Annotated in this window: 59 protein-coding genes and 1 riboswitch (1 of these 60 running past the window's edge); of the genes, 8 read left to right on the top strand and 51 right to left on the bottom strand. The window is 46.1% G+C overall.

Features of this window, described 5'->3' with window-relative positions; translation table 11 throughout:
• The 5 genes from hutG to hutP all read right to left on the bottom strand — a co-directional run.
• Positions 1-770, bottom strand: the 5' portion of a protein-coding gene (gene hutG / locus QYB97_RS07505; protein WP_301165366.1) for a formimidoylglutamase. It extends 208 nt beyond the left edge of the window; 770 of the gene's 978 nt are visible here — the first part of the coding sequence; it begins with the start codon at positions 768-770; the stop codon falls past the left edge of the window.
• The gene (gene hutI / locus QYB97_RS07500; RefSeq protein ID WP_301165365.1) at positions 763-2,019 is read right to left on the bottom strand and encodes an imidazolonepropionase; all 1,257 of its coding nucleotides are present in this window, start codon (positions 2,017-2,019) and stop codon (positions 763-765) included. The genes hutG and hutI overlap by 8 nt, the downstream gene beginning before the upstream one ends.
• Before the next feature lie 11 nt (positions 2,020-2,030).
• Positions 2,031-3,692, bottom strand: coding sequence for a urocanate hydratase (gene hutU / locus QYB97_RS07495; RefSeq protein ID WP_301165364.1), 1,662 nt, complete (start codon positions 3,690-3,692; stop codon positions 2,031-2,033).
• A 17-nt stretch (positions 3,693-3,709) separates the two neighbouring features.
• A complete protein-coding gene (gene hutH / locus QYB97_RS07490) occupies positions 3,710-5,242 on the bottom strand; it encodes a histidine ammonia-lyase (RefSeq protein WP_301165363.1) in 1,533 nt (510 codons plus the stop codon).
• A gap of 121 nt (positions 5,243-5,363) precedes the next feature.
• Entirely contained in the window at positions 5,364-5,798 is a 435-nt protein-coding gene (hutP, locus tag QYB97_RS07485) for a histidine utilization transcription antiterminator HutP (RefSeq protein WP_301165362.1), read from the bottom strand.
• A gap of 184 nt (positions 5,799-5,982) precedes the next feature.
• On the opposite strand from hutP, the gene QYB97_RS07480 reads away from it, so the two are divergent.
• Together QYB97_RS07480 and bcaP are read left to right on the top strand one after the other, a co-directional pair.
• Positions 5,983-6,441 carry a hypothetical protein gene (locus QYB97_RS07480; protein WP_301165361.1) on the top strand — a complete coding sequence of 153 codons (459 nt, stop codon included), beginning with the start codon at positions 5,983-5,985 and terminating at the stop codon, positions 6,439-6,441.
• Between the two features lie 125 nt (positions 6,442-6,566).
• Positions 6,567-7,949, top strand: coding sequence for a branched-chain amino acid transporter BcaP (gene bcaP, locus QYB97_RS07475; RefSeq protein WP_301165360.1), 1,383 nt, complete (start codon positions 6,567-6,569; stop codon positions 7,947-7,949).
• Between the two features lie 34 nt (positions 7,950-7,983).
• Here the strand turns inward: bcaP and QYB97_RS07470 are convergent, their stop codons facing one another.
• From QYB97_RS07470 to QYB97_RS07440, 7 genes are all read right to left on the bottom strand, one after another.
• A complete protein-coding gene (locus QYB97_RS07470) occupies positions 7,984-9,327 on the bottom strand; it encodes a TrkH family potassium uptake protein (protein WP_301165694.1) in 1,344 nt (447 codons plus the stop codon).
• A gap of 12 nt (positions 9,328-9,339) precedes the next feature.
• The gene (locus QYB97_RS07465; RefSeq protein WP_301165359.1) at positions 9,340-9,996 is read right to left on the bottom strand and encodes a potassium channel family protein; all 657 of its coding nucleotides are present in this window, start codon (positions 9,994-9,996) and stop codon (positions 9,340-9,342) included.
• Between the two features lie 91 nt (positions 9,997-10,087).
• Positions 10,088-10,229: riboswitch (cyclic di-AMP (ydaO/yuaA leader) on the bottom strand.
• A 67-nt stretch (positions 10,230-10,296) separates the two neighbouring features.
• Positions 10,297-11,079, bottom strand: coding sequence for an undecaprenyl-diphosphate phosphatase (locus QYB97_RS07460; RefSeq protein WP_301165358.1), 783 nt, complete (start codon positions 11,077-11,079; stop codon positions 10,297-10,299).
• Positions 11,080-11,166: 87 nt separating this feature from the next.
• A complete protein-coding gene (cls, locus tag QYB97_RS07455) occupies positions 11,167-12,669 on the bottom strand; it encodes a cardiolipin synthase (RefSeq protein ID WP_301165357.1) in 1,503 nt (500 codons plus the stop codon).
• Between the two features lie 90 nt (positions 12,670-12,759).
• On the bottom strand, positions 12,760-12,942 hold the full coding sequence (locus QYB97_RS07450) for an asparagine synthase (RefSeq protein WP_283893134.1): 183 nt from the start codon (positions 12,940-12,942) through the stop codon (positions 12,760-12,762).
• A gap of 114 nt (positions 12,943-13,056) precedes the next feature.
• A complete protein-coding gene (locus QYB97_RS07445; RefSeq protein ID WP_301165356.1) occupies positions 13,057-13,512 on the bottom strand; it encodes a MarR family winged helix-turn-helix transcriptional regulator in 456 nt (151 codons plus the stop codon).
• Between the two features lie 397 nt (positions 13,513-13,909).
• Entirely contained in the window at positions 13,910-14,539 is a 630-nt protein-coding gene (locus QYB97_RS07440; protein ID WP_301165355.1) for a hypothetical protein, read from the bottom strand.
• A gap of 134 nt (positions 14,540-14,673) precedes the next feature.
• Between QYB97_RS07440 and QYB97_RS07435 the strand changes: the two genes are divergently transcribed.
• Positions 14,674-15,216: a histidine phosphatase family protein gene (locus QYB97_RS07435; RefSeq protein WP_301165354.1), complete on the top strand. Its 543-nt coding sequence runs from the start codon at positions 14,674-14,676 to the stop codon at positions 15,214-15,216.
• 88 nt (positions 15,217-15,304) lie between these two features.
• Entirely contained in the window at positions 15,305-15,979 is a 675-nt protein-coding gene (locus QYB97_RS07430; protein WP_301165353.1) for a CAP domain-containing protein, read from the top strand.
• Positions 15,980-16,105: 126 nt separating this feature from the next.
• On the opposite strand, the gene QYB97_RS07425 is transcribed toward QYB97_RS07430, so the two are convergent.
• The 6 genes from QYB97_RS07425 to QYB97_RS07400 all read right to left on the bottom strand — a co-directional run bounded on the left by QYB97_RS07425 (position 16,106) and on the right by QYB97_RS07400 (position 22,060).
• Positions 16,106-17,578 (bottom strand): ATP-binding protein, encoded by a 1,473-nt coding sequence (locus QYB97_RS07425; protein ID WP_301165352.1) that lies wholly within the window; start codon positions 17,576-17,578, stop codon positions 16,106-16,108.
• A gap of 117 nt (positions 17,579-17,695) precedes the next feature.
• Positions 17,696-18,271: a TlpA disulfide reductase family protein gene (locus tag QYB97_RS07420; protein ID WP_301165351.1), complete on the bottom strand. Its 576-nt coding sequence runs from the start codon at positions 18,269-18,271 to the stop codon at positions 17,696-17,698.
• 31 nt (positions 18,272-18,302) lie between these two features.
• Entirely contained in the window at positions 18,303-19,040 is a 738-nt protein-coding gene (locus QYB97_RS07415) for an anti-sigma factor (protein WP_301165350.1), read from the bottom strand.
• Positions 19,021-19,596, bottom strand: a complete 576-nt coding sequence (locus tag QYB97_RS07410; protein WP_301165349.1) for an RNA polymerase sigma factor — start codon at positions 19,594-19,596, stop codon at positions 19,021-19,023. The genes QYB97_RS07415 and QYB97_RS07410 overlap by 20 nt, the downstream gene beginning before the upstream one ends.
• Positions 19,597-19,848: 252 nt before the next feature.
• Positions 19,849-21,147 (bottom strand): M48 family metallopeptidase, encoded by a 1,299-nt coding sequence (locus QYB97_RS07405; protein WP_301165348.1) that lies wholly within the window; start codon positions 21,145-21,147, stop codon positions 19,849-19,851.
• Positions 21,148-21,232: 85 nt separating this feature from the next.
• Entirely contained in the window at positions 21,233-22,060 is an 828-nt protein-coding gene (locus QYB97_RS07400; RefSeq protein WP_301165347.1) for an HAD family hydrolase, read from the bottom strand.
• A 130-nt stretch (positions 22,061-22,190) separates the two neighbouring features.
• On the opposite strand from QYB97_RS07400, the gene QYB97_RS07395 reads away from it, so the two are divergent.
• Positions 22,191-22,871, top strand: a complete 681-nt coding sequence (locus tag QYB97_RS07395; protein ID WP_301165346.1) for a DUF421 domain-containing protein — start codon at positions 22,191-22,193, stop codon at positions 22,869-22,871.
• A gap of 14 nt (positions 22,872-22,885) precedes the next feature.
• Here QYB97_RS07395 and QYB97_RS07390 read toward each other — a convergent pair whose 3' ends face one another.
• The 4 genes from QYB97_RS07390 to QYB97_RS07375 form a co-directional block, all read right to left on the bottom strand.
• Positions 22,886-23,758, bottom strand: coding sequence for a glycerophosphodiester phosphodiesterase (locus QYB97_RS07390; protein ID WP_301165345.1), 873 nt, complete (start codon positions 23,756-23,758; stop codon positions 22,886-22,888).
• Between the two features lie 132 nt (positions 23,759-23,890).
• Entirely contained in the window at positions 23,891-24,766 is an 876-nt protein-coding gene (locus QYB97_RS07385) for a Cof-type HAD-IIB family hydrolase (RefSeq protein WP_301165344.1), read from the bottom strand.
• Between the two features lie 300 nt (positions 24,767-25,066).
• The gene (locus tag QYB97_RS07380; RefSeq protein ID WP_301165343.1) at positions 25,067-25,378 is read right to left on the bottom strand and encodes an AzlD domain-containing protein; all 312 of its coding nucleotides are present in this window, start codon (positions 25,376-25,378) and stop codon (positions 25,067-25,069) included.
• Positions 25,368-26,087: an AzlC family ABC transporter permease gene (locus QYB97_RS07375; RefSeq protein ID WP_301165342.1), complete on the bottom strand. Its 720-nt coding sequence runs from the start codon at positions 26,085-26,087 to the stop codon at positions 25,368-25,370. The genes QYB97_RS07380 and QYB97_RS07375 overlap by 11 nt, the downstream gene beginning before the upstream one ends.
• A 99-nt stretch (positions 26,088-26,186) precedes the next feature.
• Between QYB97_RS07375 and QYB97_RS07370 the strand changes: the two genes are divergently transcribed.
• Positions 26,187-26,747, top strand: coding sequence for a helix-turn-helix domain-containing protein (locus tag QYB97_RS07370; RefSeq protein ID WP_301165341.1), 561 nt, complete (start codon positions 26,187-26,189; stop codon positions 26,745-26,747).
• A 79-nt stretch (positions 26,748-26,826) separates the two neighbouring features.
• On the opposite strand, the gene lpdA is transcribed toward QYB97_RS07370, so the two are convergent.
• The 11 genes from lpdA to QYB97_RS07315 form a co-directional block, all read right to left on the bottom strand.
• A complete protein-coding gene (lpdA, locus tag QYB97_RS07365) occupies positions 26,827-28,260 on the bottom strand; it encodes a dihydrolipoyl dehydrogenase (protein ID WP_301165340.1) in 1,434 nt (477 codons plus the stop codon).
• Position 28,261: 1 nt separating this feature from the next.
• Positions 28,262-29,542, bottom strand: coding sequence for a dihydrolipoamide acetyltransferase family protein (locus QYB97_RS07360; protein ID WP_301165339.1), 1,281 nt, complete (start codon positions 29,540-29,542; stop codon positions 28,262-28,264).
• A gap of 12 nt (positions 29,543-29,554) precedes the next feature.
• A complete protein-coding gene (locus QYB97_RS07355) occupies positions 29,555-30,553 on the bottom strand; it encodes an alpha-ketoacid dehydrogenase subunit beta (RefSeq protein ID WP_301165338.1) in 999 nt (332 codons plus the stop codon).
• 1 nt (position 30,554) lies between these two features.
• Positions 30,555-31,616, bottom strand: a complete 1,062-nt coding sequence (gene pdhA, locus QYB97_RS07350) for a pyruvate dehydrogenase (acetyl-transferring) E1 component subunit alpha (RefSeq protein ID WP_301165337.1) — start codon at positions 31,614-31,616, stop codon at positions 30,555-30,557.
• Positions 31,617-31,644: 28 nt separating this feature from the next.
• On the bottom strand, positions 31,645-32,745 hold the full coding sequence (locus QYB97_RS07345; protein ID WP_301165336.1) for a Glu/Leu/Phe/Val family dehydrogenase: 1,101 nt from the start codon (positions 32,743-32,745) through the stop codon (positions 31,645-31,647).
• Between the two features lie 64 nt (positions 32,746-32,809).
• Positions 32,810-33,208, bottom strand: coding sequence for a thioesterase family protein (locus QYB97_RS07340; RefSeq protein WP_301165335.1), 399 nt, complete (start codon positions 33,206-33,208; stop codon positions 32,810-32,812).
• 250 nt (positions 33,209-33,458) lie between these two features.
• Positions 33,459-34,793, bottom strand: coding sequence for a sodium-dependent transporter (locus QYB97_RS07335; protein WP_301165334.1), 1,335 nt, complete (start codon positions 34,791-34,793; stop codon positions 33,459-33,461).
• Between the two features lie 123 nt (positions 34,794-34,916).
• Complete coding sequence (locus QYB97_RS07330; protein WP_301165333.1) at positions 34,917-35,711, bottom strand: ABC transporter ATP-binding protein; 795 nt, start codon at positions 35,709-35,711, stop codon at positions 34,917-34,919.
• Complete coding sequence (locus tag QYB97_RS07325) at positions 35,686-36,705, bottom strand: ABC transporter permease (RefSeq protein WP_301165332.1); 1,020 nt, start codon at positions 36,703-36,705, stop codon at positions 35,686-35,688. Before QYB97_RS07325 ends, QYB97_RS07330 begins: the two co-directional genes overlap by 26 nt.
• A 179-nt stretch (positions 36,706-36,884) precedes the next feature.
• Complete coding sequence (locus tag QYB97_RS07320; RefSeq protein ID WP_301165331.1) at positions 36,885-37,877, bottom strand: ABC transporter substrate-binding protein; 993 nt, start codon at positions 37,875-37,877, stop codon at positions 36,885-36,887.
• A gap of 136 nt (positions 37,878-38,013) precedes the next feature.
• Complete coding sequence (locus QYB97_RS07315) at positions 38,014-39,027, bottom strand: NAD(P)H-dependent flavin oxidoreductase (protein WP_301165330.1); 1,014 nt, start codon at positions 39,025-39,027, stop codon at positions 38,014-38,016.
• Between the two features lie 16 nt (positions 39,028-39,043).
• On the opposite strand from QYB97_RS07315, the gene QYB97_RS07310 reads away from it, so the two are divergent.
• The gene (locus QYB97_RS07310; protein WP_301165329.1) at positions 39,044-39,556 is read left to right on the top strand and encodes a gamma carbonic anhydrase family protein; all 513 of its coding nucleotides are present in this window, start codon (positions 39,044-39,046) and stop codon (positions 39,554-39,556) included.
• Between the two features lie 61 nt (positions 39,557-39,617).
• Here the strand turns inward: QYB97_RS07310 and paaX are convergent, their stop codons facing one another.
• The 18 genes from paaX to QYB97_RS07220 all read right to left on the bottom strand — a co-directional run bounded on the left by paaX (position 39,618) and on the right by QYB97_RS07220 (position 56,656).
• Entirely contained in the window at positions 39,618-40,505 is an 888-nt protein-coding gene (gene paaX, locus QYB97_RS07305) for a phenylacetic acid degradation operon negative regulatory protein PaaX (RefSeq protein WP_301165693.1), read from the bottom strand.
• A gap of 92 nt (positions 40,506-40,597) precedes the next feature.
• Positions 40,598-41,377 carry an enoyl-CoA hydratase-related protein gene (locus tag QYB97_RS07300; RefSeq protein ID WP_301165328.1) on the bottom strand — a complete coding sequence of 260 codons (780 nt, stop codon included), beginning with the start codon at positions 41,375-41,377 and terminating at the stop codon, positions 40,598-40,600.
• A gap of 13 nt (positions 41,378-41,390) precedes the next feature.
• Complete coding sequence (locus tag QYB97_RS07295) at positions 41,391-42,593, bottom strand: thiolase family protein (protein WP_301165327.1); 1,203 nt, start codon at positions 42,591-42,593, stop codon at positions 41,391-41,393.
• Entirely contained in the window at positions 42,590-43,468 is an 879-nt protein-coding gene (locus tag QYB97_RS07290) for a 3-hydroxyacyl-CoA dehydrogenase (protein WP_301165692.1), read from the bottom strand. The genes QYB97_RS07295 and QYB97_RS07290 overlap by 4 nt, the downstream gene beginning before the upstream one ends.
• A 65-nt stretch (positions 43,469-43,533) precedes the next feature.
• Positions 43,534-44,304: an enoyl-CoA hydratase-related protein gene (locus QYB97_RS07285; RefSeq protein WP_301165326.1), complete on the bottom strand. Its 771-nt coding sequence runs from the start codon at positions 44,302-44,304 to the stop codon at positions 43,534-43,536.
• A 13-nt stretch (positions 44,305-44,317) separates the two neighbouring features.
• Complete coding sequence (locus QYB97_RS07280) at positions 44,318-45,094, bottom strand: enoyl-CoA hydratase/isomerase family protein (protein ID WP_301165325.1); 777 nt, start codon at positions 45,092-45,094, stop codon at positions 44,318-44,320.
• Entirely contained in the window at positions 45,087-45,392 is a 306-nt protein-coding gene (locus QYB97_RS07275; protein WP_301165324.1) for an EthD family reductase, read from the bottom strand. Before QYB97_RS07275 ends, QYB97_RS07280 begins: the two co-directional genes overlap by 8 nt.
• Positions 45,393-45,440: 48 nt before the next feature.
• On the bottom strand, positions 45,441-45,947 hold the full coding sequence (paaD, locus tag QYB97_RS07270; RefSeq protein WP_301165323.1) for a 1,2-phenylacetyl-CoA epoxidase subunit PaaD: 507 nt from the start codon (positions 45,945-45,947) through the stop codon (positions 45,441-45,443).
• 15 nt (positions 45,948-45,962) lie between these two features.
• The gene (gene paaC / locus QYB97_RS07265) at positions 45,963-46,835 is read right to left on the bottom strand and encodes a 1,2-phenylacetyl-CoA epoxidase subunit PaaC (RefSeq protein WP_425589777.1); all 873 of its coding nucleotides are present in this window, start codon (positions 46,833-46,835) and stop codon (positions 45,963-45,965) included.
• The gene (gene paaB, locus QYB97_RS07260; RefSeq protein WP_301165321.1) at positions 46,766-47,113 is read right to left on the bottom strand and encodes a 1,2-phenylacetyl-CoA epoxidase subunit PaaB; all 348 of its coding nucleotides are present in this window, start codon (positions 47,111-47,113) and stop codon (positions 46,766-46,768) included. The genes paaC and paaB overlap by 70 nt, the downstream gene beginning before the upstream one ends.
• Before the next feature lie 15 nt (positions 47,114-47,128).
• Positions 47,129-48,037, bottom strand: coding sequence for a 1,2-phenylacetyl-CoA epoxidase subunit PaaA (gene paaA / locus QYB97_RS07255; protein WP_425589784.1), 909 nt, complete (start codon positions 48,035-48,037; stop codon positions 47,129-47,131).
• 128 nt (positions 48,038-48,165) lie between these two features.
• The gene (paaK, locus tag QYB97_RS07250; protein WP_425589783.1) at positions 48,166-49,476 is read right to left on the bottom strand and encodes a phenylacetate--CoA ligase PaaK; all 1,311 of its coding nucleotides are present in this window, start codon (positions 49,474-49,476) and stop codon (positions 48,166-48,168) included.
• Positions 49,477-49,884: 408 nt separating this feature from the next.
• The gene (lplA, locus tag QYB97_RS07245; protein ID WP_301165319.1) at positions 49,885-50,874 is read right to left on the bottom strand and encodes a lipoate--protein ligase; all 990 of its coding nucleotides are present in this window, start codon (positions 50,872-50,874) and stop codon (positions 49,885-49,887) included.
• Positions 50,875-50,993: 119 nt separating this feature from the next.
• Positions 50,994-51,728: an MBL fold metallo-hydrolase gene (locus QYB97_RS07240; protein ID WP_301165318.1), complete on the bottom strand. Its 735-nt coding sequence runs from the start codon at positions 51,726-51,728 to the stop codon at positions 50,994-50,996.
• A 246-nt stretch (positions 51,729-51,974) separates the two neighbouring features.
• A complete protein-coding gene (locus QYB97_RS07235) occupies positions 51,975-52,802 on the bottom strand; it encodes a carbohydrate ABC transporter permease (protein WP_301165317.1) in 828 nt (275 codons plus the stop codon).
• Positions 52,803-52,830: 28 nt separating this feature from the next.
• Entirely contained in the window at positions 52,831-54,084 is a 1,254-nt protein-coding gene (locus QYB97_RS07230) for a carbohydrate ABC transporter permease (RefSeq protein ID WP_301165690.1), read from the bottom strand.
• 239 nt (positions 54,085-54,323) lie between these two features.
• Positions 54,324-55,619, bottom strand: coding sequence for an ABC transporter substrate-binding protein (locus QYB97_RS07225; RefSeq protein WP_301165316.1), 1,296 nt, complete (start codon positions 55,617-55,619; stop codon positions 54,324-54,326).
• A 50-nt stretch (positions 55,620-55,669) separates the two neighbouring features.
• Positions 55,670-56,656, bottom strand: a complete 987-nt coding sequence (locus QYB97_RS07220; protein ID WP_301165315.1) for a LacI family DNA-binding transcriptional regulator — start codon at positions 56,654-56,656, stop codon at positions 55,670-55,672.
• Between the two features lie 209 nt (positions 56,657-56,865).
• Between QYB97_RS07220 and QYB97_RS07215 the strand changes: the two genes are divergently transcribed.
• Positions 56,866-57,588: an amino acid ABC transporter ATP-binding protein gene (locus QYB97_RS07215; protein WP_301165314.1), complete on the top strand. Its 723-nt coding sequence runs from the start codon at positions 56,866-56,868 to the stop codon at positions 57,586-57,588.
• Positions 57,589-57,671: the final 83 nt, after the last annotated feature.

Below are 57,671 nucleotides of genomic sequence, written 5' to 3'. Positions count from 1 at the left end.
GCCGGGCAGCCGGGAGCATATGCCTGGTCCAGTACGTCCATATCCACCGAAACATAAATGGAAGAAACCTTTGATTTTAATGTGCGAATGCTCTCTTCCAAAATCTTTTTTGTCCCCAAACGGCTGACTTCGTTCATTGAATAGACCGTAATTCCATTTTCTTTTGCATAATTCGTATACATCCTGCCATTGGAAAAATCCCGGATTCCGATTTGTATAAGATGCTCCCCTTTAATATCGGTTCCTTCTATTAATTGGCGAAATGGCGTTCCATTGGAAGGTCCCCCATCTCCAAGATTGCGGAGATCGTGATGGGCATCAAATTGAATAACTCCAACTGGGCCTTTATTTTTTCTAAAGGCTTTGATGCTTGACGCACTGATGGAATGGTCGCCGCCAAGGATTACGGGAACGATATCCGGATTGCGTTCAAGCACTTCTTGAATCACCTGAACAAACCTGCTTCGGGTTTCATGAATATCTGTTACATGAGGAGTGATATCCCCAAAATCGGTAATGATGGAGGATTCCAAATCGAGATCCCTTTCCACACTGTAGGTGGTAAAGGAAGACAGCATTTTGCGAATCACTTCAGGCGCCATGGCAGCTCCTGAGTGGGATATGGATGTTTTGGATAAGGGAGCCCCGATCAGCCCAATTCCACTTGCCGGGCTGCCGTTCCAGGCTTTTAGCAATTCACCTGCTTTCGTTATCCCACTATCCTTGAATTTAGCTTCACTGGAGGGCAACAGATGCCGGATATCATGCATAAGAAGGTTTCCTCTCCTGAGCTTTCCTGCCTTTTTTCCATACGGTGTTCACATGGTTCACACCATAGTGATAAGGGAGATAATGATAGTTGGGAATGTCCCATAACACAATGTCTGCCCATCTTCCAGTCTCGATCCCCCCAGCTTCTTCCCCTCTTCCGATCGCATACGCAGCATTTACTGTGACCGCATTCCAGATTTCCTCCGGTTTCATCTTCAGGCGCAATGCAGCCAAATTCATGATAAACTGCAGGTTTTCCGTAGGAGAGCTTCCTGGGTTGAAATCGGTTGACAAGGCGACGGCTCCGCCTGCTTCAATTATGCTTCTGGCAGGAGCATAGCTGTCTTTGCCAAGATAAAATGTAGTTCCGGGAAGCAGGACGGCAATGGTCGGCGATGCTCCAAGCATGGTGATTCCTTTTTCAGAAACACCAACCAGATGATCTGCCGTCACCGCTCCAATTTCACATGCCATTTCCGTTCCGCCAAGAGGGTCAATTTCATCTGCATGAATTTTAACTCCAAATCCCATTTCCTTGGCTGATGCCAGAAATTTGCGGGATTGGTCAACGGTAAAGACACCTGTCTCGCAAAAAATATCAACATATTCCGCAAGTCCCTCTGCTTTGATTTCAGGTAATAAATTTAGCATGCTGTTTAAAAATGCTTCAGGTGCACCTTTATATTCAGAAGGCAGGGCATGTGCTCCCAAAAATGTGGAGACGATGTCCATTACGTGCTCTTCATTTAATTGTTTAACGACCCTTAGCTGTTTGAGCTCAGTTTCCCTGTCCAGTCCATAGCCGCTTTTTGCTTCCATGGTTGTGACGCCAAGGCTCAGGCTCCGGTCAAGATGGAACATCCCCTTTTTGAAAAGGGCTTCCTCACTTTCTGCTTTCGTCGCTTTTACAGTAGATAAAATTCCTCCGCCACGGCTGAGAATTTCCAAGTAGGACATCCCCTGCTGCTTTAATGCCATTTCATGTTCCCGTGAACCTCCAAAAACAAGGTGGGTATGAGGATCGACCAGTCCGGGAGAAACGACCTTTCCTCTGCAGTCTATTCTTTCTTTTGCCTCTAACCCTTTTGCCTCCTCGGCACTTCCGATAAATGAGATTTTTCCATCTTTTATCCCCAGCGCAGCATTTTCAATGACAGGAAGAACGGCCATGTCATTTCCCCGTTTTGGTCCCTCTGAACCCGCAATCATCAGCAGCTGGCCAATGGGTGTCAGTAGTGTATCCAGCATTTTTTTGCCTCCTATTCGTGCAGCATTGGCATATGAATTCCCTTTTCTTTAGCAGTGCTTTTAGCCAGATCGTATCCTGCATCCGCGTGCCGGACGACTCCCATGCCCGGGTCTGAGGTGAGCACCCTTTCGAGTCGTGCTGATGCTTCCAGGGTCCCATCTGCCACAATCACCATTCCGCTGTGCAGGGAATATCCCATTCCCACTCCTCCCCCATGATGGAGGGAAACCCAGCTTGCTCCATTGACCGAATTAATCAGCGCATTCAGAATTGGCCAGTCGGCCACCGCATCGCTGCCATCAAGCATGCTTTCAGTTTCCCTGTTTGGCGAGGCCACCGAGCCGCAATCCAGGTGGTCCCTTCCGATCACGATCGGAGCCGACAGTTCTCCCTTTGCCACCATTTCATTGATGATTCGGCCAAATTTTGCACGCTCACCATAACCGAGCCAGCAGATTCTTGAAGGCAGCCCTTGAAATTGAACTTTTTCCCGGGCCATTTTAATCCAATTGCATAAGTGCTCATCGTCAGCAAATTCCCTGAGAATGACTTCATCCGTTTTGTAGATATCTTCCGGATCACCTGACAATGCCACCCATCTAAATGGACCTTTCCCTTCACAGAACAAAGGCCTGATGAAAGCTGGGACAAAGCCTGGAAAAGCAAATGCATCTTTTACGCCTTCATCAAATGCAACCTGTCTGATGTTGTTGCCGTAATCGAATGCAACGGCTCCTTTTGCCTGCAGATCCAGCATAGCCTGGACGTGAACAGCCATGCTTTCTTTGGCTTTTTTGATATACACCGTGGGATTTTCCTTGCGTAGACGTTCTCCTTCTTCCATCGTCATTCCTGCAGGAAGATATCCGTTTAATGGGTCATGGGCCGACGTCTGGTCAGTCACGAGCTGCGGAACTTCATTTCTTTTCACAATCTCGGGCAATAGTTCTGCGGCATTCCCAAGTAAGCCAATGGAAAGCGGGCGTTTTTCAGCCATCGCTTTTTTGGCCATCATCAATGCTTCATCAAGATCAAGAGCAAGCACATCGCAATAATCTGTATCGATTCTGCGCTGGATGCGGGAAAGATCGCATTCAATGGCTATAACCACACCGCCGTTCATCGTTACGGCCAGCGGCTGGGCTCCTCCCATACCGCCGAGTCCCGCAGTAACGGTAAGTGTCCCTTCCAGTGATCCATTAAAATGCTTGCGGGCCGCTTCCCCAAACGTTTCATATGTGCCTTGAAGTATTCCCTGGGTTCCAATGTAAATCCAGCTTCCCGCCGTCATCTGCCCGTACATCATCAGCCCCTTACCGTCAAGCTCACGAAACGTTTCCCAGTTGGCCCATGCGGGGACAAGGTTGGAGTTGGCAAGGAGAACCCTGGGAGCATCGCTGTGAGACTTGAAGACGGCCACCGGTTTGCCTGATTGAATCAAAAGGGTTTCATCACTTTCAAGCACTTTTAGCGTTTCCACAATTTTTTCATAGCTATCCCAGTTTCTTGCCGCTTTTCCGATTCCTCCGTATACAACCAGTTCTTCCGGCTTTTCTGCCACTTCTGCATCAAGGTTGTTCATGAGCATCCGGAGAGCCGCCTCCTGTACCCACCCTTTTGTATGAAGCTGGTTTCCACGTGGAGCAGAGATTCGCTGAATGGTATCTGACATCTTAAGTTTCCTCCTTTTTATCGTTGCATTTCTTTTGAGTTTTCACCCGACATATCAATGAGGCCATCCCAGCGAATGTGTTTAAGCCATTCGTTCATTTTTTCAATATCATTTGAAAAAATACGGTCTGATGTAATCGGCGGACAGATGGAGCTTGCCTGATCATATATCGTTCTCGTTCTAGGTGCCATCCGTTCAATTCCTTTGTAACGGACGGCCTGCAGTGCACATATCAATTCGATGGCCAACACCCTTCTCACATTTGTGATGATCTGGTAGGCATGCCTCGCTCCGATCGTTCCCATGCTGACATGGTCTTCCTGGTTGGCCGATGAGGGAATCGAATCAACACTGGCAGGATGGGCGAGTGTTTTATTCTCAGAAACAAGAGAAGCCGCACAATATTGCATAATCATTGCCCCTGACTCGAGGCCCGGATTGGGGCTCAAGAAGGCCGGCAGGTCACTAAGCTGCGGGTTCACCATCCGCTCGATGCGCCGTTCCGAAATGTTGGCAAATTCCGCCATGGCGATACTGAGAAAATCCATAGCCAGTGCAACAGGCTGGCCGTGAAAATTGCCGCCTGAAATGACCTTCCGCCCTTCATCAAAAATTAACGGGTTGTCTGTGGCCGCATTGATTTCAATTTCAAGCTTCTCTTTTACATAGCCAAGGGCCTGCCAGGAAGCTCCATGCACTTGAGGAATACAACGGATGGAATAGGCATCCTGTACTCTTGCTTCTCCCTGCCTGGTGGTCAGCCTGCTGCCTTCAAGATAAGACAGGATCCGATGTGCAACTTCACATTGTTCCCTGTACCCACGGGCGAGATGAATATCCTCGTCAAAGGCATCCGTAATGGCCGTTAATCCTTCCATCGTTAACGCCGCAATGGATTCAGCCTGGCTTGCCAGCTGTTCCGCCTCCAGATAAGCGGCCACCCCCTGCGCAGTCATGGCCTGTGTGCCATTGATCAATGCCAGGCCCTCTTTTGCTGTAAGAGTTAGCGGGAGAATTTCTTCCTGCAGCAACGCATCCATTGCGGAAATTCGCCTCCCGCGGTGCCAAACCTCTCCTTCCCCGATCAATGCGAGAGCCAGGTGGGAGAGCGGAGCTAAATCACCGCTTGCCCCAAGAGATCCCTGCTGGGGGATAACCGGATGAATTTCATGGTTTACTAGCTTTATCAGCGTTTCAACTACAGAAGGGCGAACACCGGAGTAGCCCTTCAAAAGAGCATTGGCCCGCAGGACCAACATGAGGCGGCTGACTTCTTCGGGAAACGGGGCACCTACCCCGCAGGCATGGCTTCTGATTAAATTCATTTGCAGCTTTTCTGTATCTTCAGGAGCAATATAAACATCACTCAGCTTCCCAAAACCGGTTGTGATGCCATATATCACATCTCCGTTATCCACAATCCGTTCAACGGCACTCCTGCTCTTGCGTACCCTTTCCATACTTGTTTCACAGGCAGCAACCTGTTCACCGTCTTTCATGATTCGTTTTGTTTCCTCAAGTGTCAGTGTATTCCCTGTCAATATGACCATGACGTTTCTGCTCCTTTTTCCCTTTAATGAATGGCAAACAAAAAGAGGCTGCATTTAAAGAAACAGGCATACCTGTTTTCTTCAATACAGCCCCCTGATCACTAATCACTATGGGCTTTAGTTATATGTGGTTAATACCGAGTCCAATGGCTTCATGCTCCAGCCCCTTAACGGGCGCGCCAATGGTTCCATATAAAGCTACAGCAATCCATTCTCCTTCTTCCGGCTGCTCATACGGCTGGCCCCTGACCACGGTAAACCGCAAACCGACGGTGCGAAGAACGGTTCCCAGCTGAACCTGGCCGCGGGTGACTCCGTGAAGCGCTTCCATAATCGCATGGTAGAGCGCATGAGTCTCCCGGTAGATGCTGCCGTTAATCACTTCATTCTTCTTGGCAGCTGTTTCAATCGCCGCCACAATTTTATTGGATTCCATTGAGCCTACCTTGCCGCTGCAATGAATCCATCCCAGTTCTTCCACGCTGTCCTGCCGTGTTTCATCCAATACATAAAGCATGGCAATCTTGCCAATCCGCTTCTGTTCTGCAAGTGACATCCTACCACTTCTTTCGCTCTTCCACTAATAGCTGAGTACTAACCTCAGTGTATTCGTTTCCGAATTGTTCGTCAATTCCCTTTCAACAACTTATCACTTTAGCAAAGCAGCACAATCCAATGTATAAACTAGCAATCTAGCGGACAAGCTGTAGGTAAATAATTCATGAAAGAGAGTGGTAGTGTTGATAAACGTTCAAAAGGAGATCGTACTGGCCACCATGAAGCGGCACCCTGTAAAAAATGAAAACAGCACTGATTTTTTCATCGGGTATGACGAGCAGGATACACCTTTTCTGATACTTCCAACGACACCGGGTCTGCTGCTTGAGGACGAATGCTACGGCATTTCTTTTCAGCGGGATGAGACTAATCCATATAAATACCATCTTGACACACACATTGTACCCATCAATTTAAACAGGATCCGGATGTTTATTGATCATCTGGCTTTCTTTTTCGGACCTGATCACAACATGCTCAATTGCTATCTGCAGGCTCCCGGGTATCAGGCTTATGTAAGCTGGAGCGAAAAAAAACAGGGGGAAATGATTCGGGAAACCTTGATGAAGTACGGAACAGTCAGCACAAAGGATGAAAAGAAGAAGTACAGCGACCTGCTTTCACAGCTTCTCAGCAGTTAACCTTTTGATGGTAAATTTTCTCACCAGGTAAATTGTTGACAAGCAACCGGTTCGTCAATATACTGCAAATAGTTTGAAAATATAAATTATTAATATTTTCTAATTTTTTATGAATGGAGGCATCTATGAATCTACTTCGAAAAAAATCCATCTCAGAAATGCTGGCACAAAGTCAGCAGAAAGGACTTAACCGTTCTCTCGGGGCTTTTGATCTTACCTTGCTTGGTATTGGGGCTATTATCGGAACCGGAATATTTGTCCTGACAGGAGTGGTTGCTGCTGAACATGCCGGCCCGGCTCTGATTCTTTCGTTCATTATTTCCGGACTCGCCTGTGCGTTTGCTGCTTTCTGTTATGCGGAATTCGCCTCAACCGTCCCTATTGCCGGCAGTGTTTACACCTACACCTATGCAACACTTGGAGAGATGTTTGCCTTTTTAATCGGCTGGGATCTTATGCTTGAATACCTGCTGGCGACATCTGCGGTTGCCACCGGGTGGTCCGCCTACTTCCAGTCACTGATCGCAGGATTCGGCCTGCACTTGCCGGCAGCACTGGCATCCGCTCCCGGTACAGGAAAAGGCGGTATGATTAATCTCCCGGCAGTTATAATTATCTTGATCATTACAACCTTATTAAGCAGGGGCATTCGCGAAAGCGCCCGTGTAAATAACATTATGGTTTTCATCAAGCTTGCCGTCATTATCCTGTTTATCGTGGCAGGAGTCGGCTATGTAAAACCCGATAACTGGACACCATTTATGCCGTTTGGATTTCAAGGCATCGTAGCTGGTGCGGCTACTGTATTCTTTGCTTATATTGGATTTGATGCGGTTGCGACCGCTGCCGAAGAGGTCAAGCGCCCGCAGCGGGATCTGCCGCTGGGGATCATCTGGTCGCTTGCGGTCTGTACAGCACTTTATATTATTGTGTCACTCGTCTTAACGGGAATGGTGCCGTTCGCCAAGCTGAATGTGGCCGACCCGGTTTCTTATGCTCTTCATTATGTGGGACAGGATTCCATTGCAGGTCTTGTATCGGTTGGTGCCATTACGGGAATCACCACCGTGCTTCTCGTCATGCTTTTTGCACAGGTCCGCATTTCTTATGCCATGAGCCGTGACGGTTTGCTGCCGCCTGTTCTGTCAAAAGTCCATGAAAGGTTTAAAACACCGTTTAAAAACACATGGCTCACCGGATTTGTAGCTGCAGGGATTGCCGGGTTTATCGATTTGACAACCCTTGCCCACCTCGTCAACATAGGGACGTTGTCCGCTTTTTCCCTCATTGCTGTTGCTGTCCTGGTGCTAAGAAAAACCCATCCCGATCTTAAACGATCGTTTAAAGCACCGTTTGTTCCAGTACTGCCAGTTCTGACAGTTATCTTCTGTGTATATTTGATGCTCAGCCTGCCGCCCCTCACATGGATTTCTTTTGCCGTTTGGATATCTGCAGGACTAGTCATCTATTTCCTTTATGCCCGCCAAAGAAGTCATCTGAATAAATAAAAAAACGTGTGCGGATATATTCCGCACACGTTTTTTATCCTGTAAACAGCTCTCCATCCGGATACCGGATATTTGACTTATCGGGTCTGGCAATCGAAAACGCGAGCGTTAGAGGTCCAATTTTCCCCAGAAACATCACGCAAATAATAATTATCTTTCCAAAAAGCGTCAATTTAAAGGTTAGTCCCATGGTAAGCCCCACTGTACCAAATGCCGATACCACCTCAAACAAAATCGTTAAAAAAGGGGCTTTTTCTGTCATAGCCAAAAACATAACACCCGTAAACACCAGCAGCATGCTGATGGTGGCAATAGCAAGTGCCCGGAGGATAATTCCTGATCTTATCGTCCGTTTCAAGACAGTAACTTCATTTTTCCCCCGCAAAAACGTAATTACAGCAAAAATAATCACAATAAACGTCGTCAGCTTAATTCCGCCGCCTGTCGAAGCACTTCCTGCCCCAATAAACATGAGCATGATCATAAAGAGAAGAGAATCCTGTCTCATTCCCCCAATATCAATTGTATTGAAACCTGCAGTCCGGGGCGAGATTCCCTGAAAATAGGCAGCCCACATCTTTTCTCCCCAGGACAATGGTCCAAGTGTGAGTGGGTTATTGTATTCAAACGTATAAAACACAAGAATGGAAACGATATTAACAATCAGCGTGCTCGCGATCATGATTCGCGAGTGCAGCGAAAGTTCTTTCCACTTTTTGCTGTACCAAAGATCCACCAGTACGGTAAAACCAATTCCTCCAGTAATAATCAACAAGGTGATGACAAGATTGACCGTAGGATCACCCACATACCTTACGAGATTATCAGGCCAAAGGCCAAAGCCAGCATTATTATAAGCGGCTATGGTGTGGAAGATACTGTAGTAGATCCCTTTTCCCCAGCCAAGATCAGGCACCCAGCGAAAGGAAAGGAGAACCACAGCAATGGCTTCAATCGACAGGGAAAAGATGAGAAGGTTTCTGACCAAACGGATCACTCCGCCGATCGATGGCTGGTTCAAAGCTTCCTGCATGATGAGCCGCTGTTTAATCCCTATTCGTTTTCCAAGCATAATGACAACGAGGAGGGCAAAGGACATGATCCCCAGTCCCCCCACCTGAATCAGAAAGAGAATGACAATCTCCCCAAATAAGGTAAAGGTAGAGCCGGGATCAACCGTCACTAGGCCTGTTACTGTAGCTGCAGATACCGCGGTAAAGAATGCATCAATCCAGCTGACCCCTTTTTCAGATGCTATGGGAAGCTTAAGCAGCAAAGCTCCGGCCACCACAAGCACCAGAAAAAGAAGGGCAAGAATTTGGGGAGGATTGAGCCTGATCGGTTCATACAGAAAAGTTCTCCGCTTTTCAACCTTCAGAGCCACTGGATGTTACACTCCTTCATTCTCAAATGTATTAAGATCCTTATTTTGGCCAATTACCACAAGCATATCCCCTTGTCTCAGCACAACATTGGCAATCGGGGAAACAAGTATATCATTTCCTTTTTTTATGGCCACGATATTGCAGCCATACTTCGCGCGAATATCGAGCTCTGTTAACGTTTTGCCTGAAAGCTTGTCTGTTACCCCTACTTCGATAATGCTATGCTCATTAGACAGCTCGATAAAATCAATAATCTTTTCGGAGGTGATCAGCTGCGCCACGCGGAGGGCCATATCCCTTTCCGGATGTATAATCCGGTCAGCCCCAAGCTTATCAAGAACTTTATGATGATAATCATTGGTTGCTTTAACCCATACCTTTTTAACACCAGCTTCTTTCAAGAGAAGGGTTGTCATGATACTGGATTGAATATCTTCACCGATTGATACGATGACATGGTTGAAATTTCGAATGCCCAGTGCCTTTAATGCTTTTTCATCTGTAGAGTTGGCCTGAACCGCCTGGGTGGCAATATTGGCAAACTCGTTAACCCGTTCAATATCTTTATCCACCGCCATGACTTCATATCCCATTTTTGCAAATTCTCTGCATATGCTTCCGCCAAAACGGCCCAACCCAATGACCGCAAACTGCTTGTTCATTGTTTTCTCTCCTTGTAGGTAAACTATCACGTTCGTTGGCAAATAAAAAAGACCATTAAAAAAAATGGTCAGCTACTATCCAAACTGTCCCTTTCTTCCAATTTAACGCTTACGAGGTTAGCTGACGGATTAGGAATCGGAAGTATCCCCTCTTTTGTAAAAAGATTCACCCCAAACAATTGGTTCCCCCGCTTTTAAGTTCTAAAAATCTTAAAATTAAGCGATCAAAAAGGCTATGCGGTTTTGAATAGTTATAATGTAATCCTGCAGGAATGAAAAGTCAATCCTTTCTTCCTTAGGTTAAAAAAGACCAGCCGCCTGCATGCAGATGATTGAGATTCCAAGCAGCCACACATAAATGGCAAAACCTTTTAATGAACCCTTTTTTACCAGGGCAATCATCCACTTCACCGCGAAATATCCAAAAACCGCGGACATCGCCGTACCGAGAAACAAAGAAAAAAAGGATAGCTTTTCCGCCTGGCCTCCGAGCACATCCTTTAGTTGCAGAAGGCACCCCCCTGCAATAGCCGGAATGGACAACAAAAACGAAAAATAGGCGGCTGTTCCCCTGTCAATTTTCCTGAAAAGCGCAGCTGCGATGGTCAGTCCAGACCTTGAAACCGCAGGCAGGATTGCAGCTCCCTGAAAACTGCCTATCAATACAGCATCCATTAGTGAGATATCTTCCAGTTGCTTATATCCCCTTGATTTCATGGAATCCGCTAGCCAAAGAATACAGCCTGTGGCAAGGAACTCCCATCCTACCGTAATCCCGGTTCTTGAAATCTCCTCAAAGTAATCCTTAAATGAAAGGCCGATGATGACAGTGGGTACGGTTCCCGCAGCCAAGAGCAGGGACAGCCTGCTGAATGGCCGGCGAATCAACTCTTTTATTTCTTTCCAATAAATTGTCATTACCGCAATCAGTGTTCCGATATGAAGCATGCTGTCCAGAAACAAGCCAGCTTCATCCAGCCGGAAAAAATGCCTTCCCAGCAGCAAATGGCCGGTGGAACTGATCGGCAAAAATTCAGTTAACCCTTGTATGATCCCCAACACCACTGCTTCAAGCCAGTCCAAACGATCACCTCTTATCACTCAGCATGATAAAGGTTATTCATATAGGGACAAGGATAGTACAGTATTAGAGATCTTAAGCTGTTTCTTTTAAAGAACTCCTGAAAACAGTCTGGCGGTGGATTCCTTTGTCCTTTCCCAAACGCTTCTTTTATAAAATCCGACCGGCCTGACTTTTTCACTTTCTTTGATATCTTCTTCGTAATGATCCACAAGATCCTTGATGGACGAGGCTCCGGTGAGGAACACATTGACTTCAAAATTAAGGTGAAAACTTCTCATGTCCATGTTTGCCGTTCCGATTGAAGCCAGATCTCCATCCACTATGATCACCTTTTGATGCAGAAACCCTTTTTTATAAGAGTAAATTTCAATTCCGCTGCGCAGCAATTCCGGAAAGTACGACCGGGTTGCGTATTGGGTGAGAAATCCATCATTGATCTCGGGTACCATAATTTTGACCTGAACCCCTTTTCTTGAGGCAATCCTGAGCGCAGTACGGATTGATTCTGTCGGCACAAAATAAGGGGTGGCAATCCATATTGATTTGGTAGCACAGGAGATCATTGAATAGTACAAATCGCTCATAATGCCTTCCTGAGTATCCGGGCCGCTTGGTACTACCTGAACAGCACCGTCCCCCTTCACAGGTACCGGTGTTAGATATTCTTCCGTTTCGAGCAGGTACTCATTACTCACATAATCCCAGTCAAGCAGAAATACGGCATGCAGGGTTTGCACCGCTTCCCCTTCCATTACCATATGGGTATCCCTCCAGAAGCCGAGCCTCTCATCTTCGCCCAAATACTCGATTCCTACATTCAAGCCTCCAACAAAGCCGACTGCACCGTCAATCACGATGATTTTACGGTGATTTCGAAAATTGAATTTTTGGTTGAAAAATCCGTATTTTATCGGAAGAAAGGAATACACATGAATGCCAGCTTTCTTCATTCTGTCCACTTCAGCAGACGATAGTGACAAGCTTCCAACCGCATCATACAGAAAACGGACCTCTACGCCTTCTTGTGCTTTTTCAATCAGAATATCAATGATTTCCTTTCCAAGGCGGTCGGATCTGAAAATGTAATATTCAATATGTATGTAGCGCTTAGCTTCTGAAAGACGTTTTTTGATTTCAGGAAATGTTTCATCTCCATTTTTCAGAATTTTGGTTTGGGTCGCAGTATTCTGAAAGGTCATTGTGACATTGTGGGAGAAACGGGAAAAACATGCTTGATGATCATTAAAATCAGAGAAGTCGGGTTTTTGCTCCCTCTTTGCCAACAGCTGAAGTTCTTCCCTGTCATGTTTCCGCTTTGTCCTGAAAAGATGTCCTTTTAAGTAAAGCTGGCCTGAATATAAATAAAAGATATAGCCTAAAAGTGGCAAAAAAACGAGGGCATAGATCCATACCAGAGTATGCTGAGCAGTCCTGTTTTCTAAAATCAAGGAATATATCGTAACAAGAAGAATGGAAGCATACAACGCAGCCAGGCCCCATTTCCAATATAGTCCGAAGTCGGAAAAAACGATAACATATAGCGCGGCGATCATTATGAGTACAAAGATAAATTCAATAATCCGTTTCATGGTACATTCTCCTACTGCTAATAAATTTATATGAAAATTTCCCTATATCACACCTCTTTAAACAGAAAGAAGGAGAAAGAGCTCTCCTTCTTACCATTCGTCCCGATCATGTTCAAATAAATCAATGACTCCAAGCACAATGTGCGCCAATCCGAAACCAAGCAGAACCTTTGAAAGGCCGGAATACTTTCGGGTGGATGCTCCAAACGAAAAAGAAGCCAAGCTTACAATGGTTCCGAGGACCGTCGGAATCATCCCTTCTCTTCTCAGCATAACAGCACTACCTCCTTAAGCTGGAATAACCTTAGTATTTTCAACTTTGGGCGGAGTATGTTACACAAAGGGGTTTTGGGCACAAAAAAAACAACGGGAAAAATTCCCGTCGCCTTAAGGGGCCAAGGTCAAGGCTTCATGCTGTTTTTTATCATTTCCGAATTTGTCGTATATCGTAACCAGCGTTTCAAGGTCATCTCTGGAGAGTTTGCTCAGAAGATTTTCCATGCTTACCAGCCGGCGTTCTTCCGCTTCTTTTAAAATGCTGCTGCCGGTTTCTGATAATTCTAGGTATACAATCCTGCGGTCAGCCTCACTGCGGTAACGCTGAACATAATTTTTTTTATAGAGTCTGTCCACCGCCACCGTTACGGCACTCGGCTTTACCTCAAGCATCTCGGCCAGCTCCGTAACCGTCCAGCGGTCTCTTATCGAAAGCATTCTCATGAGAATATATTGGGTCCTTGTCAAATCTCCTTCACCTGTCGTTTCCGGATGCAAACTTTTTGACAGTATATAATGAGCCACTTCCAGCTTTTCTACATATGCCTTTAGTCCTTCTATTTTCATTGAATAGAGTCCCCCAACTTTATGATCTAATAACATTATACTAAAAAATCTAAACATTGGAAAATCATTTTTTTGAAAATTTAGCATTCCTAGGCTTAATGACCCATAATAAAACCAAAAAGAGGACTGTCTGCTTGTAAAAGGGCTGAAAGAATGGGAAAAAGGTATGCAAGAGAGGATCAGTCGAAGGAAAAGCAGAATACGAAGCAGAAAAAAGGGCTGTTTCATCATGGCACTTGTCCAGACTTCAGCCGGCATACGAGCATATTGTAATCATGTAGAGAATATCACTCTCTCTGCCGGCCAGAAGTCTCACCGGCAAAACAGCACTTCCCCACCCCAATTCTTCATCATGCGTTCGGCTTTTTGCCATAATCCAAATGATTATGGCCTTTTTTTATTTTTTGGGAAGTTGAAATGAGGTATATGGATCTGTAAATTTCGACAGTTCAGCCGGCAAATCCCCTTTTGTGAAAACCTGCTGAATCTCCCGGTGTGTAATTTCCATCCGTGACAGAGCCGGATAAATGGAAAAATCGGATTTTGGGTTATACCGGGTTCCCATGGTTTGAAATGCTTTGAGTGTAGACTCTTCAATTCCGTTCACATATTGGTGAATTTGGTGAATTTGCTGGACAATCATCAGATATTCAGCTTTTAAACGCTGCATTTCATCAATTTTCTTTTTCATGGTCCTTGTTGATGCATCCACTTCCCGGTCTCTTGCCTGCAAAAGAGTATCAACAAATTCCTTCATTCTGTCATGTTTGCTATCTTTCAGCTCATCGAGATGTTCCATGGCGTCTCTTTCTTTTGCCATAAGCCGAAGATACTCATTCTTGCTCTCATGGAGCGCATCCATATCCACTTTTGAATTTCTTCGGCCATATTGCCCAAGCAAATGCTCATATTCTCTTGAAGCTGCCTCCTTTTGTCTGTTAATCACTTTCCATCGATCATGTGCCTCGCTAATACGCTCCTCATAATCCTTGCTCATTTGATTAAATTGCCTAAGTTCAGGATACACAATCTTTGCTCCTTTCATCTGGGTAAAACGATAACGGAAAAATTCTCCTGTTACAGTATTCGTTAAAGGATTTTGGTTTAGCGGCCTCGAAACTTACAGAGTTATAGACAATACATAGAAGAAAGAGGACAGCCATGAAACGAATTATCGCCGTCCGGCATTGTAAGGCTTCAGGTCAGGAAAGAAGCGCTGTACTTACAAAAGAAGGAATTGCGCAATCACAAAAACTGAAGGCTCATTTAATGAAGGAACCGATCGACAGAATCATATCAAGCCCCTTTATCCGTGCTGTGGCTACCATTGAACCGCTGGCACACTTCAAGAACGTGCCCATCGAAACAGATGAACGCCTTTCAGAACGAATTCTCTCTTCACAGAATTTGCCGGACTGGCTCGACCATCTGGAACATTCATTCACCCACTTTGAAGCTGTACTTGAAGGAGGCGAATCCAGCCAGCGGGCAACAGACCGCGTGACCTGGCTGATTCAGGAGATCGAAAACTCATCGCACCAGTGTACTGTTCTTGTCACCCATGGAAACTTATTAGCCTTGCTGCTGCGAACGTTTGATGAGCGCATCGGTTTTGCAGAATGGAAGCAGCTTTCCAATCCGGATGTTTATGAAATCTTTCTGGATGAGGGTCGTATCCAAAGAAATCTCCCATTAAACTGGTAGTTGTTTCCACACCCCCAACCATGGTCACCTATACCCGAAACCTGTGTTGTAGCTAACATCACTATACAAAAACGGGAGGAATTCATCCATGAAAAAGGTAGTAGTAGCTTCAATTCTAGGTGCATCTCTTTTTGGTGTGAACGCAGGGATTTCACATGCGGCAGATTGCCCGCAATCTCAAAACGTACAGGTACAGCAGGGTCAATCCAGTGCTGATATCAATAAATTAATCGAATCATTAAAGGCGCAAGGATTCGATGTACAAGCTCAAAACGTTGAGCAGCAACAACAAGCTCCAGCGCAAGAAAAAACACAAGCAGCTCCTAAGCAGGCACAGCAGCAAACAAGTGCAGCGCCAAAGTCTGACGCGGCAGCCGGACAGCTGACTGCTGATGAAAAGCAAATGGTTGAAAAAGTAAACCAAGAGCGTGAAAAAGCAGGAGTAAAACCACTTCAAGTGGACATGGAACTTACCAAAATGGCCCGTGTAAAAGCACAGGACATGATTGATAACAACTATTTCGATCATAACTCACCGAAGTACGGATCTCCATTTGATATGATGAAGAAATTCGGTATCCAATACCAAACAGCAGGTGAGAACCTTGCTGGAAACTCTTCAGTAGACGGAGCTCATACTTCACTTATGAACTCACAGGGTCACCGCGAAAACATTCTTAAATCTGACTACACAAAAGTCGGAATCGGAATTGTGGACGGTGGAAAATACGGTAAAATGTTTGTACAAGAATTTACTGGATAATAATTGATTTCAAAGAGGCGGCCTTTAGGGCTGCCTCTTTTCTTGCATAAAGTCAGCCAAACAAAAAAGCTAACGAAAACACCTGCTAAAGCAGTATGGTTAAAGTCAGCTTTCCATCGTTGTTTTTTAGGGGGATAAAGGCAAAGATATTTCAAAGGTGGTCCCTTTTCCCACTTCACTTGTAACGTGCACCGTACCCTTGTGATTTTCTATAATTTTATAACTGACCATCAGCCCGAGGCCCGTCCCGTCTTCTTTCGTCGTATAAAACGGTTTTCCAATCCGGTTTAATACCTTGTTGGGCATACCTGTTCCGTTATCGGTGAAAGTAAAGTGAATGCATTTGCTGTCTTTTTTCTTCGCTGTAATCAGAATCCTTCCGCCTGCATTGCTTGCTTCAATAGCGTTTTTAATCAGGTTGATAAATACTTGTTTCATCTGGAATGGATCACAATGGCTATCCGGAAGATCTTCTTCGCATATAAGGTCGAGTGTGATATTTTTTAAGATCGCCTGTGTTTCAAGGAGAGAGACTGTTTCCTTCAGCGTATTGACCAGGCTTATTGTCTGAACCTCCTGCCGGTCCGTTTTGGCCAGAAGCAGAAATTCCTTAATAATATGTTCAATTCGGTCCACTTCGTTCAAAATAATGGAATAATACACATCATGAGCCTGTCCTTCGTTTTGCATCAGCTGGACAAAACCCTTCAGACTTGTTAATGGATTGCGGATTTCATGGGCAACGCCCGCAGCCATTTCCCCAACCACATTTAAGGTTTCAGCCTTGCGGAGCCGTTCCTGTGTCTGCCTCCGTTCAGTCACATCCTGCAAAATCCCCAAATGGACTCCTGGATAAATATCCCTTTTTCCCGTAAACTCAATCAGCCTCTTATAATGGGAGCTTCCCCGGTTAAATTCCCACCTGTATGATGGATCAAGTAAAAATAAGTCCCAATTGAGAGATACATCAAACCCTTGTTCTCTGCCAATAAATTCATCTATTCTGCTCCTTTCCACATCGTAAGGAGTGATTCCGAGCAGCCGGCGTGCGGCAGAATTTGCATCGAGAATGATACGGTTATCATCCAACAGCAGTGTGGGATAGATGCTATGATTAAATATTTCTTTATATAATTGCGATGATTCGCTTCGCTCTGCAACTGGATGAAAGTTCCCGGAATAGTCTGCAGTAGCTCCTGCTACTTCGATTACTTTCCCGTTGGAAAAGACAGGGGTAAGCGAGGTATACAGCGTTCGTTTTGCATTACCGGTCTTGTAAAAGCATGGCATCCCACCAAACGCTTTTTCAAAATAAGGCCTTACTTGTTCCATCGGCTGACCGGTAGACATTTCTCCCGATCCCATAAAGTGAAAGCCCAATTCATCGGCCAACACTCCTTCCGAGAAGGTCATCGTATAGTTTCCGGCGGTTGTTTGCTTTAGTCGAAAATAGTGGACGGAATCCATTTCCAAGGTAGTAATCTGCATATCCTCCCTACAAGGTTCTTCGTGCGGCCTCTGCAGTTTCATCATCTGTTCCAAAGATGGATCAACCATGGTTATAACCCCTTTTCCTCCATAGTTGGATTGATATAGCATCCTATTCCCCTTTTACTATTTCTCTAAAAAGTCAAAAACTCCTAGTATTCGAATTACCTAATTTTTCATTGTAAAATTTTAGGATGAAATGACTAAAATCCTTGGTGGAAAATGGCGTTATTTGGACCGTTTAATAAACTCTGTCATGAGGCCTGGAGATAAAGCTCCAATCATTTTCTTTTGAATCACACCGTTGGAATCAACCAAATAACTGGTAGGAAGAGAGACAGCCTGGAATTTTTTACTGACCTTCCCATCGCTGTCAAGCAGAACCGGAAAGGCGGCTTTTCTCTTCTCTACATAATCGGAGACTGTCTTCGTACTTTTTTCCGTATACCTTAGATTGACGGCCACAATCTCCAGTTGATTATCTTTATGGCGGCTGTACATCTTCTGCATATCCGGCATCTCCTTCCGGCATGGCGGACACCAGGTAGCCCAAAAGTTCAAAATTACTTTTTTCCCGCGGAACTCTTTTAATGAAACCGTTTTGCCTTCCAATGATGTCAGCGTTGCATCTGGAAGGGTGTTGCCTGGCTTCAGGCCGGTCTGTCCATTCCCCTTTACTGGCTGAAAGCTTTCTGCCGGTTTCTCACTTTCATTGATGCTGCCGGATTCCTTCTGAGAGGTCCAGACAGCTATCCCAATCAGCCCGATTAGTACTAAAAACATTAATATTGGTTTTATTTTCATGAGAAAAGCCTCTTTTATCCTTAAAGTTGTTTTACAGCTTGGAGAGAAGCACTATAGATCCTTTTGGCTGTTCACTTTTCGCTGTTGGTTCATGGGAAACCGCGACTGCATCCCAGTTATGCTCTCCAGGATAGTCAACGTCAAATACTACGGTGCCGTTTCCCTTTTTATCAGGAACAAAGGTGCCTGCCCGGAATTTTTTCTCCCCTTCAATCAGCCACACCTGATATGCCTCTTTTCCTTTAACAGGAACCATATCTTTGGTTTGGACCACCAGGTTCATTCCTTTTTTCCCTTTGACCATAGAGGCCGTCCCGCTCGATTTTGAATCCTGGGGTGCAAGGTTAACAGATACATACGTCTGCGAAACCTTCTCTTCCAATGCTTGCTGCTTTTCGTTGTTTTGAGCCAGCAGATAGGCATTCGCTCCCAGTGAAAGTACGAGTCCCGCAGCAAGAACACCACTGATCCAATTTCTTCTTGATCGGTATGCAGATGATTTACGTTCAGTATCTGGCTTATTTATTGCTTTTGAGCTTTCAATTTCTTCACTGTCAAACACAGTGCTGAGCACTCGTTCTTTCATTCCTTCAGGGGGAGCGGCCGGTTCTGACAAATAAGGCAAATCAGTCATCAGTTCTTGCATTTCTTTGCACTCGTCCAGGCAATCCGGACATTCTTCCATATGAGCTTCAAATTCCATTTTTTCTGTGTCATTCATATGCCCGTTCAGGTACTCGATAAGCTGGTCACACATTTTTGGGTCCATACGTCCCCCCCCTTTCTGCTGCTTTATATTTTTCTTTGAGATGCTTTAATGCCAATCGGATTCTGCCTTTTACTGTTCCCAGCGGGATGCCGCACTCTTCTGCAATTTTTTGTTGGGACATTCCCTTGAAATAAAATAAATCCACCACTTTTTGCTGTTCATCTGCCAAAAGGTGCATTGCTGACTTCAATTTTTGTCTCTCTTCTTTCCATGTAATCTGATCCTCTACCGACATTTCATCCTTTACAAGAGAATCCCGGTCTTCGAGCTCTACCTCATTTCCCTTTGCCTTCCGGATAAAATCCAGACAAGTATTTCTCGTAACCGTTAACAGCCACGATGAAAATTTTCCCTTTTCCTCCGAGTAGACCCCTTTTTTTCTCCAAAGCTTAATAAACACTTCTTGTATCACATCTTCGGCAGTGTCTTTATTCTGGGTCATTCGGAAGGCGAAGGAAAACAGCAGCTTTTCATATCGATCATAAATCTGCTCGAGCGCTGATTTATCCCCATTTTGAACTTTAGTATAAAGTTCAAAATCCGTTAGCTTTGACATACTATTCTCCTTAGATTGAATTTACTGCTATTATACCGATTGAATGGCTCTTTGTCTTATCCCAGCGGACAGTAGCTATCGAGCTAACGTTCGAAATTGCCATATGGATGACTTTTTCCCATAAAATCCTTCCCCTTAATCCTACTATGGACCTATAGAACCTATTAAAGTATTGGCTCTTTATAGTATTGGGAAATAACAAAAACAGGTAAAAAGATAAATAAAAGACGGAGCTTAAATGCCCCGCCATTTTTACTGCTGCTTTTGCTGTTTCGCTTTTTGGAGTTCTTTTGGTTCATATTTGTCCTTATAGGAATCCAGGAACGTAATTCTCTCCAGCATGGTGGGATGCCCATATAAAAAGAACTTCACCAGCTTTGGAGGATTCACCTCACTGAGTCCGGAAATCGTCAGCTTTTGGAAGGCGCCGACAGCAGCTTCGGGATCCCTGGTCATTTCAATGGCATACCGGTCTGCATCCTTTTCGGCCTTGCGGGAAACCGCATTTTCCACCGGTCCTGCAAGAAAAGAGAGAAGACTGAAGATCAAGAGCAGAACAGGAAGTCCGGCAATATCCCCTGCTCCTTTAATACCCCATCGTTTCCCCCATTTTGCCAGTGCCCATGTGTAAAGCTTGCTTCCCAAAAACAACCCGAAAAGCGTCAGTATAATGGCACCGATCAAATTCTGGTATAAATGGTTCATCACATAGTGCCCCATTTCATGCGCCATGACAAACAAGACCTGTTTATCATTTAATCGTTCCAGTGTGGTATCCCACAATACAATCCGCAAATTGGAGCCTATGCCGTTCACATACGCGTTCAGGGAGTTTGTCTTCTCTGACATATTCACTTCATACACATTCGAAGCCGGTATTTCCGCCCGGTCGGCAAGTGTTAGAATCTTCTCTTTTAAGGCCTGGTCCTTCAATGGGTAAAATTTGTTGTACAGCGGGTCAATCACCACCGGCTGGATAAAGTACATGAAAAGGGTAAACGGAATAGAAACCAGCCAGGCATACAGCCACCATTTCTTTTTGGCTTTCCGGATAAAGAAATAGATGACAACAACGGTGAGGAAGGTAAATAACCAGCCCACCCAAAAATCAATAAGACTGTCCTTCATCCATCCTTTGAAAAGCTGTACTGAAATGTGATAATCCCTTGAGATAGTATAGCTGTAATACCGGAGCGGGAAGGTCAAAAGCCAGCTTACAAAGGAAAGCAGCAGAACATAAAGCCCTGTATGAACGAGTGAAAACCGGGTGATGCCCTTCACCGCGCTGCCCATCTTTTTCGAAAGGCCAAATCCCAAGACAAGCAGGTAAATCAACCATTCCAGCGGCACGGAAAGAAAGTAAATCCAGTCTTTCAGCCGGGAAAAGTCATAGCTCAGTTTTAATTGGCGGCCGTTCATAAACATGGTCGGATCCGCGGCCGACCCCCTGTACTGAATCGGCAGTTCAGTATGGGCCCCATGAAGCAGGTAATACCACATCAGCGCACCATATAAAATAAAACCGGCGGCAAACAAAAGTGCCTTTTTCACACGCTCTCCTCCTTACGGACATCCTATTACTAGTTTAGGTAACTTTGTCCGAAATAGAACAAAAAAGAGCAAAGACGTTCATTCTTTAGAATGCATGAGCCAGCGTCGGGACAACCGTTAAATTATTATGCTGCAATTGGTAGCCGTTTGGCTGTATGTATACTGCGTTTAACCCCATTAACAGGGCAGGAGCTATTTCATTGATAAAATTATCACCGATGGAAACAGCTTTTTCCGGTGCTATGTTCCATTTCTCCAAGATCGCAGACAGGACGTCTTTTGTTTTAACCGGCTTTTGGGAGGATGGGTAAATCGCATGGAAAAGTCCGTCCAGTTCCAGCTCCTTCAGTAGCCTAAGCACATCATCTTCTTCGCTGTTTGTCATTAAGACTAGAGACTTGTCCTTTTTCAGGCGCTCCAGGCTCTCCTTCAACCCGGGCGTTTTTGATAGTGAAAATTCATCACTGACCATATAGAATTTAGTGGCGTTATAGGCATCCCATGTATTCTGCTGGGTAAGCCCGTAATGCATGGCAGTGACATAAGGCAGCCACCATCCGTCACCAATAGCAATAAACCGTTCAAAATCATAAATAAGCTCACCAGGGTATTCCTTTTTCAACGATTCCTCTTCCATGGAAGTGCCATCCCATTGATGAGCTGCGGTAACCTGCAGGGTCAAAGGGTCGACCGTAAGCGCCATGTCTAATTTCAGGTCATACACTTTTCCAATGGCCACAGGATGAAGCCCCTTTTTCATTTTTTCATACGCATCGTAAAATTCATCCTGAATGCTCTTGTCTGCCTGCTGCTGGAGCAGACGGCAGTAATGGTCAAAATGGTCTGTGTCCTCATATAACGTTCCGTCCAGATCAAAGATTAAAAGGTCACTGTTTTCTATCAGATCTCTCAATTCTTCCCCACTCCTTTCTTCATCTATTGTATTCGCATTAAGCGTCGAAGTAAAACTTGCCTGATCCTTTTTCTTTGTTTGTAAATGCTGTTTTCCGGCAAACATAAGACTAGCGAAAAGAGGTGAACGCATGGACGGAATGTTAGAAACGGCATACAGAACCATGCTGGGACTGGCTTTTTTGTTATTGTTCACAAAAGTCCTTGGCAAAAAGCAGCTGGGCGAACTTACATACTTTAATTACGCAACAAGCATTGCATTTGGAAACATTGTCGGAGAAATGATCATTCATTATCAGGATGTTTCCATTGCCAACGGCATTGTTGCGGTGGTGATTTGGGGCCTCTTGATTCTCGGAATTGAGTTTCTTGTCAAGCGCTCACCCAAGGCTAAAGTTGCCTTGGAAAGCGAGCCTGCCATTGTCATTAAAAAGGGGCTCATTATGCAGGAAACCTTAAATAACCTGAATCTTGGTATTGACGACTTGTGCATGATGCTTCGAAACAAAGAAATTTTCTCCATTGCAAATGTGGACTATGCTATTTTTGAGCCTAACGGCCAGCTCAGTGTAATGAAAAAAACACCGGATTCCGCTCCGCCGGGCACTTATTTTCTCCCTTCTGAACTCATTGTGGATGGAAAGCTGATGAAAGGTAATCTAAAGGAATACGGACTCAGCGAAAAATGGGTACAGAGCAAGCTGGACAAAGCCGAAATTTCTTCAAATACTTCTGTGTTTCTGGCACAGCTTCAGGAGGATGGCTCACTTTATATTGCTCCCAAAGACAATACAAAGCCGCTCATTGTCTGAGCGGCTTTGTATTTTTATTTTGCCTCTGCTTTATGATTTTCCTTTAAAAGACGATGAAGCTTGTCAGGGAAGTTCGTAAACATTCCGGTGACTCCCCAATCGATCAGCTTCTGCATATCCGCTGTTTCATTTACTGTGTATGGGTGCACATCCAAGCCTGCATTGCGAGCCGTTTGCACATAGGCTTTGTCCAGGTAATTGAAGTTTGGCCCGATTCCTACGGCATATTTCTTCATGTCCGCCGCTTCCTGACCGGTGAGAACAGCATGCTTTTTGTAGGATAACAATTGGATCAGTTTCACGGATGGATCAAGGTTATGCACTTTTAAAAGGCTTTCTTTGCTGAATGATTGAACCAGAAGCGTGTCTTTGTTGATGTGATATTTTCTTACCAGACGCAAAAGCTCCTCTTCCATGCCAGGGTAAACATCAGGTGATTTGGTCTCAATGTAATACTTTTTATTTTTGGTGAACGTCTTGAAGATTTCCTCAAGCGTTGGCACCTTTAACCCTTCATACCGCGGATTGGCATATTGCGGATATTTTTCATTAAACCAGGAACCCGCATCGAGCTGTTTGATCTGTTCGAGCGTAAAGTCTTTAACTTGCCCTGTTCCATCTGTCGTACGGTCTACCGTCTCGTCATGCATGGCAATCAGCTTGCCGTCTTTTGTCATTTGCAGGTCAATTTCTATGTAATCCCCATGCATACGGTCACCCATTTTATAAGAGGTAAGTGTATGTTCCGGTGCATAGCCTGACGCTCCCCTGTGAGCGATATCGAGCACGTCGTGATGCGGATTCTTTGCCGCCTCAGTTGTTGTTCCCGCAAACAAGCTTGCCCCCAGCACTGCTGCACTAAGTATGGTTTTCATCTTTTTGTTCAAAATTCTTCTCCCCTTCCGCTTTTTCCAGCTAAGAAAAGCGTAACAAGGCAGTATTAAGCCAGGTTGAAGACAACGTAAACAAACTGTTAATATGTGTAACATTTAGATAACAGCATAAAAAAGCCCGGCTTCTTAAGCCAGGCTTGTTTTGCGTTCTTCCAAATAATTTTCAATCGCATAGGCGACTCCGCTTTCGTCATTCGTCTTGGTCACGAATTTGGCGATGCTCTTGATTTCATCATAGGCATTTCCCATGGCAACACTGATGCCCACTTTCTCAAGCATGGAAACATCATTGTAATTGTCGCCAATGGCCATCGTGTCTTCAAGACTGATGTTCTGCAGTTTCGCGAATTTTTCCAGTGCAGCTCCTTTTTGTGCGTCCGCATTCGTGATTTCAAGGTTGTTGTTGGCGGAAGAACTGACGGCGAGATGATCGATCTGTTTCAATCTTTCCACCGAATTGGCCACCTTGTCCGGTTCGCTCGAAAAGGCAAGAATTTTATAGATTTCAAGGCCTTCCTTTTCCATCAAGAGATCGTAATCCTTAATATACTTGACCGTTCCCAGCTTAAAACGGCGCAGAGCCGCTTTATGAACATCATCTTCTGTCGCATCAGGATTGGAAGTGAGCACGATATCCTTCATCACTTTGAAGGCCTTCTCCCGGTTATCGGTATAGGTTCCTTCACTTGTATAGACTTCATAGTAAATATTATTCGCACGCAGTGCCTTTTCCACATTAAAATATTGCTTGAATGGAATAGGGATGCTGGTCACTTTTTCCCATTTTTCGTTTCGAATTTCTGCCCCGTTCACGCAAATCAGCGGAAGATGCAGATCCGCTTCTCCCAGTGTGTAGCGTGCTTCATCAAAGGATCTTCCAGTCGCAATAACGACAACATGCCCTTTTTCACGGGCTCGTTGAATGGCTTCCTTATTTGCTTTGGTAACCTTCAGCTGTTTGCTGACAAGTGTTCCATCCATATCTATTGCTATAAGTTTCATCCAATATCATCCTTTATCTCCGTCATTCCTTTTTCAGTTTACCCTTTTTCATAAAAAAAAGAGCTAAGTATAGCTCTTTACCCTTTAATCTCTATGGAAAAAACCTGTAAAAATGTCCAAAAAAGCATGAAAAACTTCCAGAGACTGAAACAACATGAGGGAAACCGCCGTCATTGAAAACAAACCGATTAATGCAAAGCGAATGATATGCAAATACATTTAAATCCCCTCCTATCGTTTGGGTACTCATACTAACATAGTGAGCCAGGAAAGAAAACCTTATCCTTATGGAAATTTATGTTATAATCCCCAAAAAGAGAAAAGACTCACGGCTGCCACTGAGCTCAGAACCACTAGAATGATGTTCCAGTTCAACAAGGAAGAAAATACAGCCACACCCGCTCCTGCAATACCATACCATATGCTTGCATCATTAATATGAAGAATTCCCGGAAAAATCAGTGCTCCAAGAATGGCGAAAGGAACATTCTTCAGGATACTTTGCAATTTACGTGGGATGATGCTGGTATCCAGTATAATAAGCGGAAGCACGCGCGGAAGGTAGGTTACCACCCCCATCCCCGCGATCATCCAGAGTAAATTAGTTTCCATCGGCTTCCTCCTTCATCAGAAATTCAATGCCAGCTGCTGAAATAATGGTCGATAAAATAATGCCCCATCCTCCTGACAGCGGCTCATACATTGAAAACAGCGAATTCAAGAGAGCAGCTGTTCCCGCAAGGAAAATCACCTTGCCGGATTTTTTTGCAGATGGAACAAGCAGGGCGATAAACATGGCATACAGCGCAACCGCCATTCCGGCCTGAACGGTTTCCGGCAATCCCGCACCGATTAAGTATCCGATGCCCGAATTGATCACCCAGCTTCCGTAGGCCGTTACACCGAGGCCAAGCATAAAGGAAGAGGTGAGCTTCTTTTCGCTTCTGGTCGCGGCTACAGAAAAGGTCTCATCTGTAATGAGGAAACCATATATGGCTTTGATCCATTTTGCGTCCTCTGCCATTTTTTCGTTTAGTGAAGCACTCATCAGCAAGTGGCGGATGTTCATAATAAAAGCAGTAATAATAATTTCAAATGCACCTGTACCCGCTGCAATCATGGAAAGAGCAATATACTGGGAAGCCCCCGCAAACACAATCACACTCATGCCAACCGTTTCGAGCAATGACAATCCGCCCGCTTTTGCGAGAAGACCGTATGTAAAGGCAATGGGCAAATAGCCGATGGCAATGGAGAGCCCTGCTTGAATTCCCCTTTTGAAATCATGATTTGCAGCAGAAATAGCGGGAATCGGGATCATGATGTAGAACACTCCTTTATTCACATTGTTCAGAAAAGTATGTTATATTATACATATTGTATGTTATGGAAAACAATTACACAAGGAGTAATTTTTCATATGAATTTAACTGAAATCATAGGCAAAAGATTAAAAGCCATGCGAAGCCATCGGAGCTGGAGCCTGGACCAGGCCGCCCAGGCAACCGGGGTCTCCAAACCGATGCTCAGCCAGATCGAGCGTGGAGAATCCAACCCGACGGTGAGCACGCTGTGGAAAATTGCAAATGGATTTGGAGTGTCATTCAGCTCCTTTGTCGAAGAAGACCAGCCTTCCATAAAAAAAGTTATCACGAGTGAGGTGGATCCGATTGCCGATACCAGCGGCACCTTTCTGGTCCGGCCGCTGTTTCCGGTCAAACCGGGGAAATCGTTTGAGATTTACTCACTGGAGCTTCTTCCCGGCTGTGATTATGCCTCTGAAGCCCACCCCGATGGCGTGGAAGAATATCTGTTAGTCGAAGAAGGCAGCTTCTCGCTAACGGTTCATGAAATGACTTACAGCTTATCAGCTGGTGAAAATTTGCGGTTTGCCGCCAACTTTGCGCACTGTTATCAAAATCTTGGAGATACCCCTGCCAGATTGATCATGATGATTCATTATCCGTACCCCCGCGCGTAACAGCTATGCGCAGTAAGAATAAAAAAACTGCACCCGGAGATTTTAGCAGAGCTAAAATTCCAGGTGCAGTTCCAAAGCTTTATGATGTTGCAGTTTCTTTTTTGCGTTCAGGAGGTAAATGAATGGCTTTTCCTGTTGCCTGTTCCACCGCCTCAAGCCATGTTTCACTTAGTGATGGATGAGCATAAACCGGATACGAAAGATCTTCTTCTCTGGCCGCCATTTCAAGTGCCAGCGTACCTGTGCTGATCATTTCCGCAGCTCCCGCCCCCATCATATGGACTCCCAGCAGCAAGTCTGTCTTGGCGTCCATAATCATTTTTGCCAGACCTTCCTTCTGTCCGCTCAGGCTGGCAAATCCGTTGCCGCCCATGGCAAACTGACCCGTTTTAACTTCATATCCCTGCTCTCTCGCTTCCTTTTCGGTCAAACCGACGGCTGCAATAGGCGGTGTGCTGTGAATAACTTGAGGAACAACGGCCAGGCTGTACGCAGAGGCAATCCCTGCAATACGCTCAGCAGCGACTTTCCCCTGCTTGATTGCCTTGCTGGCAAGCCTCATTCCGATGGTACAATCCCCCGCAGCAAAAATTCCGGGCACACTGGTTTCCCCATATTCATTAACTGCGATATATCCCTCATCATCCATAGTTACTTTTATAAATTCAAGGCCCAATTCATTTGTGTTCGGCTGATAACGTTCAGTCAGAACCAGAACATCGGCATCCAGTGTTACTTTTTCCTTTTCACTTTGAAGCGTGATGGTGACCGTTTCCCCGCCTGCCGAAGCTTCAACCAGCTCGGCCTTTTTAAACAGTTTGATTTTCGCTTTCTTGTATACCCGGTTAAGCTCACGGGCAATGGATTCATCAAGTCCAAACGTATCATCCCTGCAGATCAGGGACACATCTGCCCCTAAATTGCGGAAAGCCATGGCTGTCTCTATGGCGATATAATCTGAGCCGCATACCACTACATGTCCCGGGACCTGTTTTAGGTTTCTCAATTCCTCAGCGTATATGATTTTCCCTTCAGTCCGGCTGATACCCTGTGGCATCACCGGCCTTGCACCTGTTGCCACAATGGCATTTTCATATTGATACATTTCATAATGATGGCCCGAATCTACTCCGATCCGGTTTTCTGACATAAACGTGGCGGTTCCTTTGATAATTTCAATTTTGTTTGCTTTAAAAAGAGCTTCCACTCCTTTTTGCAGGCCCGAGACGGTCCTTTTTTGATACTCGATAAATGCCGGCCATTCAAACCGTACCGCCTCTGTATGAATTCCCAGTTCCTTAAGGTGCGGCATGGAGGAATATTGTGATGCCGCATGAGTCAGGGTCTTGGAAGGAATGCATCCTGTATTGAGGCAAACGCCGCCAAGCTCTTCTTTTTCAATCAAGGTCACTTCCTGCCCGAGCTGTGCGGCACGAATGGCGGCATTGTAGCCACCGGGCCCGCCGCCCACGATGATCAGCTGCCTTTTTTGAACAAATTCACCTACAACCATCTTAGATCAGCTCCAATACCATTACCGAAGGATTTTCAATAAGTTCCTTGAACCGGTTTGTAAATTGCACTGCTGTTGCGCCGTCTGCCACACGATGATCAAAGGACATGGACACGTTCATTACCGAACGGATTTGAATTTCATCCTGGATAACCACCGGCATTTTCTTTGTTTTATGAAAAGCCATTAATGCTACTTCAGGAGCGTTAATAATTGGCGTTGCCCCCATGCTGCCGAGCGGACCTACGTTGGAAATGGTAAATGTCCCGCCTGTAAGGTCTTCCCTCGTAAGCGCACTTTCCTTCGCCTTTGTGATTTTCTCTTTCATGTCACGGTTAATGTCTTTAATGGAGCGGCGTTCGACATTTTTAATGACAGGAACAATCAGTCCGTCGTCTGAATCCGTCGCAATTCCGATGTTCACCTGCTTTTCAAGCCGGATGACTTCCTTTTCCTCATCCAATTTGCTGTTGAAGATAGGAAAATCAACAAGAGCCAGCTGGATTGCTTTAATAAAAAAGGAAGCAACGGAAACCGAAAAGCCCTTGCTGCTTTCTGGATCCAGCAATTTAAGCTGTTTTTTCAGCTCCAATACGTTCGTCATATCCACTTCTTCAAAATGGGTCACGTGCGGTATGGTAAACAAGGATTGTGTCATCTTTTTCGCGATTTGCTTTCTTCGTCCCCTGAAAGGGATTTCTTCCATGTCACCTGCAGTCACTTCTTTTGCAACAGGGCCGACTGGATTTTGAGCGACCGGGTCAGCCAGCCTTGGGGCAACAGGCTGTTCTTCCTTCATGGAGACTTCGTTTCCATGGACAAAACGGAGAACATCTTCCTCAGTGATGCGCCCGGCAGGTCCAGTTCCAGTAATCTGCTCAATGTCCACGCCGTGCTCCCTTGCCACTTTCCGGGTATACGGAGCTGCGAGCACCCGCTTGGTGAGCATCGCTATAGACGCCCGTGGATTGGACGGGCTGCTTTTCATTCCTGTTTCAATTAGAGGTTTCTGCAATTCAGGTGTTTTAGAAACAGCTGCAGCAGCTCCTTCACTTTCAAGACAGAGCAGAACGGTTCCTACCGTAACGGTTTCTCCTTCTTTCACAAGAATTTTCGTTACTTTTCCTGCAACAGGGGAAGGAAGCTCTGCGGTTACCTTGTCAGTCTGGACTTCCACAAGAGGCTGGTCAATGGCAACCACATCCCCTGTTTTGACAAAGAAGTGCAGGATTTCGCCTTCGTGCATGCCTTCTCCAATATCGTGCAGCTTAACTTCCACCATAAACAAGCCCTCCTAAAAGTTGATCACTTTATGAATCGCAGTTGAAATTCTTGCTGCATTGGGAAGGTAATGATCTTCCAGCGCAAACATCGGTACAGGTGTGTCAAATCCGGTAACTTTCTCAATGGGTGCCTTCATGTATAAGAATGACGTGTCATTGATAAGTGAAATGAGGGTGTCTCCGAGACCGCCGGTGGATGGTGCTTCATGTACGATGACCGTTCTCCCCGTCTTCTGCACACTCGCCGCAATCAACTCTTTATCCAGCGGATACAGGGTCCGTAAATCAATGACCTCCACACTGACCCCATTGCTTTCTGCTTCATTTGCCGCTTGTAAAGAAGCGTCCACCATGGCACCATACGTCAAAATGGTTACCTGATTCCCTTCCTTCATTACACGGCCCTTTCCGATTTCAACGGTATATTTACTTTCGGGGACGTCCATCTTTGAACTTCTGTAGCATCTCATCGGCTCCAGAAACAGAACGGGGTCGGGGTCTTCGATGCTCGCAATGAGAAGTCCCTTCGCGTCATAAGGATTGGACGGCACCACAACCTTGATGCCGGGCATTTGCGTAAACAGAGCTTCAACCGAATCCGAATGGATTTCAGGCGCACGGACACCCGCACCAAACGGAGCACGAATAACCATGGGAACGGTAAATGACCCAAGGGTTCTCGAACGTATTCTCGAGGCATGTGTCATGATCTGGTTAAATGCCGGATAGATGAATCCAAGAAACTGCATTTCGGCAACCGGCCGGAATCCGTTCATGGCAAGGCCGATGGAGGTGCCGATAATGCCCGACTCTGCAAGCGGCGTATCGATAATTCTCTTTTCGCCAAATTCCTCCATTAATCCGTCGGTTGCACGGAATACTCCTCCATTCCGTCCGACATCTTCACCGAGAACAATCACATTTTCACTCTCTCTCATCATGGTTCTCAGTCCGTCGGTAACTGCCTGAACAAGCGTCAGTTTCTTTGTGCCAACTGCTGCTGTAGCCATGCTATTCCCCCCTCACAAGCGCATATGCTTCTTTTTGGTCTTCAATCGGCCATGGATTTTCGGCAAACACGTGGTCAAACATATCTCCCACATGCGGCGGCTGTTCGTTCTCCATTTCATGTACCGCTGCTTCAATTTCAAGAGTGATGTCTTGTTCCAGCTGTTTTTGCCATGATGAATCCCAGATGTTTTCCTGCTGCATATACTTTTCAAGACGAGCCAGTGGATCCGTGGTTTCACGGCGGATTATACTTTCATTCTGGTCTCTGTATTTGGACGGATCATCTGCTGTTGTATGAGCTCCATATCTCCATGTAACGGCTTCGATCAGCGTCGGTCCGCCTCCCGCACGAGCCTTCTCTACTGCTGCTTTCGTATGGAAGTACACTGCAAACACATCGTTTCCGTCGAGCCTGATGCCTTCGATATCATATCCGGCCGCTTTTTGGGCGATCGTTTTGGACTTCATTTGCTTTTCAATCGGAACCGAGATGGCAAATCCGTTATTCTGGTTAAAAAAGACCACTGGAATGTTGAACACACTGGCGAAATTCAGCCCTTCGTGAAAATCACCTTCAGAAGTGGCGCCATCTCCAAAATAAACGATGGAGGCCCGGTCCGTTCCTTTCATTTTTTCGGCCCAAGCCGCTCCTGTCGCATGAAGCAGCTGGGAAGCGATGGGCACAGCAGGAGGAAAAATCTTTTTCCCGTCGGGAGGGATACAGCCTTCCTGACGTCCCTTCCAGTACAAAAGCACATTTTTTAACGAATGGCCAAACGTTAAGGTCGCTCCATGGTCACGATACGTCGGAAACATCCAGTCTCCTTCTTCCATCGCCATTGAACTGCCGATCTGTGCCGCTTCCTGGCCTTCAAAAGGGACATAGGTGCCGATGCGCCCCTGCCGCTGAAGGTTGACTCCTTTTCGGTCGAACATCCGGGCCCTGAACATTTTCGTATAAAGTGTTTTTACCAGGCTCTCGTCCAGCCTGTTTTTAAAGGCATGATCCACCACTACGCCATCTTCATTCAGAATTTGCTTTTTGGGAAATTGCTTCTCCACATTAACTCCTCCTTAAGTTTAGGATCTTTTAATGCCTGACGGCCCACTTTGGCCGCTGTTGATGCGAAAAGAAACTGTTTCGCTTCCTTCGTTGATTGATCCGGTCTTCACAAAAGCGGTTGGCCGCTTCCATAGTTGAAAGATCCTGCTCCCTGCTTTGTTTATAGATTTCAAGAAGAGAATCATAGATGGCCTTTGTCTGGTTCAGCACGCGGGCTTTATTCGGACCGTAAAGCTCGTCGGCCACCTGGATGAGTCCTCCTGCGTTCACGATATAATCTGGGCCATAAAGAATCCCTTTTTGCTGAAGATAGATTCCGTGTTTATCTTCCAGCAGCTGGTTATTGGCACTTCCTACTACTGCTTTAACCTTCAGCCTGTCAATCGTCTCGTCATTGACGACACCTCCGAGTGCACAGGGAACAAAAATGTCGGCATCCACACCGTAGATTTCGTTCCCCTCAACTACTTCTACACTGCCTGGCAGAAGTTCAGCCCGCTCTACAAGGCTTTTTTGGGCCTGGGGGTTAATGTCGGTAACATAAACACGTGCCCCTGCCGCTATCAGCTGCTCAGCCACTTTAAAGCCAACCTTTCCAAGCCCCTGGATACTGTATGACATTGCGGACAGATCCTCGGTTTCTAGAAGGGTCTTTAATGTGGCTCTTAACCCATAAATGACTCCCTGGGCTGTCGGAACAGAGGAATCGCCGCTTCCCCCGTATTCATCCGGCACTCCGACAATACATGCTGTTTCCTTTAGTGCATGCACAAAATCAGACGGTGTTGTCCCCATATCTGTACCTGTATAAAATCTTCCGTTCAATGAATCTACGAACTGGCCAAAAGCCCGGAACAATGCGGGAGATTTATCGGTTGTAGGATCGCCGATGATTACTGACTTCCCCCCGCCGAAATCAACGTCTGCGCCTGCACATTTATAGGTCATGCCGCGGGAAAGCCGGAGAACGTCCTCAAGTGCTTCGTCTGTAGATTTATACGGCCTCATTCTGCATCCCCCGAGCGCTGGTCCAAGCGTGGTGTTATGTATGGCGATGATTGCTTTTAACCCGCTGGCCGGATCGTTGCAAAATACTACTTGTTCATGCTGCGATATTTTTTCAAACATGCTTTCTCCCCCCTCATGATCCTTTGACTCTTTGTCGCTTTAAAGTAAGCGCTTACATTTCATTCTATAAAACTTTCATTTCCTGGAGTTTTTTCGAGATGTGTGCTTTCGGCAATATATATTGCGTAACTTCCCCCTGCCCCACAACCGCTTTTTCATTGCGGACCACCACCTCGCAAATCACAGCCTTTCCCTTCAATTCCGTAAGCGTTGCTGTAATGAAAAGGGCCATGCCTTCAGGCGTTGGTGCCAGATGAGCCGCTTTAATCCCGCCTCCAATTCCTTCCTCATCTTCTTCAAGAAAGGGAAGAATAATTTGCCTTGCTGCCCATTCCATATGATAAACCATCGAAACGGTAGAATAGGCCGGATGAACCAGCTTTCCCTCAAACTGTGCGAACATTTCGGGCGTAACCCTGGCAGTTATCGTTGCCGTGTCCCCTATCTTCATCCCTGGTTTCATCTTTTCACCTCATTATGAAATTGTTAAACCGCAAAGAATGAGGACAATGTCCTGCTCCGGTCCATGCCCTCTACGATTCACACTATTCAACTCGATAATTGTATGACGTTTTCTTAACGTTATAATATCATTTTGTTAAATAAACAGTCAATGTATACCCTGAGATTTCAGCTCCTGGGAAGATGGAACACACAAAAAAACCGGGCCCATTGTCTGCCCGGCATTTCCTGTAAACATAATTGCGAATGTATTAAAACAGCCCAACCTGGTTTAAGAAAACAATAAGAATAACGATTGGCGTAACATAACGAATCAGCAACAGCCAGACCGCAAAGCTTTTTCTTCCGACTGTTGCACCGCTCGTAAACTCATCATACAGCTTGTTTTTCGGATAGCGGAAACCTACGAACAACGCAATAAACAGTGCGCCCAGCGGAAGGAGAACATTGCTGACAAGATAATCAAGCGAATCGAATATGTTCTTGCCGAACAGTGTAAAGTCTCCCCATACGCCCATGGAAAGCGCCGACGGAACTCCTGCAAGAAAAATAAGGATTCCCATAATCCATGACCACATTGAACGCTTGGAAACATCGTCCTTAATGATGGAAGCTACGATAACTTCGAGCATGGAGAAAGCTGACGTAAGTGTTGCGAATAAAAACAGAGCCAGAAAAATAACGAAGAAAATCTGTCCGAATACGATTTTTTCAAAAACGGCAGGCAGTACAACAAAGAGCAGTCCTGGCCCTTCCGTTGGTTTTAAGCCAAGCGAAAAAACACCGGGGAAAATCGCCAGCCCTGCAAGCAGTGAGATCACAACATTCAGGCTGACAATGGTCGTTGCCGATTTCGGCAGACTCTCCTGTTTTGACAGATACGAGCTGTAGGTTGCCATAACCGAAATCCCCACACTGAGAGAAAAGAAGGATTGTCCAAGAGCAAACAGGACAGATTCCCCCGTAATGGATGAAAAATCCGGCTTCAGAAAAAATTCAACGCCTTTCATTGCTCCGTCCAAAGTAAGAGAGCGGAGGATCAGAACAATAAACATGATAAAAAGGGCTGGCATCATAATGTTATTTGCCGCTTCAATCCCGCTTTTCACTCCACGGGATACTACAAATATCGTGATGGCCATAAACAGGAACTGTCCAAACACCACAGCACCGGAATTGGATATGGAGCTTCCGAACAAAGCGCTGTAATCCTGGCCGAATACCTGGCCGGTCACACTTTTATATAAATAAAGAATCACCCATCCGCCGATCACACTGTAAAAAGATAAAAGAATAAAGGCTGTTGCCACTCCCATTCTTCCGAGCCATGGCCATCCGGAGCCGGGCGCAAGAATGCGGTACGCTGTAATGGCTTCTTTCTGTGCTCCCCTGCCGATGACGAACTCGGCCATCAGGAGAGGAAAACCAATAATAAAGGTAAAGAGCAAGAATAGTAAAAAGAATGCTCCTCCACCGCTTGTTCCTACAACGTAGGGAAATTTCCATATCGCCCCGAGCCCGATCGCAGAACCTGCTGCAGCCAGGATAAAGGCCAATTTTGACGTCCATTGCTCATGCTGCTTCAAAAAAAATTTCCTCCCACTTGAGTTTGATTATTACCGTATATTTAAGCTCAAAGTCTACCTGTTTTGGGAAGAAAAATCAAGGCGTCCCAGCGTTCTTACTGCTGGTAAAGTGTTACAGGGCTTTTATGAAAGCAATGCCCGGTCGCTTGCCATTTTTTCTCCGCGTATTCTTTTAAACTCCTCAAGCAGCCGTTCCACGGTAAGCTGCTTTTTGCTTTTCTCATCCACATCCAGAATAATCTGCCCTTTATCCATCATGATCAGGCGGTTTCCCAAATCGATGGCCTGCTGCATATTGTGGGTAACCATTAATGTCGTCAAACCGTGCTTTGAAACAATTTCTCTTGTTAAATTTGTGATAAGTGCAGCGCGTGAAGGATCCAATGCTGCCGTGTGCTCATCCAGCAGCAGAATATCCGGCTCGGTGAATGTGGCCATCAGCAAGGAAAGCGCCTGGCGCTCTCCGCCGGATAACAGTCCCACTTTGGCTGTAAAGCGGTTTTCCAGCCCCAAATGTAAAGTCTTTACTGCTTCCTGGAAGAACTCCCTTGATTTTTTTGTAAGGCCCCGCCTCAGTGACCTTCGCTTGTTTCTTGCATAAGCCATGGCGAGGTTTTCCTCGATGGTCATTGTCGGAGCAGTACCTGCCATCGGGTCCTGAAAGACACGGCCAATAAATCTTGACCGTTTATGCTCGGGTAGATTGAGAACGTTTTTACCTTTGATGAGCAGTTCACCCATATCAGGATAAAGAACACCCGAAATCACGTTCATGAGGGTGGATTTCCCCGCTCCATTGCTGCCGATAATGGTAACAAAATCACCGGGTTCCAGCACCAGCTGGATATTGGACAGTCCAATCTTTTCATCCGGCGTACCTTCGTTAAATATTTTATGAACCGATTTTAGTTGCAGCAATTTCTTCACCCTTCCTTTCGAGAGCCTGACGGTGAAGCTGTCTTCTCTTTGCTTTTCTTGCCTGCTCTTTCCGCGCATCCAGTAATTTGGGGAGGACAAGTGAACATACCACAATGAGGGCTGTGATCAGCTTCAGGTCGCCCGTTTCAAAGAATTCAATCTGCAGGGCGAACGCGATGATGATCCGGTAGACCACTGCTCCGAGAATAACGGCAAGTGTTGCACGACCAATCGATTTTGTGCCAAACAGCGCTTCACCAATAATAACGGAAGCGAGCCCTATAATAATCATCCCAATCCCCATGCCAACATCGGCAAATCCTCCGTATTGGGCAATGAGTGCACCCGCAAACGCTACCAATGCGTTGGAAAGCCCCAATCCTAAAACCGTCAGGCTGTCCGTGTTTGCCGAAAAACTGCGGATCATGCGTTTATTGTCGCCTGTAGCCCGGATAGCCAGACCCACCTCTGTTCTCAGGAACCAGTCGGCGGCAAACTTGATCAGCAGTGTAACTATCGCCATAATAATGAAAATCCCCCATGTTTTCGGGAGGCTCTCTCCCAGTCCGATGGCTGTAAACACGTTATTGACCGCACCGTCAATACCGAGCTTCTGCCAAAAGCCCGTGATGAGGGTAAACGAAGTATCTTCACCAAGCAGCGGAACATTCGACCGCTGATCCATAATCCGGAGATTAATAGAATAAAGGGCGATCATCATCAGGATACCTGACAAAAGCGGATTGATCTTTCCTTTTGTATGAAGAATTCCCGTGAGACAGCCCGCTATAAAACCCGCCAGCATGCCAGCTATGGTCGCCAAAAACGGATTGTGCCCATTTACAATCAGCGTGGCTGAAATGGCCGCTCCTGTAACAAAACTGCCATCTACGGTCAGATCCGGAAAATCCAGAATCCGAAAGGACAGATATACTCCGAGAGCCATGATGGCATAGATGACCCCCGATTCCAAAGAGCTGAAGAGTGCAAACATTATGTTATCCCTCCTGTAAAATGCGATTTAATAAGCAAAGATTACGGAAACCTCATAAAAAACGTGCCGGATTTGACCCATGACATTCTGTGCCAAATCCAACACATATGCATTACTAGGTAATTACCCTGTAATTACTAGGTAATTACCCTGTAATTACTAGGGAATTATAGGATAATTTACTCTGTATATTCAGCCTTCGATTTCCATTCCGGCTTCAATTTGACACCCATCGCTTCTGCTGCTTTTTTATTGATAACAAGTTTAAGTTTTTGAGGGTACTGCACTTTCAGCTCGCTTGGCTTTTTATCGCCCTTCAGAATTTTCGCGGCCATTTCTCCTGCTTCATAACCAATGTCATAATAATCGAACCCATAAGCGGCAAAAGCTCCGCGCTTTACTGAATCCAGCTCACCGGCAAACATTGGAATATCTTTATCCTCCGCTACACTGATGACGGATTCGAGCGCAGAAACGACCGTGTTATCGGTGATGATGTAAAAAACATCCGCACGCCCTACAAGGGATTCCGCTGCCTGTTTTACATCGGCCGAAGTGGAGACGCTGACCTCAACCGGCTTGAGATCTGATTTTTTCATGGCTTTTTTAACGAGGTCCACCTGTGCGACGGAATTTTGTTCTCCTTTGTTATAGATCAGTCCAACGGTTTTGGCGTCGGTCTCTTTATCAATAAATTCAATGGTTTTCGGGATTGCGTCCGGATGCGTATCCGTCGTTCCCGTAATATTGTCTCCCGGCTCGTCAAAGCTTTTCACGAGCTTTGCTCCCACCGGGTCGGTGACAGATGTAAACACGATAGGAATATCTTTTGTAGCATTAAGAGCGTGCTGTGCACTTGGCGTGGAATTCGCAAAAATCAAATCCACCTTATCCCCAACCAGGTTTTTCGCGATGGTTTGTGAATTGTTCGGATCGCCCTGAGCAAGCTGAACATCATACTTCACGTTCTTCACTCCGTTGGCTGAGATCGCCTTTTTAAAGCCCTTGTAAGCAGCATCAAGTGACGGATGCTCCACGATTTGGGTAACTCCGATTTTGATCTCCTTATCCTTGGCTTCACCGTTTACTTCTTTTCCTTCCTTTGTGCCGCAGCCGCCAAGCATCAGCACTCCAGCAAGAGAAACGCCAAGCAAACTTTTCCACGTCTTCATTCTCTTTTTCCCCCTTTTTGCTTCATCAGACATCTCCCTATCATGCTGAATTCCCCTTGTTGACCGGCCATGTCTCCGTAATTTGTCGAACTATTTACAAAATTTATTATATTATAAATTCTATTCCTTTAAAAGGCTATTTCACGTTTTGCCACTGGCTGGCTTTCTCTTTCTGGGCTTGTAAAGCCGCCAGCGCCTCTTTCGTGATCGACTGAATTAATTCGCTTGCTGAAGGCATGTCATTAATCAGCCCGGCAACCTGGCCGCTGTTGATATACCCTTCTTCAAAATCACCCTCCATGGCGCCCGCCAAATGGCGGTCTTCAGCTGTCATCTCATTAAATTTTTCAAGGGTCATCCCCTTATTTTCAAGGGAGTATAGATGCTCCGAGTAAGCGGCGCGCATTACTCTCCTTATCCGGCCAACCGAACGGCCGATAACCATGGTATCCCTGTCTCCCGCTTTTATAAGGGCTTCTTTATAGAGTAAGTGGAATGGTGCTTCCTTTACTGAAATAAAACGCGTTCCGAGCTGGATAGCTTCCGCTCCGAGAACCATCGCTGCTGCCATGCCCCGTCCATCTCCTATTCCTCCGGCAGCCACCAGCGGTACAGTGATGGCATCTGCCACTTGAGGAATAAGGGTCATGGTCGTCGTCTCGAACGGAGAGTTCAAGCCGGCTGCTTCATACCCCTCTGCCACGATCACATCCGCCCCGGCATCCTCTGCTTTTTTTGCGTGATAGACTGATCCCACCACACACATGACTTTTATTCCATGGGACTGCAGCCTGGAAATGTAGGGTGACGGATTGCCCGCTGACAGGGAAACCACCGGTACTTTGTATTTAACGATAAGCTGAAAAATTTCTTTTATGTTAGATGCTACAGTCAGAGGAACGTTTACAGCAAAGGGTTTGTCTGTTTTCGAGGCTGTCTCTTGAATTAGCGTTTCTACTTCTGAAGGAGAACGGGTGCCCACTCCAATGGTGCCAAGTGCTCCTGCATTGGAAATAGCAGCTGTCAAAGGGGCGTTGCTGGCATTCCCCATACCTCCCTGAATCACCGGATAGCTGATTCCCAATAACTTGCAGACTCTGTTCATCTTCTCTCTCCTTTCTATGAATCTGTTATACTTAGGTAAAACCAAAGGAAGGATGTTGCATATGAATTATCCGTTTAACGGAAAAACACCACAAATACATGAAAGCGCTTTTATTGCACCCGGCGTACATATCATTGGCGATGTGACCATCGGCAAGGAATCCAGTGTTTGGTTCAACAGCGTTCTGCGCGGAGATGAAGGGCCTATTACGATAGGTGACCGCTGCAACGTCCAGGATAATTGCACACTGCACCTTTATGAACAATTTCCTCTTGTATTAGAAGACGAGGTCTCCATCGGGCACAATGTGATCCTGCATGGATGCACCGTCCGCAAAGGTGCCCTGATCGGAATGGGAGCGACGATACTCGATGGCGCCGAGATTGGTGAGCAGGCGTTTATTGGAGCAAATACACTCGTCCCCTCCGGCAAAAAGATTCCTCCACGGACAATGGTGATGGGCTCCCCCGGCAAGGTGGTCAGAGAACTCACTGACAAGGATTTAGAAATTATCTCGCTAACCATTGAAACGTACCGGCAAAAAGGTCAGCAATGTAAACAGGAATTAACATAGCCGTTTTAAAAAAGCACTTTCCCTTAGAGGGCGGAAGTGCTTTTTTGTTTGAATCAAAGGCTTATAGCTCCTGAATGAGCGGATGGTTGAGCGCGTTATAGGATTTATCCTTCTTCAGCTCGTTTCCTTCCCTATAAATCTTTTCAAAAAAGGAGCTTGAAGGGCCGGCGAGTGTTCTGTAATAATCACCAAATAGAGAAGCCGCGTAATCACCGAGCCAGTCCGAAGGCAGCAGTTCCTGTGGAAGGCCGGGATCCACAAAAAGGAACTTCCGGTATTCATGGACAAGCTTCGTTCTCTCAACAAAGCATTCTCCATCGCTCATTTCGCCTTTTTCGATTTTATTTTTATCGATCACATATTTCTGGGAATACGTTTTAATGAATACATCGTACTTTTTGTTCGTTTCCGCAAGATCCCAGCATTCATTAACAAGCTCTGCGTTTTTGTGCGGCCCCTCATATGTTGCCGTGAAATAATGGACATAATCCTGTATTTCATACTTCTCCATCATCTGTTTAATTTGTTGCCCCTGATTATTCGGAGAGATCCAAAAACTGTTGGCCAACAGACCAAAGCCGCTCCAAACGAGCTCTTTTCTCAGCTCATCCCTGATGCTGCGCTTCTCCTCGGGAATCGTATAGGTGAACATATACCAGGAACCGTCCCATTTTTCCGGCTGCAGCTTGAAAATCCGCTTGGCCGCCTCATCCATTCGTCTGGCGCCTCTCGGGGTTAAATAATAATAGCTTTTGTTTCCCTGCTTTCGCGAAACAATCCAGCCTTGTTTGTTCATCCGGGAAATGGCGGCTCTTACCGCCTGCTCATTATGGCCAAATTCTTCAAGCAGCCGGATGAGGCTGCCGATCCAGATTTCATTTCCATAGTGCCGGATATAATCCCCATAAAGCGTAAAAATCATTGATCTTGTATTTAAACTGTTTTGCATCATGTTCCCTCATTCGTTTTACTGTCCATTTTTAATGACTCTAATCCTACCAAAACCAGAGGGCTGGAACAAGACATCTGCGTCCCCCTGGTCTATTCCCCTTTAAACATTGGTGCTCTTTTTTCGCCAAAGGCTTCAAGCGCTTCTATCCTGTCTTTTGTGGGAATGGTCAATTCGTACGCTTTGGCTTCAATCGCCAGCCCTGTCTGCAGGTCCGTATCCATCCCGTGTTTAACCGCATACTTTGCCTGCTGTACAGCAACCGGGCCATTCTTTAATATAGCCGCTGCGTACTCCTCGCATACTGCCATCAATTCCTCTCTGGAAGCTGTCCGGTTAAGAATGCCGTATTGCTCGGCTTCGGCGGCGCTGAGTTTTTTGGCGGTCAAAATCAGCTCAAGCGCTTTTGCCTGGCCGATCAGGCGCGGCAGCCGCTGTGTGCCTCCTGCACCCGGAATGATAGCCCAGCTCAGCTCGGTAAGCCCCATGGAAGCCGCCTCCACTGATACCCTGATATCACAGGCAAGCGCCAGTTCAAAGCCGCCTCCGAACGCATGGCCGTTAATGGCTGTGATAGTTGGCTGCGGAAGCGCCTCAATGCTGGAAAAAACATCGCGGATTTTCTTTACATTCCGCTTTACCTCCGCTTCAGAAAGCGTGCGCCTCTCCTTCAAATCGGCGCCTGCGCTAAAAGCTTTTTCACCGGCACCGGTAAAAATGACAACACGCACGTCCTGATTGTGATGAATATCTTCGACCACTTCGCCGAGGCGCTGCAGCGTGGGAAAGTTGAAACAGTTAAGAACTTCCGGACGGTTCAATGTGACATAAGCAATATGATTTTTCACTTCATAAAGAATGGTTTCTGGCATGTGGTTCTCTCCTTTATTCGATGTTTTCAACAACTGCAGCAATCCCCTGGCCGACCCCAATGCACATGGTGGCCAGTCCGTATCCCGCTTTCCGTCTTTTCATCTCGTGGATGAGGGTGGTCAAAATCCTCGCCCCGCTTGCACCGAGCGGATGACCGAATGCAATCGCTCCGCCATTTACATTCACTTTTTCCGGATTGAGCTCAAGCTGGCTGATGCATTCGAGCGATTGAGAAGCGAAGGCTTCATTCAATTCCACCAGTTCCATATCGCCCATCGTGAGGCCCGCCCGCTGCACGGCTTTCCTGCTGGCTTCGATCGGACCAAGCCCCATCACTGCAGGTTCGAGGCCCGCAACCGCTGATGCTTTATAGCGCACAAGCGGCTTGAGGCCAAGCTCCTTCGCTTTTTCAGCGCTCATTATGAGCAGCGCGGCTGCACCGTCGTTCACCCCTGAAGCATTTCCTGCTGTAATGGTGCCGCCGGGAAACAGAGGCTTTAATTGGGACAGCTTTTCAATCGTCGTGCCCGGCCGCGGATGCTCATCTTTATCAAAAATGATTTCATTGCCTTTTTTATCTTTAATTTTAACCGGAATCAGCTCATTCTTGAACAGGTCTTCTTCAATTGCTTGGTGAGCCCTGCGCTGGCTTTCTGCAGCAAACTGGTCCTGCGCCTCGCGGGTGATGTTATACCGCTGCGCCACATTCTCTGCTGTCTGCGGCATAGAGTCGGTGCCATGCTGTTCATTCATCAGGGGATTAACGAACCGCCATCCGATTGTCGTATCAAACATTTTCATGTCTCCGCGCGGGAACTCTGCGTCCGGTTTTGCCATTACGAGAGGAGCTCTCGTCATGCTCTCCGTTCCGCCAACAATAAAAATGTCCCCCTCATTTGCCATGATCGCCCTGGCTCCATAAATGACCGCATCAAGCCCGGACCCGCACAAGCGGTTGATCGTCGTTCCCCCAACCTCGACTGGGAGCCCGGCCAGAAGTGCTGCCATCCGCGCCACATTCCGGTTGTCCTCACCGGCACCATTGGCGTTTCCAAGAACCACTTCCTCAATCTGTGACACTGGCACATCGGGATTCCGCTCAAGCAGCGCTTTGATGACGATGCCGGCCAGATCATCCGGCCTGACGGATTTGAGGCTGCCTTTATACCTGCCAATGGGCGTTCTCACAGCATCTACAATTACGACCTCTCTCATTTCGTTACGCCGCCCTTCTCTGCTTCTGATGTATAATCATAAACTCCGCGCCCTGTCTTCCGGCCAAGACGGCCTGCTTTTACATACTTAACAAGCAGCGGACACGGGCGGTATTTCTCTCCCAGCGTTTGGTGAAGGTAATTTAAATTGTTCAGGCGCGTGTCCAGCCCGACCAGGTCGCCCAGCTCGAATGGCCCCATCGGATAATTCAGGCCCAGCTTAATCGCTTTATCAATTTCTTCCGGTGTTCCGACACCTTCCTGAAGCATGAAAAAGGCTTCGTTTCCGACCATTGCTGAAATCCGGCTTGTTACAAAGCCTGGAAATTCATTTACCACTACTGTTTCTTTCCCCATCCGCTCAGCTGCTTCTTTGGCGGCCTGTGCGGTTTCGTCACTTGTTTCGTGGCCGCGGACGATTTCAACCAGAGGCATTTTATGTACAGGATTAAAGAAATGCATGGCAATTACTTTATCAGGACGAGAGGTAAACGATCCGATTTCAGTCGGGCTCATCGTCGAGGTATTGGTCGCCAGATAACAATGCGGCGGCGCAGCATGCTCAAGTTCAGTAAACACCGCTTTTTTTATGTCAAGATTCTCAGGTACAGCTTCAATGACCAGATCAGCACTGCTGACAGCATCAGAAAGAGAGGTTGAGTAAAAAAGCCGCTTTCTTGCTTCCTCTGCCTGCTCACCGGTCAGCTTTCCTCTTTGCACACCTTTAGAAAAAATCGTTTCAATTTCTCCACGGGCATTTTGCAGCGCTTCTTCCTGCACATCCACCAGCTGCACATGAAAACCTCCTGCGGCGGCAGCGTACGCAATGCCCCTTCCCATTACACCTGATCCCACAACAACGATGGATTCTATCAATGCCATCTCCTCCACTTCCTAAGAATATCGTAAAAGCGAGCCCTTCAGCCCGCTTTTATTGTCTATTATCTTCCCGTAAATGCAGGCTTTCGTTTTTCCATAAATGCCGAAACACCTTCTTTATGATCCTCGGTGTTCCCAGCAGTTTTTTGGGCAAGGGCTTCATATTCCAGAACCTCGCTCAGATCACTTTCCCAGCTTTTGTTCATATACCGCTTGATCAGACCGATGGCTTTGGTTGGCATGCTGGCAAGCTTGACAGCAAAAGCCTCCACTTCCTGAATAAAGGCTTCCTCTTCTGCAACTTTCGTCACCAGCCCGAATTCCTTTGCCTGGGCTGCAGAAATTTTTTCACCCAGTACTGCAAGTTCCATGGCCTTCGCATGGCCGACAAGCCGCGGAAGAAAATAAAGGTTACCCGAATCCGGAACGAGACCCACGTGGATGAAAGCCTCAATAAAGCTTGCTTTTTCAGAAGCAATCCTGAAATCGCAAGCGAGCGCGAGACTCATCCCGGCTCCCGCAGCCACACCATTGACTGCCGCAATTACAGGCTTCTCGATCGAAACCAACTCCTGAATCATTGGATTATATCCTTTACGAAGTACTTCACCATAATCCGGATTGTCGCTTGAGCCAAGATCCTGTCCCGAACAGAAAGCCCTGCCTGCTCCCGTAATAACGATGGCGCGGATATCCTTGTCCTTTCCCGCATTCTTTAAAGCCGCAAGCATTTCCTTGTGCATTACTGCCGTAAAGGCGTTTAGCTTCTCCGGCCGGTTCAGCGTGATCCAGGCCACCCCGGCTCTGGATTCATAATTTATCGTTTCAAACATGGACCGCTCCTCCTTATTTTCCCTTAAAATGGGGGTGCCGTTTTTCAGTAAAAGCTTTCATTCCTTCTTTTTGATCCTCAGAAGAAAACAGCAAATAGAAGTTCTTTCTCTCAAGCTGCATGCCGTCATGTACGGAATGATCGGCGGCAAACTGAACGGATTCTTTTATCAGCCGAAGAGACAGCGGTGCTTTCCCGGCGATGGTGCGGGCAAATTTCAGAGTCACTTCCACCACCAGCTCGGGAGCGACTATCCGGTTAATGATCCCGTGTTTTTCCGCTTCTTTCGCCGTCATCGGTTCACCAAGCCACAGCCACTCAAGTGCTTTCTTCTGCCCCATCAGCTTCGTCAGCTTGACTGTGCCTCCTGCACCTGGCATGACACCAAGCTTAATTTCAGGAAAGCCAAACTGGGCTTTTTCTGAAGCAAACAGGAGGTCGCAGCACAAAGCGAGCTCAAACCCGCCTCCAAAGCAATACCCGCTGACTGCTCCGATCACTGGCTTTTTAATGGTGTGCAGCTGATCCCAATCCTTAAACTGATTAAGCAGTTCAAGAGTGACCGCATCGTCCTCCATCATCTCATCAATGTCGGCCCCGGCAGCGAACGCTTTCTCGTTTCCAGTGAGAACAATCACCTTGACCGCCTCATCTTTGTCAAACGTTTCAAAGGCGGAGCGGATTTCAGCGACCATGCCTCTGCTGATGGCATTCAGCACATTGGGCCGGTTTAGCTCGATGAGGGCAATCCCGTCTTCCACTTTTGTTTTAATGCTTTGAAAATCAGCCATTCACTTCCTCACCGATCATCAGCGTAACCAAATCTCCCGCAAATGACATTAAATCCTTTCCGGAGGCTTTTCCTTCAGCAGACTTCATGCCCGCCTGCAGGGATTCATGGTCATCATAGTACATCTCGCAGAGCAAATAGTACTTGCTGTCTCCCATTGGTGAGCCTGTAATTCGGGTAACTTCCATCTTTTTAAGACCCGGAATTTTTTTTGTAACATCCGTATGTGTACCGTAGTAGTGCTCATCAAAGCTTTCCTTATTTTCCGGAGTTTTGTAAAGGGCGATTAATTTGACCATTCAAATCTTCCTCTCTTTATATGTTTTTTTTGGTATTCTATCTTTCTTTCAATTCATATCTGCGACGGGCTTCATGGCTTCAAACGGGTTTTTGCACGATTTGCAATACAGAATGCTGCGGCAGGCAGTAGGCCCGAAGATATTTTCCATGGTGACATAGGATGATCCGCAATATGGACAGTCAATGCTCCATGGTTCCCCCATCACGTGATTGGCCGGAGGCGGAGCGATGCCAAATTCTTTTAATTGGCTTTTTCCTTCCTCTGTAATCCGGTCTGTTGTCCAGGTCGGGGAGAACACGAAGTCTACTTTTACTTCTTTAACATCCTCTACTTTACTCACTGCTTTCTTTATATCCCGTTCGATGATATGAAGTGCAGGGCATCCTGCAAACGTCGGAAGCGCCTTGATTATCACGGATCCTTCTATTTCCTGTACTTCCTCTACCATGCCGAGATCAAGGATGCTCACTGATGAAATTTCCGGATCTTTGACTTCCTTTAATGCCAGCAGGATTTTTTCTTTGAGATTCATAGACTGCAACACCGCCTCCATGTTCTCTCTCCTTTCTTACCAGCCGGACGCCGGGTTGGTCGCATAGACTTCCGAAAGAGTGGCAAGCGCATCGGCTAAATCCTGCGTATGCTCTCTCTTTCTACCGTTTCCGCTTTCAATCAGCGGCTCGCCCTGCAGCGGCACACCGGTCTCCTGAAACATCTTTTCGATTCGGTTCAGCCAGCGTTTTTTCATTAGGTTCTCATCCTCTATGAATCCGGCTTTCACCATTTCGCTGTAGGAGGGACCGAGTGTAAGCACCCCGCCAAAATCCTTCCAGACTGTTTCCACTGCTGAAAACATTCGCTTTTTGGCTTCTTCTGTACTCGTTACCAGCTGTTTGAACCACAGCTCCCAGTGCATTAAATGATAGTATTGCTCGGTTATGATCTTTCTTGCGGCATCTGCAAGCGGCCCATAGGATGATAATCTGAGAGATTCCAGGCGAACCTGTTTATGAACAGCATAAAAGTAGTTTCTTACAACCGCAAACGCCCAGTCATAATCCGGCTTATCGAGATAGGTGCCACTGCCGTTTACTTTTTCAAGAAGGATGGCATTGCGGAAGGCTTCCGGATTTCTGAGATGAGCCAGTTCATCGGCCTCTCCTTCCCCCAATGCCTCTAAAAGGTGATAATACATCGTGGCATGACCCATCATATCCTGGCTGATGGATGAGAAGGCAACATCTTCTTCGATGTGGGGTGCCAGCCCCAGCCACTCAGAACCTCTGTAGGCCAGAATGAAGTCGTCATCACCAAGCTGGTAAATCAGTTCAATAAGCGCTGATTTTTCTGGATCGTTCGTTGTCTTGTTGTTCACCGGCTCTCTTCCCTTCCACCCATGATGTGCTTCTCCGTAAATTGCTCCTGGTTGTAGTCGCGCCATTTTTTCTTTAAATAGCCGTATCCTTTTGTTTCCCGGTAGTTCTTATCCATCCGCTTCAGCATTTCCCGTTCACCCTGTGTCAGGCCGCGAATATTTTCCCGTTTGACAACCCAGATGTCCGCCACCGTTTCTCTTCGAAAGAAATTTTCCTTCGCCATTACAAGAGCCATATCGGCATTTGGGGCCAGCAGGCTGAACTGATGCTGAAATGGAGATTTATCTGTCTTTTTGCTGAACACTTCATACACGTTATAAAATTGATTTTCTAGCTCGCTCATCCGTTAACACTCTCCTCAGATTGCCTTTTGGGCGGCAAGCGCCTCACGAACCCATCCGTTGTTATCATAGGATCTTCTTCTTAAATCCAGGCGGTCCTGTGAACGGGGACCATTTCCAGAAACAATTTGTTTAAATTCGCTCCAGTCAACATCCTGGTAAATCCACATTTGTGTGTCATCATCAAAGTGAATGGTTTCATCCGGAATGGTGAGGCCGAGCGCCCAGATTCTTGGAATATATTTTGTAAAGAATTCCTGTCTCAGCTCTTCATTGGTTTTGGTGCGGATTTTGTACATAATGTTTTTGTCAGCATTGGAATTGCCTGTTTCTTTGGCAGATTTCGGGCCAAAGAACATGATCAGCGATGTCCACCAGCGGTTAAGTGAGTCCTGCAGAAGCTCACGCTGTTCCGGAGTTCCTTCCGCCAGAGCAAGAATGATGCTTTCTCCGTGCTGCGCATGAAAAACCTCTTCCGCACAAATCCGCTTCAACGCCCTCGCGTACGGTCCATAAGAGGAATCAAGCATCATGCTCTGTGAAATAATGGCCGCACCGTCCACCAGCCAGGCAATCATCCCTGCATCTCCCCAGGTTGGCGCTTCCATGTGAAACACGTTATGAAACTTCAGCTTCCCTGAAAAAAGGTCCTGCATGATGTCTTCTCTTGTCTTGCCCAGCGGTGCCATGAGATCCTCTGCCACACGCAACAAGAGCTGTCCGTGCCCCATTTCATCCTGTACCTTCGCCATGATAGCCAATTTGCGGTGAAGAGAAGGTGCTTTTGGAACCCACTCCTTCTCTGGAAGCGCTCCCATAATTTCCGAAATGCCATGCATGGATATCAGACGGATCAGGCTCGTTCGGTAATCATCCGGCATCCAGTCATCTGCTTCAATCTTTTCACCGCGGTTAATTCTTTCCATAAAATGCTGGTGCTTCTCTTCATTGGTCAACTGCTCAAACCTGAGACCTGCCTGCACAATAGCCCCTCCTAATTATATTACGTATATTTACCGTTATTATAAAATAACGTCATATAAATAACAACTACCTACACTTCCAGCTGAGCCGGTTTATGCCTGACGACACGGACTGCCTTTCCTTCTGAACGAGGAATGGAGCCTGGCGGAAGTACATGGATTTCCAGATTGACAAGGCAGCTGCTTTTGACCGCTTGTTTGATCTGATGCTTCAGATGATTCATTTGGTCATGGTTTAAATTTTGTTCGATTAGGGTGAAACATGATTCTGTCATTTCAACATGAAGCTCCACCTTTTCCCTAAACCCTTCGGCATGAACATGAAGCTGATAATGAGGGACAAGTTCATCCACCTTAAGAAGGCAATTCTCAATTTCTGAAGGAAATACATTCACCCCGCGGATAATCAGCATGTCATCAATGCGTCCTTTTACCCTCGACATACGGACCGAAGTTCGTCCGCACGCGCACTTTTCTGTATGAAGCGAAGCAATATCCCCTGTGCGGTAACGGATTACCGGAAAAGCTTCCTTTGTTAAACTGGTAAACACCAGTTCTCCCGGCTCTCCTTCTGGAAGAGGCTCAAGCGTATTTGGATCAATAACCTCGACATAAAAATGGTCATCCATAATATGCAGGCCATTCTGGGCCTCATGGCATTCCATCGCTACACCAGGACCCATCACTTCGCTCAGTCCATAAATATCATTGGCCTTAATATCGAGCTTCTCCTCAAGAGCTGCCCTCATTTCTTCTGACCATGGCTCCGCCCCGAAAATACCGTATTTTAAGGAGGTAGAACGCGGGTCTTTCCCCATTTTCTCCATTTTTTCTGCGATGGTCAGAACATAAGATGGCGTTCCGCAGATAACCTCCGGCTTGAAATCTTCAATAAGCAGAATCTGGCGCTCCGTATTTCCCCCTGAAACAGGCACTGTAACCATGCCGAGTCGCTCCGAACCATAATGAAGGCCCAGTCCTCCGGTAAATAATCCGTAGCCGTAGGCATTATGCAGAAACTTCCCTGGTTCTCCACCGCCTATGGCAATACTTCTGGCAACCATTTCACTCCAGTTTTCAATATCTCTGGCCGTATATCCAACGACGGTCGGTTTGCCGCTGGTTCCTGAAGAAGCATGTACGCGCACAAGACTCTTCGTTTCCTCCGCGAACAATCCGAATGGATAATTATCCCTGAGATCTTTTTTTACTGTAAATGGCAGCTTTTTTATATCCTCCATTGAACGGAGATCTTTAGGAGAAATCCCCTTTTCCGCAAAAGCTTTTCTGTAAAACGGCACCCTTTCATACACCTTTGCGGCCGTTTCTTTCAGCCTTGAGAGTTGAAGGTTCTGCTTTTCTTCCTGAGTCATGCATTCCATTTCCGCATTAAAGATCACAGCTATTCACCTCTTGAACAGAATTGTAAGCCCTTTCATTAATAAACGAAATAATATGACGTTTTATTTTCGGTTGTGTTTTATATGTAATACTTTTCTAAAGCTTACCGTTTTACGATTATTCTGTCAAATATCCCTTATAGACTTGAAAGTGGTTGATTTCCGCTTCAGGTGCTCGCTTTCCTCGGGCGGGCGCTGAGCCTTACCGGTGCGAGCACCTACTTCCTCGTCGCAAGCTCCTGCGGGGTCTCATCTGTCCCGCTTTTCCCGAAAGAGTCTCGCACCTTACACTCCTATCACCTTATCAGTGACGCCTTATTGACCCTGAAATCAATCAAAAAAGAACACAGTCCGGCTGTGCCTGCAAGCCCACTGTGTTCCATCAATATATTAATAGAGTAAATCCAAAAATTCTTCTTTTGAAACATTGCCGAAGTAATGGCGCATATTTATGTCTTTCAGTGCTTTCTCAATTTCTTCGCGGTCATAGCGTTTGTCGATCAGACGCTCTTCGATATCGTGCACATCGCCGACTCCAAAAAAGTCTCCATAAATTCTGCATTCCCTCATGATACCTCTTTCGATCTGCAGCTTCACTTCTACCGATCCACCGGTAAACCGGTTGGAGAGCTCGACGTTTGATTTCGGTGATTTTCCGTAGTTCCAATCCCAGTTATCGTAGCGTTCTTCGGAGATCTTATAGATTTTCTCCCAGTCCACCTCGGTCAGTTCATAGCGCGGCACATCCTCAAACTCTTCAAACAAGTAGGCAAGAAGGGTTTGCTTGAATTCGTCCATCGTCATGTCCTGATCGAGATGATCACGGATATTGGTTACACGGCTGCGGATGGACTTAATGCCTTTGGACTGGATTTTCTCCATTTTTACATTAAGGGCAGATACCACGTTTTCAATTTCCGAATCAAACATCAGCGTTCCATGGCTGAACATCCGTCCCTTTGTCGTGAACATGGCATTTCCTGAAATTTTCTTTTCGTCTACCTGAATATCGTTTCTTCCTGTCAGTTCCGCGTTCACACCCAGTTTGTTCAAGGCTTTTACGACAGGATCGGTAAACTTTTTAAAATCATGAAAAGAATTACCGTCATCTTTGGTAATAAAGCTGAAATTCAGGTTGCCGGTATCATGATAGACTGCGCCCCCTCCGGACAGCCGGCGTACCACATGTATGTTATGCTCGCGCACATAATCAGCGTTAATTTCTTCTACGGTATTCTGGTTTTTCCCTATGATAATAGAGGGTTCATTAATATAAAATAAAAGGTAGGTTTGGTTTATATCAAGATGCTTTAGCGCATATTCCTCAATCGCCAAATTCACCCTTGGATCAGTAATATTACGATTATCAATAAACAGCATAGATCTATTCTCCTTCACTGCTCAGTTAGAAAAAAATTCCCCTTTTTCGTTATACAACTCTTTTAAAAGAATAGCAAGCTGTCTGACTTTCGTAAAGGCAGCAATTTATGGATGCTGTTTTAATTTTCCCATGTCCAGCCTGCATAGGCGGTTTCAATTTTCCCTTCAAATTTTTCTCCCGCCTGAGAAACGAGCTGCTGCCGGTCACCATAATGGGGAAGGTGGGTCAGGAGAAGAAACGGCACACCTGATGCTGCTGCCAGATTCCCTGCATCATGCGAATTCATATGCCCGGGGCCGCTGCCATCCTGATCACTGTAAAAGTTGCACTCCGAAATGAGCAGATCGGTTCCGGTACTAAAAGGAATAAATTCAGGAAGATAGGCAGAATCCGCTGTATAAACGATGGTTTGATCCCCCGCTGTAATTCTCATTCCATAACAAACCGCTGGATGCTTTGTTTTCTGAAAGTTGATGGAAAACGGGCCGACAGCCAGTCTTTCTTCTGGATTATAAGCAATTCCTTTCGTTGCCTCACGGTAGGTAAGGTTGGCAAAGGCTTGCTCGTCCTCCTGATGGCCGTAAATCGGCAACGGCTCAACACCTGACTGGAGAAAGGATTGGACGAGTCTTGCGTATTGCAGAACACCAACGTCGGCGACATGATCATGATGATAATGAGACAGGATAACGGCATCCAATTGCTCCGGCTGGATATAGGATTGCAAATTGGAAAGAACTCCGCTTCCGCAATCGATCAACAGATTGAATCCTTCATGCTGCAGCAGATATCCCGAGGTAGCTTCTCCTTTTCCCGGATAGCCGCCCCAATAGCCAATAACGGTTAATTTCATCTTCTCACTCCCAGTTTCGTTTATAGTTATTAATAGTGTACCCTTAAATTCGGTTTGAACAAAACTTGATAAAAAGCAAAAAAGGGGCAGTCCATGAAGTCTGAAAGCCGTTGATTTTCGTTCCAGGCCGCTCGCTTTCCGAGGGAGTCTCGCACCTTGCACTACAATCAACTTTTCATGGAAGCTTTTTACGCAAAACGAGGCTGCCTGAATGTCAATTTCACTTTCAGGACAGCCTCTTTACTCTTATTCTTTTACAGCACCCGAGGTAAGCCCTGACACGATTCTGCGCTGGAAAAGCAGTACCATGATGACGAGCGGTATCGTAACAATAACGGTTGCAGCGGTGATATCGCCCCAGGGCACCGTGAACTGCCCTTCAAACATGGCGATGCCCACCGGCACAGTTTTGAATTTTTCTTCAGTGTTGATCGTCAAAGCAAACAAAAATTCATTCCAGGCTGCAATGAAAACCAGAATGGCCGTAGTGAAGATTCCGGGCACAGCCAGCGGAAGGATAACCTTCCAATAGGTTTGCATCAAGGTAGCACCATCCATCTTAGCAGCCTCTTCCAGATCAAATGGAATCTTTCTGAAAAACGTAACAAGAATCCAGATTGAAAGCGGAAGCGTGATGGTCGTATACGGTATGATTAATCCGAGATAGCTGTTGGTCAACCCGATATTCTTCAATAAGATATAGATGGGCGAAATGGTCGCAATCTGCGGAAACATTGAGACCGACAATACCAATCCCAGAATCACGGTCTTCCCTCTGAATTTAAGCCGGGCGATCGCATAAGCAGTAAATGATGCGATCAGAACCGTATACAGTGTGGTGATACCTGACACTACAAAACTGTTCCATAAATATTTCAAAAATGGATAATTGGTAAAGACGGAAATATAATTATCAAGTGTCGGACGGCTGGTAAATGGCGTGAATGCCTTGTCGCCGAACAGTTCATTTATAGGTTTGATGGAACTGATCAGCATCCATAAAAATGGAAACATGACAAGGAATACAAAGATGGCAAGAAAAACATAAAACAACGGCCCTGCTTTTTTATTCACAAATTCTCACTCCTTTTATACACGATTCTTATCTGTCGGTCAGCAGGTCACGGCCAAGAAATTTAATAAAGATCATGGAAATGACGGCCACACATACAAAAACAATAACCGACAAAGCGGATCCGTCCCCAAAATTGGTCTGTTCAAACATCCGCTTGTAGGCCAGGATGGAAATCGTCTCTGTGGAGTTGGCAGGACCTCCGCCTGTGAGAACGAACACAAGGTCAAACACACGGAAAGCATCCAGGGTTCTGAACAGTAAAGCGACCAGTATGCTGGATTTTAATAATGGAAGAGTAATCGTCGTAAACTGCTTCCATTTGCTGGCTCCATCAATGGAGGCAGCTTCGTAGAATGAAGCTGAAATGGTCTGCAGCCCCGCAAGCAACAGAAGTGCCATATATGGTGTCGTTTTCCAGACGTCGGTAAAGATAATGGAGAACATCGCACCAAGGTTGGTGGTCAAAAGATCGGTGGCATTGTCAACAAGTCCGATCTTCTCAAAAATGTGAGCTACCACCCCGTTTTGCCCGTCGTACAGAAATTGCCACATTTTTGCGGATACTGCTGTTGGAATGGCCCATGGAATCAAAATAGTGGCCCTTACCAGCCCCCGGCCGAAAAAGGCTTTGTTAATCAGTACGGCGATCGCCAGACCAATGACAAGCTCGATGAATACGGAAACAATCGTAAAGGCGCTTGTATTCCAGATCGCCATCCACATTCGCTTGTCTGTCAGATTGTTTTTGTAATGTTCCAATCCAATAAAATTGGGTTGGATGACCGCTTCATTAAGGGAGGAAGAAAGCCCCAGTGCATCTTCTTCATTTTTAAGGCCCTTTAATCCCTTAACTTCCGCTGTCAGCTTATGAAGCGTTTTATCCAGTTTCAGCGCATCACTTTTATCGACTTTTACTGAGCTTACCTCTTCACTCACCGGTTCCATGTTGGTCAGCTTATCATCCACCTGCTGATATTGCTTTTTAACAGCAGAATCTTCCTGGATTCCGGCATCCACCTCTTTTAGCTCAGCGATCAATCCATTTAACGTTTCAGCCGAAGAGCCTTTTGCTTTGCCCGCTTCGTCTTCCAGGACATTGATTAAAAATGGATAACTGTTCAGATACTTTTCCAGATCCAGATGATAGGTTAATGTAACTTCCGATTTGGTTGGATTGTTCAGCCGCAAGTCAAACAGGCTGTAATAAAAGGATTGCAGGACCGGCCAGATGGCGATTAGAAGAATTAAGATCAGAGATGGAGCCACAAGCAGGTACGCCAGCCTTTTTTCTGACGCTTTTCCTTTTTTGCGTGAAGATGTTTTCGTCCGTTCAGGTTCCTTTTTCGGACTTGGATTTGAATCATATTTCACTTCCACATTTGCCACTCCCTTGTGATACGGATGCAATCGATGGACTGGCGTAGCAGCAGTCCATCCATTCCATTCTGGAATCGATACCAATATTTGTTAGGCATAAGCCTCCATAATATATGAAGGCTTATGCGCTTAACCCTTAACCATTACTTTTCCATTTTGGAAGAAATCTCTTTTTGCATGTTTTTAGCCGCTTGTTCCGGTGTGATTTCTTTTGCGATCGCTTTGGACACCTGGATTTGGATAATGTCCGAGATTTCCGTATAGTTTGGTGCTACAGGGCGGGATACCGCGGATTTAAGGGCATTTACAAAGCCTTCCTCTTTAAAGTATGGGTTAGCTTTTTGCACGTCGGGATCATCAAAGAGCTTGTTGATTGTTGGTGCGTGGCCGCCGTTAATTGCATCCATCTTCTGTCCTTCTTCACCGGCCATAAACTTAAGGAACAACCAAGCCTCTTTTGGTACATCTGTGTTCTTATTGATTCCGGCCTGCCAGCCGCCGAGTGCAGCAGCAGGTCCCTTGTCACCGGCAGGAAGCGGAGCTACGCCGACTTTACCGACGATTTTGGATTGCGATTTGTCATTTGCGAGCGCAAACTGATACGGCCAGTTCCGGATAAATGCAGATTGTCCGTTTATGAATGCCGTATGGCCCTCCGGCTCTGCAAACGTGGTAACGTTCTTTGGCACGACATCAGAAGTGGCCACTTCGACAAGTTTCTTCAGCCCCTTTACGGCTTGAGGTGAATCTACCACCACTTCACCTTTATCATTAATGATCTCTCCGCCGTAAGAAGCGATGAACTCAACCGCATTACAGACAAGCCCCTCATATTGCTTCGCCTGCATGAGGTAACCAAATTTGGTACCGCCTTTTCCTTTGTCCTCTTTTGCCTGTTTCAAAAGGTCATCCCAGGTTTTAGGCGCCTCTTTTACGAGGTCTGTACGGTAGAAGAGCATCCCGGCATCAATGAACTTTGGCAGTGCCCACTGTTTTCCTTTGAATTTAGAAGCGCTTAACGCTCCCTCGTTGTATTCATCAAGCTTAATTCCGTCTTTCTGTATAAAGCGGTCGAGCGGCATAACATAGCCTGCCTGAGCGAACTCCGCCGGCCAAACCACATCCATATCAAAAACGTCAATCTCGTCCGATTTTGCATTAAAAGCGGTTACATAAGCGTTATGCTGTTTCCCGGTATCAGCCGGCATCTCACGGAATTTCACATCAATATTCGGATACTTCTTCTCAAATGCAGCTACCATTTTTTGAGTGGCATTTGTATCATCTTTACCGCGGGCATAAATCAGTTCAACCTTTTTACCTTTATCTGCAGAATCCTTCTTCTCGTCTGTACTGGCCTTATTGTCACTGCACGCAGACAGAACGAGAGAAAGAGCAAGCGATGTTGTCATGACCTTTGAGATTTTTTTGATGTTCATGTAGATAATCCCCCTTTAATATGGTTTGCGGGCTGCTGTTCGTTTACAAATCAGGTAGACCGCCGTTTAATGAGTTCAAAATCCAGCTTAATTTCCTTTTTTTTGCTTGGCAGTTTATGCTGAATGATATCAATCATCTGCCCCATTGCCTGCTGCGCCATCTTTTCAATCGGCTGTCTGATGGTCGTTAAACCAATCAAATCCGCTACCGGCTGATCATCAAAGCCAATGATGGCGAGATCGTTTGGTATATTCCATTTCTGATTCAAAGCTTCTTTCCAAATTCCTGCCGCCACTTCGTCACTGCCGGTAAAAACCGCGGTTGGGCGTTCATTCATTTTCGCGATGTCGCTGAAGACCCGCTTACCATCGTTAATACTATAGGCATTTGTGAGAATCCATTCCTCACTTGGAACAATACCTGCCTCTTCCAAGGCTTTTTTGTATCCCTTGTACCGGTCAGATGCCACCCGGGACGCGTGGTTATCTCCAGAACAATAGGCGATTCTGGTATGTCCCTGCTCAATAAGATGCCGGGTTCCGATGTACCCCCCTTCAATTTGGTCCAGGTAAACTGTTGGAACCTGTGCCCGATCATTGTACTCGTTGCATAACATGATGGGGCCGTAATTCATATAAGGCTCAATGTTGCTCCATTCATTTTCGATTGATGTAAGAATAAGTCCGTCTACCTGCTTTGTTTTCAGCAATTCCAGGTAATTAATTTCCTGATTGCGGCTGTAGCTTGTTTGGCAGAGAATAAGCTGATACCCTCTCTCTGAAGCATAGTTCCCCATAACTTCCACCATTTGGCTGAAGAATGGATTTGTAATCCTTGGAACATATACAGCAATGGTTTCTGTCTGCTGTTTTCTCAGCCTCCGGGCAGAAGAATTGGGGACGTAATTTAACTCTTCCATCGCGTTCATAACCAATCGTTTCTTTTCATCCGTCACATAAGGATGACGATTGATCACTCTGGAGACGGTCGTTCTCGACAGTCCGGCCAGCTTTGCTACATCTTGGATCGTTGCCATTGCGTTTCTCCTTCATTTTAACTATGAAATCGAAATCATGAAACCGTTTTCATAGATAGAGTATAGGTGAAATCACCTATCAGGTCAACGACTTTTCTGAAAATTTTTATAATGTTTTTGTATATTGTTTATTCATCGCATTCTTGCCTTCTAACAGGTATAATCATACTAACATCTGACAAGAGAGAAAAAGGGGGAACGCATTCTCTATGATAAAAGTGCGCAATCTAAAAAAATCGTTTGGCGATCTGGAAGTGCTAAAAGATATTAATTCAGAAATTAAGGAACGGGAAGTGGTCTGTGTGATCGGGCCATCAGGATCAGGGAAAAGCACGTTCCTCCGTTGTTTAAATAAGCTCGAAGATATTACCGGCGGGGAAGTTATCGTCAATGGCTACAATCTTGTTGATCCGAAAGTAAACATCAATCTGGTCAGGCAGGATGTCGGTATGGTATTCCAGCAGTTCAACCTGTTTCCGCATAAATCGGTATTGGAGAATGTCACCCTCGGGCCGGTCAAGGTACGCGGAATGGCTCCTGCCAAAGCAAAGGAGAAGGCTCTTGAACTCCTGGCCAAAGTAGGGTTACAGGATAAAGCGACAAGCTATCCCGGCCAGCTTTCAGGCGGCCAGAAGCAGCGTGTGGCTATCGCAAGGGCACTGGCAATGGATCCGAAAATCATGCTTTTTGATGAGCCGACATCCGCACTTGATCCAGAGATGGTTGGTGAAGTGCTTGAAGTTATGAAACAGCTGGCAAAAGAAGGAATGACCATGGTCGTGGTCACCCACGAAATGGGCTTTGCGCGTGAAGTCGGTGACCGGGTTATTTTCATGGACGGCGGCTATATTGTCGAAGAAAACGTTCCTTCCGAGCTCTTCGGCAATCCACAGCACGAGCGTACGAAATCGTTCTTGAGCAAGGTTCTGTAAGCCAACAAAAAACAGTCCGGCATAGTCATGCCGGACTGTCAGGCTGTCGAGAAACTCTCGACAGCCTGTTTTTTTATCTACTA

It is taken from the genome of Fictibacillus fluitans, assembly GCF_030418125.1.
GTDB lineage: Bacteria > Bacillota > Bacilli > Bacillales > Fictibacillaceae > Fictibacillus_C > Fictibacillus_C fluitans.
The sequence above is the reverse complement of the archived record's forward strand: the minus strand, read 5'-3'. Positions and strand labels throughout refer to the sequence as shown.

Coding starts and splice junctions, on each gene's coding strand:
- paaA (WP_425589784.1), bottom strand. CDS start 48,037: ATGGAAAGAATTAACCGCGGTGAAAAGATTGAAGCAGATGACTGGATG.
- hutH (WP_301165363.1), bottom strand. CDS start 5,242: ATGGTCATATTGACAGGGAATACACTGACACTTGAGGAAACAAAACGA.
- hutP (WP_301165362.1), bottom strand. CDS start 5,798: ATGTCACTTGCAGAACAGAAGCGGATTGGCAAGATTGCCATGCTTTAT.
- QYB97_RS07220 (WP_301165315.1), bottom strand. CDS start 56,656: ATGGCAACGATCCAAGATGTAGCAAAGCTGGCCGGACTGTCGAGAACG.
- bcaP (WP_301165360.1), top strand. CDS start 6,567: ATGAATCTACTTCGAAAAAAATCCATCTCAGAAATGCTGGCACAAAGT.
- QYB97_RS07275 (WP_301165324.1), bottom strand. CDS start 45,392: ATGGTCAAATTAATCGCCCTTTACAAAACTCCGGAAAATAAGGAAAGC.
- QYB97_RS07385 (WP_301165344.1), bottom strand. CDS start 24,766: ATGAAACTTATAGCAATAGATATGGATGGAACACTTGTCAGCAAACAG.
- QYB97_RS07370 (WP_301165341.1), top strand. CDS start 26,187: ATGAATTTAACTGAAATCATAGGCAAAAGATTAAAAGCCATGCGAAGC.
- QYB97_RS07415 (WP_301165350.1), bottom strand. CDS start 19,040: ATGGACCCAAAAATGTGTGACCAGCTTATCGAGTACCTGAACGGGCAT.
- QYB97_RS07310 (WP_301165329.1), top strand. CDS start 39,044: ATGAATTATCCGTTTAACGGAAAAACACCACAAATACATGAAAGCGCT.
- QYB97_RS07325 (WP_301165332.1), bottom strand. CDS start 36,705: ATGTTTGCACTCTTCAGCTCTTTGGAATCGGGGGTCATCTATGCCATC.
- lplA (WP_301165319.1), bottom strand. CDS start 50,874: ATGCTGTTTATTGATAATCGTAATATTACTGATCCAAGGGTGAATTTG.
- QYB97_RS07320 (WP_301165331.1), bottom strand. CDS start 37,877: ATGAAGACGTGGAAAAGTTTGCTTGGCGTTTCTCTTGCTGGAGTGCTG.
- QYB97_RS07410 (WP_301165349.1), bottom strand. CDS start 19,596: ATGTCAAAGCTAACGGATTTTGAACTTTATACTAAAGTTCAAAATGGG.
- paaK (WP_425589783.1), bottom strand. CDS start 49,476: ATGGAATGCATGACTCAGGAAGAAAAGCAGAACCTTCAACTCTCAAGG.
- QYB97_RS07340 (WP_301165335.1), bottom strand. CDS start 33,208: ATGAAACCAGGGATGAAGATAGGGGACACGGCAACGATAACTGCCAGG.
- paaD (WP_301165323.1), bottom strand. CDS start 45,947: ATGGAGGCGGTGTTGCAGTCTATGAATCTCAAAGAAAAAATCCTGCTG.
- QYB97_RS07375 (WP_301165342.1), bottom strand. CDS start 26,087: ATGATCCCGATTCCCGCTATTTCTGCTGCAAATCATGATTTCAAAAGG.
- QYB97_RS07425 (WP_301165352.1), bottom strand. CDS start 17,578: ATGCTATATCAATCCAACTATGGAGGAAAAGGGGTTATAACCATGGTT.
- QYB97_RS07355 (WP_301165338.1), bottom strand. CDS start 30,553: ATGGCTACAGCAGCAGTTGGCACAAAGAAACTGACGCTTGTTCAGGCA.
- QYB97_RS07450 (WP_283893134.1), bottom strand. CDS start 12,942: ATGCTGAGAAGAGAAGGGATGATTCCGACGGTCCTCGGAACCATTGTA.
- hutI (WP_301165365.1), bottom strand. CDS start 2,019: ATGCTGGATACACTACTGACACCCATTGGCCAGCTGCTGATGATTGCG.
- QYB97_RS07445 (WP_301165356.1), bottom strand. CDS start 13,512: ATGAAAATAGAAGGACTAAAGGCATATGTAGAAAAGCTGGAAGTGGCT.
- QYB97_RS07465 (WP_301165359.1), bottom strand. CDS start 9,996: ATGAACAAGCAGTTTGCGGTCATTGGGTTGGGCCGTTTTGGCGGAAGC.
- QYB97_RS07295 (WP_301165327.1), bottom strand. CDS start 42,593: ATGAGAGAGGTCGTAATTGTAGATGCTGTGAGAACGCCCATTGGCAGG.
- paaC (WP_425589777.1), bottom strand. CDS start 46,835: ATGGCGCGACTACAACCAGGAGCAATTTACGGAGAAGCACATCATGGG.
- QYB97_RS07300 (WP_301165328.1), bottom strand. CDS start 41,377: ATGCCAGAAACCATTCTTTATGAAGTGAAAAATCATATTGCTTATGTC.
- QYB97_RS07360 (WP_301165339.1), bottom strand. CDS start 29,542: ATGGTGGAAGTTAAGCTGCACGATATTGGAGAAGGCATGCACGAAGGC.
- QYB97_RS07435 (WP_301165354.1), top strand. CDS start 14,674: ATGAAACGAATTATCGCCGTCCGGCATTGTAAGGCTTCAGGTCAGGAA.
- QYB97_RS07285 (WP_301165326.1), bottom strand. CDS start 44,304: ATGTTTGAAACGATAAATTATGAATCCAGAGCCGGGGTGGCCTGGATC.
- QYB97_RS07345 (WP_301165336.1), bottom strand. CDS start 32,745: ATGTTTGAAAAAATATCGCAGCATGAACAAGTAGTATTTTGCAACGAT.
- QYB97_RS07240 (WP_301165318.1), bottom strand. CDS start 51,728: ATGAAATTAACCGTTATTGGCTATTGGGGCGGCTATCCGGGAAAAGGA.
- QYB97_RS07280 (WP_301165325.1), bottom strand. CDS start 45,094: ATGGCTGATTTTCAAAGCATTAAAACAAAAGTGGAAGACGGGATTGCC.
- QYB97_RS07420 (WP_301165351.1), bottom strand. CDS start 18,271: ATGAAAATAAAACCAATATTAATGTTTTTAGTACTAATCGGGCTGATT.
- paaB (WP_301165321.1), bottom strand. CDS start 47,113: ATGAGCGAGCTAGAAAATCAATTTTATAACGTGTATGAAGTGTTCAGC.
- QYB97_RS07215 (WP_301165314.1), top strand. CDS start 56,866: ATGATAAAAGTGCGCAATCTAAAAAAATCGTTTGGCGATCTGGAAGTG.
- QYB97_RS07395 (WP_301165346.1), top strand. CDS start 22,191: ATGGACGGAATGTTAGAAACGGCATACAGAACCATGCTGGGACTGGCT.
- lpdA (WP_301165340.1), bottom strand. CDS start 28,260: ATGGTTGTAGGTGAATTTGTTCAAAAAAGGCAGCTGATCATCGTGGGC.
- cls (WP_301165357.1), bottom strand. CDS start 12,669: ATGAAACGGATTATTGAATTTATCTTTGTACTCATAATGATCGCCGCG.
- paaX (WP_301165693.1), bottom strand. CDS start 40,505: ATGCAAAACAGTTTAAATACAAGATCAATGATTTTTACGCTTTATGGG.
- QYB97_RS07380 (WP_301165343.1), bottom strand. CDS start 25,378: ATGGAAACTAATTTACTCTGGATGATCGCGGGGATGGGGGTGGTAACC.
- QYB97_RS07225 (WP_301165316.1), bottom strand. CDS start 55,619: ATGAACATCAAAAAAATCTCAAAGGTCATGACAACATCGCTTGCTCTT.
- hutU (WP_301165364.1), bottom strand. CDS start 3,692: ATGTCAGATACCATTCAGCGAATCTCTGCTCCACGTGGAAACCAGCTT.
- QYB97_RS07430 (WP_301165353.1), top strand. CDS start 15,305: ATGAAAAAGGTAGTAGTAGCTTCAATTCTAGGTGCATCTCTTTTTGGT.